Annotated in this window: 40 protein-coding genes and 1 pseudogene (1 of these 41 running past the window's edge); 27 read left to right on the top strand and 14 right to left on the bottom strand. The window is 71.1% G+C overall.

Going from position 1 to position 57,671, the window contains the following annotated elements; all coding sequences use genetic code 11:
- Positions 1-1,745, top strand: the 3' portion of a protein-coding gene (locus tag KZ820_RS20500) for a TonB-dependent siderophore receptor (protein WP_219750668.1). The gene continues 892 nt to the left of window position 1, outside the view; the window shows 1,745 of its 2,637 coding nt (coding positions 893-2,637); the start codon falls outside the window, past its left edge; the stop codon is at positions 1,743-1,745.
- Positions 1,746-1,923: 178 nt separating this feature from the next.
- A complete protein-coding gene (locus KZ820_RS20495) occupies positions 1,924-3,954 on the top strand; it encodes a hypothetical protein (RefSeq protein WP_219750667.1) in 2,031 nt (676 codons plus the stop codon).
- A gap of 61 nt (positions 3,955-4,015) precedes the next feature.
- On the opposite strand, the gene KZ820_RS20490 is transcribed toward KZ820_RS20495, so the two are convergent.
- Entirely contained in the window at positions 4,016-5,497 is a 1,482-nt protein-coding gene (locus KZ820_RS20490; protein WP_308462294.1) for a tryptophan halogenase family protein, read from the bottom strand.
- A gap of 295 nt (positions 5,498-5,792) precedes the next feature.
- Between KZ820_RS20490 and KZ820_RS20485 the strand changes: the two genes are divergently transcribed.
- The 4 genes from KZ820_RS20485 to KZ820_RS20470 all read left to right on the top strand — a co-directional run bounded on the left by KZ820_RS20485 (position 5,793) and on the right by KZ820_RS20470 (position 11,940).
- Entirely contained in the window at positions 5,793-8,222 is a 2,430-nt protein-coding gene (locus KZ820_RS20485) for a DUF3772 domain-containing protein (RefSeq protein ID WP_219750666.1), read from the top strand.
- A 343-nt stretch (positions 8,223-8,565) separates the two neighbouring features.
- Complete coding sequence (locus KZ820_RS20480; protein WP_219750665.1) at positions 8,566-10,521, top strand: putative bifunctional diguanylate cyclase/phosphodiesterase; 1,956 nt, start codon at positions 8,566-8,568, stop codon at positions 10,519-10,521.
- 254 nt (positions 10,522-10,775) lie between these two features.
- Positions 10,776-11,009: a hypothetical protein gene (locus KZ820_RS20475; RefSeq protein WP_219750664.1), complete on the top strand. Its 234-nt coding sequence runs from the start codon at positions 10,776-10,778 to the stop codon at positions 11,007-11,009.
- A 253-nt stretch (positions 11,010-11,262) separates the two neighbouring features.
- Positions 11,263-11,940 carry a hypothetical protein gene (locus KZ820_RS20470; RefSeq protein ID WP_219750663.1) on the top strand — a complete coding sequence of 226 codons (678 nt, stop codon included), beginning with the start codon at positions 11,263-11,265 and terminating at the stop codon, positions 11,938-11,940.
- 23 nt (positions 11,941-11,963) lie between these two features.
- On the opposite strand, the gene KZ820_RS20465 is transcribed toward KZ820_RS20470, so the two are convergent.
- Positions 11,964-13,016, bottom strand: a complete 1,053-nt coding sequence (locus KZ820_RS20465; RefSeq protein WP_219750670.1) for a LacI family DNA-binding transcriptional regulator — start codon at positions 13,014-13,016, stop codon at positions 11,964-11,966.
- A gap of 121 nt (positions 13,017-13,137) precedes the next feature.
- Here KZ820_RS20465 and KZ820_RS20460 point away from each other — a divergent pair, with 121 nt between their 5' ends.
- The 8 genes from KZ820_RS20460 (at position 13,138) to treY (ending at position 25,229) form a co-directional block, all read left to right on the top strand.
- Positions 13,138-14,340, top strand: coding sequence for an MFS transporter (locus KZ820_RS20460; RefSeq protein ID WP_219750662.1), 1,203 nt, complete (start codon positions 13,138-13,140; stop codon positions 14,338-14,340).
- Positions 14,341-14,380: 40 nt separating this feature from the next.
- Complete coding sequence (locus KZ820_RS20455) at positions 14,381-15,286, top strand: LysR family transcriptional regulator (protein ID WP_219750661.1); 906 nt, start codon at positions 14,381-14,383, stop codon at positions 15,284-15,286.
- A gap of 175 nt (positions 15,287-15,461) precedes the next feature.
- Positions 15,462-16,520, top strand: coding sequence for an NAD(P)-dependent alcohol dehydrogenase (locus KZ820_RS20450; protein ID WP_219750660.1), 1,059 nt, complete (start codon positions 15,462-15,464; stop codon positions 16,518-16,520).
- 237 nt (positions 16,521-16,757) lie between these two features.
- Positions 16,758-17,147, top strand: a complete 390-nt coding sequence (locus KZ820_RS20445; protein WP_219750659.1) for a DUF2934 domain-containing protein — start codon at positions 16,758-16,760, stop codon at positions 17,145-17,147.
- A gap of 84 nt (positions 17,148-17,231) precedes the next feature.
- Entirely contained in the window at positions 17,232-19,337 is a 2,106-nt protein-coding gene (gene glgX / locus KZ820_RS20440) for a glycogen debranching protein GlgX (protein ID WP_219750658.1), read from the top strand.
- Entirely contained in the window at positions 19,334-21,022 is a 1,689-nt protein-coding gene (gene treZ / locus KZ820_RS20435; RefSeq protein ID WP_219750657.1) for a malto-oligosyltrehalose trehalohydrolase, read from the top strand. The genes glgX and treZ overlap by 4 nt, the downstream gene beginning before the upstream one ends.
- Entirely contained in the window at positions 21,019-22,905 is a 1,887-nt protein-coding gene (gene malQ, locus KZ820_RS20430; protein WP_219750656.1) for a 4-alpha-glucanotransferase, read from the top strand. Before treZ ends, malQ begins: the two co-directional genes overlap by 4 nt.
- Positions 22,902-25,229: a malto-oligosyltrehalose synthase gene (gene treY, locus KZ820_RS20425; protein WP_219750655.1), complete on the top strand. Its 2,328-nt coding sequence runs from the start codon at positions 22,902-22,904 to the stop codon at positions 25,227-25,229. Before malQ ends, treY begins: the two co-directional genes overlap by 4 nt.
- A gap of 400 nt (positions 25,230-25,629) precedes the next feature.
- Here treY and KZ820_RS20420 read toward each other — a convergent pair whose 3' ends face one another.
- On the bottom strand, positions 25,630-26,151 hold the full coding sequence (locus KZ820_RS20420) for a ferritin-like domain-containing protein (RefSeq protein ID WP_219750654.1): 522 nt from the start codon (positions 26,149-26,151) through the stop codon (positions 25,630-25,632).
- Positions 26,152-26,379: 228 nt separating this feature from the next.
- Here KZ820_RS20420 and KZ820_RS20415 point away from each other — a divergent pair, with 228 nt between their 5' ends.
- Together KZ820_RS20415 and KZ820_RS20410 are read left to right on the top strand one after the other, a co-directional pair.
- Entirely contained in the window at positions 26,380-27,024 is a 645-nt protein-coding gene (locus KZ820_RS20415) for a DUF47 domain-containing protein (RefSeq protein ID WP_132907847.1), read from the top strand.
- Positions 27,025-27,033: 9 nt separating this feature from the next.
- On the top strand, positions 27,034-28,047 hold the full coding sequence (locus tag KZ820_RS20410; protein WP_219750653.1) for an inorganic phosphate transporter: 1,014 nt from the start codon (positions 27,034-27,036) through the stop codon (positions 28,045-28,047).
- A 146-nt stretch (positions 28,048-28,193) separates the two neighbouring features.
- On the opposite strand, the gene glpK is transcribed toward KZ820_RS20410, so the two are convergent.
- Complete coding sequence (gene glpK / locus KZ820_RS20405) at positions 28,194-29,690, bottom strand: glycerol kinase GlpK (RefSeq protein WP_219750652.1); 1,497 nt, start codon at positions 29,688-29,690, stop codon at positions 28,194-28,196.
- Positions 29,691-29,701: 11 nt separating this feature from the next.
- Entirely contained in the window at positions 29,702-30,505 is an 804-nt protein-coding gene (locus tag KZ820_RS20400; RefSeq protein WP_219750651.1) for an MIP/aquaporin family protein, read from the bottom strand.
- Between the two features lie 110 nt (positions 30,506-30,615).
- Between KZ820_RS20400 and glpD the strand changes: the two genes are divergently transcribed.
- A complete protein-coding gene (gene glpD / locus KZ820_RS20395) occupies positions 30,616-32,142 on the top strand; it encodes a glycerol-3-phosphate dehydrogenase (RefSeq protein ID WP_219750650.1) in 1,527 nt (508 codons plus the stop codon).
- Positions 32,139-32,927, top strand: a complete 789-nt coding sequence (locus KZ820_RS20390; RefSeq protein ID WP_219750649.1) for a DeoR/GlpR family DNA-binding transcription regulator — start codon at positions 32,139-32,141, stop codon at positions 32,925-32,927. The genes glpD and KZ820_RS20390 overlap by 4 nt, the downstream gene beginning before the upstream one ends.
- Before the next feature lie 158 nt (positions 32,928-33,085).
- On the opposite strand, the gene KZ820_RS20385 is transcribed toward KZ820_RS20390, so the two are convergent.
- Complete coding sequence (locus KZ820_RS20385) at positions 33,086-33,484, bottom strand: hypothetical protein (RefSeq protein ID WP_219750648.1); 399 nt, start codon at positions 33,482-33,484, stop codon at positions 33,086-33,088.
- A gap of 91 nt (positions 33,485-33,575) precedes the next feature.
- Here KZ820_RS20385 and KZ820_RS20380 point away from each other — a divergent pair, with 91 nt between their 5' ends.
- The gene (locus tag KZ820_RS20380) at positions 33,576-36,788 is read left to right on the top strand and encodes a helicase-related protein (protein ID WP_219750647.1); all 3,213 of its coding nucleotides are present in this window, start codon (positions 33,576-33,578) and stop codon (positions 36,786-36,788) included.
- 313 nt (positions 36,789-37,101) lie between these two features.
- On the opposite strand, the gene KZ820_RS20375 is transcribed toward KZ820_RS20380, so the two are convergent.
- From KZ820_RS20375 to KZ820_RS20365, 3 genes are all read right to left on the bottom strand, one after another.
- Complete coding sequence (locus tag KZ820_RS20375; protein ID WP_219750646.1) at positions 37,102-38,403, bottom strand: OmpP1/FadL family transporter; 1,302 nt, start codon at positions 38,401-38,403, stop codon at positions 37,102-37,104.
- A 230-nt stretch (positions 38,404-38,633) separates the two neighbouring features.
- The gene (locus tag KZ820_RS20370; protein WP_219750645.1) at positions 38,634-40,961 is read right to left on the bottom strand and encodes a 3-hydroxyacyl-CoA dehydrogenase/enoyl-CoA hydratase family protein; all 2,328 of its coding nucleotides are present in this window, start codon (positions 40,959-40,961) and stop codon (positions 38,634-38,636) included.
- A gap of 1 nt (position 40,962) precedes the next feature.
- On the bottom strand, positions 40,963-42,099 hold the full coding sequence (locus tag KZ820_RS20365; RefSeq protein ID WP_219750644.1) for a thiolase family protein: 1,137 nt from the start codon (positions 42,097-42,099) through the stop codon (positions 40,963-40,965).
- 181 nt (positions 42,100-42,280) lie between these two features.
- Between KZ820_RS20365 and KZ820_RS20360 the strand changes: the two genes are divergently transcribed.
- Positions 42,281-42,868: an alpha/beta hydrolase gene (locus tag KZ820_RS20360; protein WP_219750643.1), complete on the top strand. Its 588-nt coding sequence runs from the start codon at positions 42,281-42,283 to the stop codon at positions 42,866-42,868.
- A 66-nt stretch (positions 42,869-42,934) separates the two neighbouring features.
- Here KZ820_RS20360 and KZ820_RS20355 read toward each other — a convergent pair whose 3' ends face one another.
- From KZ820_RS20355 to KZ820_RS20340, 4 genes are all read right to left on the bottom strand, one after another.
- Positions 42,935-43,933, bottom strand: a complete 999-nt coding sequence (locus tag KZ820_RS20355) for a sugar kinase (RefSeq protein WP_219750642.1) — start codon at positions 43,931-43,933, stop codon at positions 42,935-42,937.
- A gap of 53 nt (positions 43,934-43,986) precedes the next feature.
- On the bottom strand, positions 43,987-44,400 hold the full coding sequence (locus tag KZ820_RS20350) for an acyl-CoA thioesterase (protein WP_219750641.1): 414 nt from the start codon (positions 44,398-44,400) through the stop codon (positions 43,987-43,989).
- A 192-nt stretch (positions 44,401-44,592) separates the two neighbouring features.
- Positions 44,593-45,960 carry an FAD/NAD(P)-binding protein gene (locus tag KZ820_RS20345; RefSeq protein WP_219750640.1) on the bottom strand — a complete coding sequence of 456 codons (1,368 nt, stop codon included), beginning with the start codon at positions 45,958-45,960 and terminating at the stop codon, positions 44,593-44,595.
- Positions 45,957-47,045: a Gfo/Idh/MocA family protein gene (locus tag KZ820_RS20340; protein ID WP_219750639.1), complete on the bottom strand. Its 1,089-nt coding sequence runs from the start codon at positions 47,043-47,045 to the stop codon at positions 45,957-45,959. Before KZ820_RS20340 ends, KZ820_RS20345 begins: the two co-directional genes overlap by 4 nt.
- 30 nt (positions 47,046-47,075) lie before the next feature.
- Here KZ820_RS20340 and KZ820_RS20335 point away from each other — a divergent pair, with 30 nt between their 5' ends.
- From KZ820_RS20335 to KZ820_RS20305, 7 genes are all read left to right on the top strand, one after another.
- Positions 47,076-47,972 (top strand): aldo/keto reductase, encoded by an 897-nt coding sequence (locus tag KZ820_RS20335; RefSeq protein ID WP_219750638.1) that lies wholly within the window; start codon positions 47,076-47,078, stop codon positions 47,970-47,972.
- Complete coding sequence (locus KZ820_RS20330) at positions 47,969-49,033, top strand: LLM class flavin-dependent oxidoreductase (RefSeq protein ID WP_219750637.1); 1,065 nt, start codon at positions 47,969-47,971, stop codon at positions 49,031-49,033. Before KZ820_RS20335 ends, KZ820_RS20330 begins: the two co-directional genes overlap by 4 nt.
- 202 nt (positions 49,034-49,235) lie before the next feature.
- Complete coding sequence (locus KZ820_RS20325; RefSeq protein WP_219750636.1) at positions 49,236-50,483, top strand: MFS transporter; 1,248 nt, start codon at positions 49,236-49,238, stop codon at positions 50,481-50,483.
- 112 nt (positions 50,484-50,595) lie between these two features.
- Complete coding sequence (locus KZ820_RS20320) at positions 50,596-51,756, top strand: glycoside hydrolase family 43 protein (RefSeq protein WP_219750635.1); 1,161 nt, start codon at positions 50,596-50,598, stop codon at positions 51,754-51,756.
- Between the two features lie 187 nt (positions 51,757-51,943).
- The gene (xylB, locus tag KZ820_RS20315; protein ID WP_219750634.1) at positions 51,944-53,392 is read left to right on the top strand and encodes a xylulokinase; all 1,449 of its coding nucleotides are present in this window, start codon (positions 51,944-51,946) and stop codon (positions 53,390-53,392) included.
- A gap of 36 nt (positions 53,393-53,428) precedes the next feature.
- Entirely contained in the window at positions 53,429-54,739 is a 1,311-nt protein-coding gene (gene xylA, locus KZ820_RS20310; RefSeq protein WP_219750633.1) for a xylose isomerase, read from the top strand.
- Positions 54,740-54,997: 258 nt separating this feature from the next.
- Entirely contained in the window at positions 54,998-56,578 is a 1,581-nt protein-coding gene (locus tag KZ820_RS20305; RefSeq protein ID WP_219750632.1) for an aldehyde dehydrogenase (NADP(+)), read from the top strand.
- 575 nt (positions 56,579-57,153) lie between these two features.
- Here the strand turns inward: KZ820_RS20305 and KZ820_RS20300 are convergent.
- Positions 57,154-57,671: pseudogene (locus KZ820_RS20300) on the bottom strand (dihydroxy-acid dehydratase); the annotation flags it as partial.

Raw genomic sequence — 57,671 nt, 5'->3', positions numbered from 1 at the left:
TCCCGGGCCTCGACACGCAGCGCGACAACATCGGCGGTGACGCCTTCCGCAACATCGCGGTGCCGGTGTCGACCTTCGTCGAGAGCGACGGCATCCGCAACTTCCGCTACGATCAGGGCATCAAGTCGATCTCGAACCAGTTCCGCGTCGACTTCGAGAAGCCGGTGACCGACTCGTTCGATGTCTTCCTGCGCAGCCGCTATCTCGACTATTCCTACGATTTCAACGGCCTGTTCCCCGGCTCGGGGACCGGCAACGCCGGCCTGGCGAGCGCGGTGAGCTATCTGACGCCGGGCAGCGGCTCGCCGATCAACGACCTGCTCAGCGCCGGCGCGGTCGCCTTCCCCGCGCGGGTGAGCTTCGGCATCCGCAACCTGCGCACCGGCACGGTGATCGGCGCCAACCAGACGAGCGAGCTCAACGCGCTCAACGGCAACGGCTTCCTCCAGCGCACCACGCTCAACCACGATCGGCTCGACGCGCACGACTTCGGGCTCAATCTGGGCGGGCGCTGGGAATATCAGGGCGGCAGCTTCACCAACTCGCTCACCGCGGGCATGATGTATTACGCCGTTCACCGTCGCCAAAATCAGTCGGCGGTCGCCAGCGTCGTCAACGACGTGCGCAACAACAGCGACATCTACGACATCGTCGCGCTCGACGGCGGCAACAACGTGATCGGCACGCTGAGCGACAACGGCCTGGTCTCCTACGGCGACTGGGGCAACGGCATCCGCGTACGCGACGACAATGCCGTGTCGCTCTACGCCAATGACGAGCTCGCGATCGGCAAGCTCCGCATCGACGGCGGCATCCGCTTCGAGAACATCCAGTCGACCGCGCGCGACGGCGTGGACGCCGCCGCTGTCGATGCGGCCAACCGGATCGTCGAGATTCGCCCGGGCGTGTTCCAGCAACAGGTACCGAGCGGCACCGCGGGTGTGATCACCACGGTCGGCCCGACCTTCGCCGGCCAATATACCACGCTCAACCGCGGCCAGGAGAAGATCGCCTGGACCGTCGGCGCCAACTATCTGATCACGCCGAACCTATCGATCTACGCGCGCTACGCGGACGGCTTCCAGACCAACAGCGCCGATCCGATCACCACGATCAAATTGTACGAGGCCGGTATCCGCTACCAGTATGAGCGCTTCTTCAGCGGCTCGGTCACGGTGTTCCGCACCAACTTCGACGACCAGAACTACAATTTCGCCAACCCCGAGAACCCGGCGCAGCAACAGAACATCAACGCCGACCTGCGCACCAAGGGTATCGAGATCGACGCGGTGATCCGGCCGGTGCGCTGGTTCTCGATCGACGGCCAGGCGGTGTTCCAGGATCCGCGGCTCGAGAACCTTCAGCTCGATGGCGCCACCCAGGCGGGCTATGAGGGCAACCGCCCTGAGCGCACGCCCTCCACCTTGTGGACGGTGACGCCGGCGATTCAGCTGCCGAACGGCCTCGGCGACATCTTCGCTCGCTATAAATACGTCGGCAAGATCTTCGCAGACGCGGGCAACGGCGTCGCGCTGCCCGGCTATGGCGTGACCAGCGCAGGCATCAACGTCAACGTCACGCCGCAGCTGCAGGTGAGCTTCAACGCCGAAAACATCTTCAACGTCGTCGGCCTGACGGAGGGCAACCCGCGGCAGGGCCAGACCCAGGCGATCACCCAGGGCTTCTTCTACGCCCGGGGCATCGTCGGGCCCACCTATGGCGGGTCGGTCACGCTGCGGTTCTGAGGACGGGGGCAAGCGGCGAGGATAGGTCGTCCTCAGCCGCTTTCCCACAAAGCGCTTCTGCGCACGCAGGAGTCCAGAGCCGAGAGCGCGACGGCCGCGATCCTGGGCTCCCGCGTGCGCAGGAGCACGGCGACAGCTACAGTGCTGACGAGTCTACCACCCACATCCGGAGCCGAACATGACCCGCGCCGCCCGCCTCCTTGCCGCGCTGCTGCTCGCGGGCAGCGCCGGGGTGGCGCTCGCCCAGCGTCCGCCCGAAGTCGCCTATCAGCTCAGCGAGGGCGACAATCTCAACGCCTTCCTGCGCGACGGCGCCACCGCGGCGCACCTGCTGCTGCGCGAGGGCGCCGAGCCGCGCATCCTCGTCGGCTTTCCCGCCGGCAACAGCGGCGTCGGCCTGTGGTTCGAGCGTACCGCCGCACCGGTCAGATGGCGTCTCGACCGCGCACCCGCCGCGATCACGCTGGCCGACGCGCGCGGTCGCGCGCTCCACGGCATCCGCGCCACCGCCAGCATCGCCGCGCCTCGGCTCGCGCTGCGTCGGGCGGTACTGTCGAACGTCCGCTTCCTGCGCGACTATCAGAGCGTCGGCCGCTTCCCGCCTGAGGTAGCAGTGGCCCCGCGCCTCGGCCGCGACACGATCACCTACGCGCGCGACCGCGCCGACGGCGCGCCGGGCTACCTTCTCGGCCTGCGCGTACTCGCCGGCCTGATCGAGCGCGGCGCGCTGGTAGCGGGGCGGGACGGCCGCATCCAGCTGGAGATCACCGCCGCGACCGGCGACACGCCGCTCACCGGCATCGCGCTGCCCGAGCTGCTCAACGCCACGGCCGCCGACGATCCTACCGCACGGAACGCGCTGCGCTTCCTCAGCTATCGCGAGAAGTTCCTGGCGGGTTCGTGGCGCTTCGACACCTATTTCGGGCGTGACACGCTGATGTCGGTGCGGCTGCTGATGCCCGCGCTCCAGCCCACCGCGATCGAGGCGGGGCTCGGTGCGGTGCTGGCGCGGCTCGCGGCCGACGGCGACGTCGCGCACGAGGAAGGTCTGTCCGAGTTCGCGTTGCTGGAGAATCGCAGGGCCGGGCGCAGCGGTGACGCCGCGACGCTCGACTATGCCATGATCGACGACGACTTCATGCTCGCGCCGGTCGCCGCCGCTTATCTGCTCGAGCGCGCCGACCCGGCCCGCGCGCGCACCTTCCTGGCGCGACCGATCGCGAGCGAGGCGCGCCCCGGCACCAGCGAGCCCGCCGGTGCGGCGCTGCTGCGCAACCTGCGGCTGGTGATCGAGCGCGCGCGCGGCTTCGCCGAGGCACCCGCGGTCGACCGGCTCGTCGCGTTGCGCCCCGGCCGCATGACCGGCCAGTGGCGCGACAGCGAGGAGGGGCTCGGGCGCGGGCGCTTCCCCTATGACGTCAACGCGGTGCTGGTCCCCGCCGCGCTCGACGCGGCCGCCCGGCTGAGCGCGGCGGGGCTGCTCGACCCGTATGTGAGCGCGACCGATCGCGCCGGCCTCGCGCGCGCCGCGGCGATGGCGACCACGTGGCGCGAGCGCGCGCCCGCGCTGTTCCGCGTCGAGCTGCCCGCGCGCGAGGCGGCACCCCGGATCGCGGCCTACGCGCGCGCGCTCGGCGTCCCCGCCGCGCCCGCGCTGGAAAGCCTGGGTCAGACCCCGCTGTTCTATCACGCGCTGTCGCTCGACGAGCGCGGCCGCGCGGTACCGATCCTCAACTCGGACGAGGGGTTCGCGCTGATGTTCGGCGCGCCGCCCGCGGCCGAGCTGGAGCGCGACGTCGCCGCGCTGATGCGGCCCTTCCCCGCCGGGCTGATGACCGACGTCGGCCTCCTCGTCGCCAACCCGGCGCTGGCGGACGCGGCGACCCAGGCGCGCTTCACCCCCGCCGCCTATCACGGTGCGGTGGTGTGGTCCTGGCAGCAGGCGCTGTTCGCCGCCGGGCTGGAGCGGCAGCTCCAGCGCAGCGACCTGCCCGCCTCGACGCGCGCGGTGCTGACCGACGCGCAGGCACGGCTCTGGCGCGCCATCGCCGCGACGCGCGCGACGCAGAGCTCGGAGCTGTGGTCCTGGGCCTATCGCGACGGGCGCTACGCGGTGGTGCCGTTCGGCGCGGGCAAGAAGGATGTCGACGAGTCCAACGCGGCGCAGCTGTGGAGCACGGTCTATCTGGCGGTGCGCCCGCCGCGATGATGTTTCTCCCCCCTCATCCCGGACGTGGTCGGGGATGACGGCAAGGGGGAACAGGACCACCTCACCCCATCGCCGCGACCAGCGCGTCGTCGTGCGTCGGCAGCGTCGGCGCGGCGCGCGCGATCAGCGCGGCGAGCGCGCGCACCTGCTTGATGTTGGCGCCGCCGTCGAGCGCGGCGGCGAGCGGGTGGTAGCCCTCCGCCGCGATCCCCTGCCCCTCCAGCACCGCCAGCCAGCTCGCCTCGCGGAACAGCTCGTCGGCCTCCAGCATCAGCCGCCCGCCGCGGCGGTACAGCGCCTCGCGCCCTTGGAGCGCCTCGGGCAGCGCCATCGCGCGACACGCTTCCCACAGCGGCTCGGCCTTCCCGCGCTGCGCATGATAGTGGAGGATCAGGAAGTCGCGGATCCGCTCCATCTCCGCCGTCATCAGCCGGTTGTAGCGCGCCGCCAGTGCCGCGTCGTCGCCGCGCTCGGGGAAGAGCGTCAGCAGCTTGGCGATGCCGCTCTGGATCAGGTGGATGCTGGTCGACTCGAGCGGCTCGAGGAATCCCGCCGCCAGCCCGATCGCGACCACGTTGCCGCGCCACGGCTCGGGTCGGGCACCCGCGGTGAAGCGCAGGAAGCGCGGCTCGCCCAGCGCGGCGCCGTCGAGATGGGCCAGCAGCGTCGCCGCCGCCTCGTCGTCGGAGAGAAAGGGCGAGGCATAGACATAGCCGTTGCCGGTGCGATGCTGGAGCGGGATGCGCCACTGCCAGCCGCCCGCGCGTGCGGTCGAGCGCGTGTACGGCAGCGTCGGCCGCGTCGCCGCGCTGGGCACCGCCACCGCGCGGTCACACATCAGCCAGCGTGACCAATCGTCGTAGCGCGCGCCCATCTCGCCCGCGATCAGCAGCGCGCGGAAGCCCGAGCAGTCGACGAACAGCTCGCCCGCGAGCCGCTCGCCGCGCTGGGTGGTGAGCGCGGTGACGCGGCCGCTGCCCGCGTCGCGCTCGACTGCGGCGAGCCGCCCCTCGACCCGCACCACCCCGGCCGCCTCGGCGAGTCCGCGCAGATGCGCGGCGTAGCGCCCGGCGTCGAAATGATAGGCATAGCCGAGCGTCGACAGGATCGAACGCTGCTCCGCCGCCGGCTTGGCGAAACGACCGGCGAGCGCCGCCTGCGTGGTCAGCGACAGCGCGGCGAGCGGCAGATCGAGCCCCTCCGCCCGCGCGCGCAGCCAGCGATGGTGGAAGGCGACCCCGGGCAGCGCCGCGCCATAGTGGCCGAACGGGTGGAAGTAGCGGTGCGCGGGCCGCGCCCAGTCGACGAACTCGATGCCGAGCTTGTAGGTCGCCCCCGTGGCCCGCAGGAACGCCGCCTCGTCGAGCCCGATCAGCTGGTTGAACCAGTGGATCGTCGGGATCGTCGCCTCGCCGACGCCGACGGTGCCGATCTCCTCCGACTCGAGCAAGGTGATCGCCACCGAGCGCCCGAGCTGGCGCGCGAGCGCGATCGCGGTCATCCAGCCGGCGGTGCCGCCGCCCAGGATCACGACGCGCCTCACCCGCTCCCTCTCCGCCACACCCGTCTCCCTTCGACGACGGTGTAGGGCGGAACGGCGCCGAGGGGGAGCGGGAACGCAGTGGGTCGGGCGAGAGAGGGCGTGACACCTTCTTCCGCCTTCATCCTGAACCTGTTCCAGTTTCTACTGATCCGCAGGCGTCGCGGCCGTTAGGCAGGCGGCACGGTGGATCCCGAGACGAGCTCAGGATGACGGCTGAAGATGAGGCGGCGACACGATACCGCCTTCCTCCCCGCACACTGGCCGCGCCCCCGCCCGCTCTGCTATCGCCGCGGCGATGACGTGCTCCCCGCTGTCCGCCCGCGCGCGCGCCGCCGCGCTGTCGCTGCTGACGCTGCTCGCGCTCCTGCTGGCGCCGCTCGCCGCCGCGCAGGTCGACCCGGTCACCGCCGCCACGGCGCGGCTGATCAAGGCCGAGCGTGAAGTGCGCTCGGTCGACGGCGCGCTCGATCTGTCGACCGACCGGGAAGCGCGCGACAGCTTGCGCGAGCGGGTCAACGCCGCGCGCGAGGACGCCGCCGCCGCCGCCGACGACCTCACCGACCAGCTCGCGCTCGTCGACGCGCGCGCCGCGCAGCTCGGCCCCGCCGCCGCGGGCGAGGCGCCCGATCTCGCCGCACAGCGCGCGCGGCTGGCGCGGCAGCGCACCGCGATTGATTCGAACAGCAAGCGCGGCAGGCTGATCGCGGTCGAGGCGCAGCAGCTGGTCGAGGAGATCGACCGGACAGAGGCCGAGCAGTTCAGCCAGACGATCGCGGCGCACGTCCCGTCCCCGCTCTCCCCCGGCTTCTGGGGCGCGGTGCTGCAGGCCGCCCCGCGTGACCTGCGTCGGATCGAGGTGGTGGTCACGCTGGCGACGCGCCAGCTCGCCGCGGGATGGCGCGCGGCACCGGTCTGGCCGGCGCTGCTCGGGCTGCTCCTCGCGCTGGCGATCGCGGTGCCCGGCCGCGCCGCGGCGGTGCGGATCGGCCTGCGCTTCCTGATCGACGACGCTCCCGGGCATCGCGTGCGCCGCTCGGGGAACGCGATCTGGCGCGTGCTGGTCGGCACGCTGACGCCGCTGCTCGCGAGCTTCGCGCTGGTGCAGGGGCTGCGCTGGGCCGGGCTGGTGCCCACGGCGGTCAACGGGCTGGCGGACACGTTCGTGCAGGCGAGCTCGTTCGCTGGCTTCACCGTCGCGGTCACGGGCGCGGTGCTGATGCGTCACCAGCCGAGCTGGCGCGTCGCGCCGATCGCCGACGACGTCGCAGCGCGACTTCGTCCCTTCAGCTGGCTGCTCGCCGCGGTGGCCTTCCTGTCCATCACCGTCAACGCGTTCAATCAGATGGTCGGCGCGAGTGCGGCGGCGCTGAGCGCGACGCAGGTGCTCGTCGCGCTGCTCCACCTGCTGATCCTGGCCGCCGCGCTGGTCGCGCTCGGCCGGTTGCGCGCGGCGCGAGCGGAGGACGAGCAGGCGCCGGCACGCGCCGGGCTCGGCGCGGCCTCACTAGTGGCCTGGACGGTGGTCGTGGTGGCGACGTTCGCGCTGCTGCTCGGCTATGTCGGCCTCGCCTCGTTCATCGTCCGGATCGTCGCCTGGGCGACGGTGCTCGGCTGTGCCACGTTCCTGCTCATGGCGGCGATCGACGACGTCGCCACCACCGTCTTCGCGCGCGACGGCGGGCTCGGGCGGACGCTGTCGCGCGCGCTGGGCGTGCGCGGCGCGCTGATCGAGCAGTTCGGCGTGCTCGCCTCGGGCGTGCTGCGGCTGACGCTGGCGCTGTTCGCGCTGGGTCTGCTGTTCTCGCCGTTCAACGGCGGCAACGGCGTCGGCGCGCTCGTCTCTCGGCTGGGCACGCTGGCGCAGGGCGTGCAGGTCGGCGGCATCGCGATCTCGCCCGGGACGATCCTGCGCGGCGTGGTGGTGCTGTTCATCGGGCTGGCGCTGGTGCGCGGCTTCATGCGCTGGCTCGAGCAGCGCTATCTGCCCGCCACCGACCTCGACGGCTCGGGCCGCAACTCGGTCAGCCTGGTGGCGCGCTACGTCGGCGTCGCGCTGGCGGTGATCTGGGCGCTGGCCTCGCTCGGCATCGGCGTCGAGCGGATCGCGCTGCTGCTCTCGGCGCTGTCGGTCGGTATCGGCTTCGGCCTGCAGGCGATCACCTCCAATTTCGTGTCGGGGCTGATCCTGCTGGCCGAGCGCCCGATCAAAATCGGCGACTGGATCCGCGTCGGCACCGACGAGGGTGACGTCAAGCGCATCAGCGTGCGCTCGACCGAGATCGCGCTGGCCGATCATTCCACGCTGATCGTGCCCAACAGTGAGCTGATCACCAAGTCGGTGCTCAACAAGACGCTGGCCAGCCCGCTCGGCCGCATCCAGGTGCAATTCTCGGTGCCGCTGGAGAGTGACGCCGACAAGGTGCGCGCGATCGTCGCGCAGGCGTTCGCCGATGAGAGCGCGATCCTCGACGATCCGGCGCCCGCGATCTTCATCGACTCAATCGCGGACGGGCGGATCTTCTTCAACTGCTTCGCGCACGTCGGCTCACCCCGCGCCGCCTACGGTGCCCGCAGCGCCGTCTTCACGGTGCTGCTGCGCCGGTTCCGCGAGGAAGGGATGGAGCTGGGCACGGTGCCGCAGCGGCTGGAGCTGCTCTCGCGCGATCCGGCGAAGGGATCGGAACGCGTCGAGACGCCGGACGGGGAGCCGCGCTCCTCGGTGTAGAGCCGCCGCGAACGACGCGGTGAGTGGCTTCCTCTCTACCTCCATCATCCCGGACTTGGTCCGGGATCCACCCTTTCGCGAGAGCAACCCTTTCTGAGTGCACGGAGCAGTGGATCCCGGACCAACTCCGGGATGACGGAAGGGTTTGTTGATGCGCCGCATTCCCTCGAAATGACGTTGGAGCTGGCAGCAGGCTCAGCATCGCAAGAAGCGCCTAGCCCGTCATCCCGCAGACCGCCTGAATTGGAAGGAATCGCGGTCGCCACGTTAGTGTATCGTCAGTCCATCCGCTCTATGGCTCGTCGCGGGGGAAAGGGCGCTCGCGCTCGGTTTGGGGATGGCGATGGTGCGGCGGCTGTATCGTTGGTACGCCGGGATCGGTGACGATCCGCGGCTGGCGATCGCCCAGGTCACCAACCTCTATCGCCAGGTGCCGCTGCTCTACGGGCTGCTACTGATCAACTCGCTCGCGGTCGCGGTGACTCACCGCGATAGCGCGCCGGCGCTGCTCACCGTGACCGTGCCCGCGCTGCTCTTCGCCGTCACGCTGATCCGGCTACTGCGCTGGGCGCGTGCCGGCCGCCGCGGCGTCGCGCCGTCCCCCGCCGCCGCTCGTCGCCAGCTGCGCACGATCACCACCGCGGCAGGGCCGATCGCGATCGCCTATATGGTCTGGTCGCTGCTGCTGATGCGCTACGGCGGCGCGGCGCAGCAGACGCACGCCGCGGTGTATCTCTCGACCACGGTGATGGGCTGCGTGTTCTGCCTGATGTCGCTGCCGCAGGCCGCGCTGCTTGTGGCGACGATGGTCGTCCCGCCCTTCATCGCCGCCTGCCTGGCGCATTACCAGATCATGTTCGCGGTAATCGCCACCAACGTGGCGCTGGTCGTCGCGGTGCTGCTGCGCGTGCTGTTCAACAGCTTCGACTATTTCCGCGACCAGGTCGCGGCGCGCGCCGCGCTGGAGCAGCAGCACGCCGAGCTGATGCGGCTCAACGCCGAGAACGGCCGGCTGGCGCTGACCGACAGCCTCACTGCGCTGCCCAATCGCCGCCAGTTCCACCACGATCTCGACCTGCTCGCGGACGCGCACGACGGCACACCCTTCGCGGTCGGTCTGCTCGACCTGGATCGCTTCAAGCCGGTCAACGACACCTATGGCCATCAGGTCGGCGACCTGCTGCTGGTCGAACTGGCCCGGCGGTTGCGCGCGATCGCGGGCGGCGCCACCACTGTCTACCGACTTGGCGGCGACGAGTTCGGCCTGCTCACCGTGGGCGAGCGCGACGAGTCGGTCGCCGCGGCCGAGCGTCTGTGCCAGAGCATCGCCGCTCCGTTCAGCGTCGGCGAGCTGCGCGTCGCGGTCGGCGGCTCGCTCGGGCTCGCGCTCTCGGGCGAGGTAGAGGCGTCGGGCGCCCTGGCGGGTGAGCTGTTCGATCGCGCCGACTATGCGCTCTACCATGCCAAGCGCGTCAACGGCGGCGGCACCTGCGTGTTCACGCCCGACATGGCGCGCGCGATCCGCACCGACCGCGCGATCGAGGCGGCGCTCCAGGCCAGCGCGCTGGACGAGGAGCTGCGCGTCGTCGCGCAACCGATCGTGGCCGCGGCGAGCGGCACGATCGTGGCGGTGGAGTGGCTCGCGCGCTGGCACAGCCCGCTCGTGGGCGAGGTGCCGCCGGCCGAGTTCATCGCCATCGCCGAGCGCTCCTCGCTGATCCACGACATCACGCTGGCGGTGTTCCGCAAGGGCTTCGCGGCGGCGCGCGCGCTGCCGGGCGAGCTGGCGCTGTCGTTCAACCTCTCGGCCTGCGACCTGCACTCGCCCGCGACGATGGCGGCGATCGAGCGCGAGATCACCGCCTCCGGGGTGGCGGCCGAGCGGATCTGGATCGAGGTGACGGAGACCGCGGTGATGCGCGACCCGCCGGCGGCGGCGCGCGCGCTGGCGCAGCTACGTGCGCGCGGCATCAAGGTGGCGCTCGACGATTTCGGCACCGGCCATTCCAGCCTCAGCAACCTGCACCAGCTGCCGCTCGACAAGGTCAAGATCGACCGCAGCTTCCTCGCCGACGACGAGGCCGCGCGCGGCTGGGCGGTGGTGGCGGCGGTGGTGGCGCTTTGCCGCTCGCTCGCGCTGGAGTGCGTGGCGGAGGGCGTGCAGACCGAGGCGCAGCTCGACGCGCTCCTGCGGATCGGCTGCGGCGCGGTGCAGGGTTATCTTTTCTCGCCCCCGGTCGAGGCCGAGGCGGCGGCGGCACTGGTGCGCGAGTGGGAGCGGCGGCGCGAGGCGGCGTGAGGAAGGACGGCGGACGCGCGCCGCCCTCAGCGATGTTCCGGGTATGATCGTACTCTGCCCAATAGGCGCCGTAACGTCAAAGGATTGCTATCGGAAGATCGCGTCGAGAAATCCCTCGCGGCAGAAAAGCTTGACCGCATCGCGAGCTTAGCGCAGCAGCGCGTCCGGATGAGTAATCTGGCCTCATTACTCCGTCCATCCGAGACAGTCTTAGTATATATAGAAGGACTGCTTCTTCAGGATGGAACCGTGTTATGAAGACATTGACCGGTTTTGCCGCCTTCACGCTGATAATCGCTCCCTCTGCCGCCGTTGCGAGACCGGTTTCCCTGACCGTTCAAAACCTTGGAAAGAGCAAGCTTAGCGTTCAAAAAATCAGCTTCTGCGGCACCCTAAAAGCCACATCTGATGAAATCGCGCCACGATCGACTTCGCCGGCTTATACCACCGACTGTGGAAAGGACGGATCAGTCGCGTACATCGACTAGCAGAACAAGGATCTCGACACCTGCCGCTTTCTTATAAGTGTTGTTATTACAAAAAAATATCTTATCTTGACGATTTTCCCGGATATTACGTCTCAAACGTCTCCGCAGAAAGAAAATATGGCAGCCTTGCCAAGTGCAAGGTTGTATCAAAAGATGCAACTAATTTTGCTACGGACGGATCTTTATCCGCGGTATTTTCAATGGAATAATGGTAGCAACTCGCATATAATTTCTTCGATGCTAGGAATCTATCATGTTGATGACGCCACCGGTTGATGATAGAGTAATTGCTTTCGATCGACACCAATCGAGAGAAATCGCCTCTGCCACACTCGCCTCCGTGCGCCATCAACGCCCCATCGACACAGCCGACGCGCCGAGAGAAGGCGACGACTTCACCAGCGTAGGCGTGCGCGCCCGCGAATTGCTCGACGCGAAATATGCGAATTCTCGGAAGGCGGGCACAAGGATCGTCTTCTCGTTGGACGTGTCGGGACAGTTGCTTAAGCTTCCAGATTTAACAGATCAGGAATTAGCAGCGATCGTCCTGAACCGTGATAAGACCTTCACGCCAGACGAGCAATCAACGGCGCGATGTGAATTCACCGAGCGTGAGCGGATCGCACTGGAGCCCTTCAACGATGCGGTGATGCATCATGGTGATCGGCGGGGCGACGCCATCGCCATCAACTACATCTACAGCTGCATGACACCCGAGGTCCGCGAGGCGACGCGGTGGACGCCGGAGATGATCAGCTCGAACAACGAGATGCTCGACGGCGACATCAAGCGCTTGGGACCGATCGAGGAGGACAGCGTCCTTCAGGCGCTGCTCGCCACCGCGCGGTCGGGGCGATCATTCAATCTCTCGCCGCTCCGCCAACGGCTTTTCACCTACGGTCCGAGCGCCGCCACGACGCGCCATCACTGATCCTTAGCCCCCGTGGTCGCCCCTCACACCCGCGGCGCCGCGGTCGAGGCGCGTACCTTGAGCTCGCCCGCGATCACCACCGGCGCGGCGGGGCGCGCGCGGCCGCCGAGCTGCGCGATGATCAGTTCCACCGCGCGCGCCGTCACCGCCGCGATCGGCTGCTCCATCGCGGTGAGCGGCGGGTGCGCGAAGCGCGCGATCGGCGTGTCGTCGAAGCTCACCACCGACAGGTCGTCGGGGACGCTCAGCCCGCGTTCGCGCGCCGCGGCGAGCACGCCCAGCGCCATCTGGTCGCTGCTCGCCAGGATCGCGCTGGGCGGCACCGCGGCACCGAGCAGCGCGTGCGCCGCCGCCTCGCCGCTGGGGAAATCGAAGTTGCCGACCGCGAGCAGCCCGTCGCAGCTCGCGCCGGCCTCGCGCATCGCGCCGCGCCAGCCGTCGGCGCGCTGCGCGCTGGTGGTATAATCCTCCGGCCCGGCGACGAAGCCGATGCGGCGGTGCCCGAGCGCGAGCAGGTGCTCGGTGGCGCGACGCGCCCCCGCCTCGTCCGCCATCGACAGCGCGATGCCGGCGCCGCCGCCCTGCGCGCCGATCCGCGCGAAGGCGATGTCGTGCCGGTCGAGCAGCTCGGCGATCAGCGGGTTGTCCGAGTGCGGCGGAGTCAGGATCACGCCGTCGGGCTGGAGCGCCGCGATTGTCGCGGCGAGCTCGCGCTCGATCCGGTCGCTGTGCGTGTCGACCAGCTCGAGCAGCAGGCGATAGCCGTGGCGCGCGCAGGTGAGCATGCCGCCGAGCAGCATCTGGTCGACCCAGTCGGTGCCCTGGCGCGCGCGCCAGTCGCTGATCGTGCGGTCGCGGTCGTTGAGCGCCAGGATCAGATAGCTGCGCGAGCCGCCCATGCGCTGCGCCGCCAGCGACGGGACATAGCCCAGCCGCGTGATCGCCTCACGCACGCGCTCCGCCATCGCCGGGCGAACGTTGGGCTCGTTGTTGATGACGCGACTGACGGTCTGCAGCGACACGCCGGCATCCGCCGCGACATGCTTGATCGTCACCGTCTGCCGCCGCCGTGCCATCCCCGCTCCCCCGATCGCCGCTGCCCGGCGGCGCCTGCCATAGCCAAGCGCACGGCGCCCCGCCATCGCGTTGAGGTCGAGGGTGGCGCGACGGTCGCGCGGCCCTATCATGCGCGCGTCCATGGCCCGTCCCGCTCTCCCCCGCCCCGCGCGTCCGGCGTGGTTCCTGCTCGCCTTCGCACTGGCCAACATGGGCGGGGTGATCGCCTATCTGCCGCTGCTCACGCTGCTGCTGCCGCTCAAGATCCACGCCATCGCGGGCGACGCGCGAATCCCGCTGCTGAGCCTCACCGCGATCCTCGGCGCGATCGCGGCCAGCGCGGCCAACATACTGTTCGGCTGGCTCAGCGACCGCTCGGTGGCGCGCGGCGGCGGGCGGCGGCGCTGGATCGCGGGCGGGCTGGTCGCCACCGCGGCGAGCTACGCGCTGGTCGCCGCGGCCTCCACCGCGGTGGCGATCGTGACGGCCGTGGTGCTGTTCCAGGTCGCGGTCAACGCGGTGCTCGCGCCGCTGCTGCCGATCATGGCCGACGAGGTGCCCGACGCGCGCAAGGGCCTCGCCGCGGGACTGATCGCGCTCGGTAACCCGGTCGCGGCGCTGCTCTCGGCGCTGCTGGTGGCGGACGAGGGATTGGCCGACACCACCCGCCTGGCGGTGGTGCCGCTGCTCGCCGCGCTGGCGCTGCTGCCGCTGCTGCTGCTGCGCGGCGACGGCGGCGCGGGCGAGACCGCCCCCGCGACCGCGCCGGTTCTGCCGCGCCGCGACCTGCTGATCGCCGCCGCGGCGCGGCTGCTGATGCAGCTCGCCACCGCGGCGCTGTCGCTCTACCTGCTCTACGTGTTCGAGAGCATCGCGCCGGGAGAGCGCCAGCTCGTGCTGGCGCGCCAGGTCGGCACGCTGCTGACGATCTGCTACGTCATCCCGCTGCCGCTCGCGCTGCTGGTCGGCCGCTGGTCCGACCGAGCCGGGCGGCGCCAGCCCTTCCTTGTCGGCGCCGGGCTGGTGGCGGTGGCCGGGCTGGGCGCGATGGCGCTGGCGGGCGGTACCACCGCCGCCGCGATCGGCTTCGCCACCTATTCGGTCGGCTCGGCGGTGTTCCTCGCACTCCACTCGGCGTTCTCCATGCAGCTGCTGCCCGATCCGCGGCGGCGCGGCCGCGATCTCGGCCTGCTCAACCTGACCAACACGCTGCCGGCGCTGCTCGGCCCGCTGCTGACTTGGACGCTGGCGACGCCGCGCGACTTCGCGGTGCTGCTGACGGTGCTGGCGGTGCTCACCGCGCTCGGCACCGGCGCGGTGACGCTGGTGCGCGCGCGGCGCTGAGGCGGTTGCCAGCGCGGCGGCGAGGTCGCACATCGGTGTCATGTCCACCGGCCGCGGCGACCTGCCCGATCTCAGCTACTTCCTCGTCATCGCGCGCCATCTGAGCTTCGCGCGCGCGGCGGTGGAGCTGCGCGTCACCGCCTCGGCGCTGAGCCACTCGATGAAGGCGCTGGAAGCGCGGCTGGGCGTGCGGCTGCTCCACCGCACCAACCGCAGCGTCACGCTCACCGCCGCGGGCGAGCAGCTGCGCGACTCGATCAGCGACCCGTTGCGCGCGATCGACGGCGCGATCGAGGCGCTCAACCGCTTCCGCGACGCGCCGGCGGGGCGGATCCGGCTCAACGTGGTGGTCGACGCGGCGCGGCTGCTGCTCGCGCCGGTGCTGCCCGGCTTCGTCGAGCTATACCCCGACATCGAGGTCGACGTGGTCGCGAGCAACCGGCTGGTCGATGTCGTCGGCGAGGGGTTCGACGCCGGGATCCGCTACGGCGGCACCGTGCCCGAGGACATGATCGCGCTGCGGCTCTCGCGTGACATCCGCTGGGTGGTGGCCGCCGCCCCGGCCTATCTCGAGCGCTTCGGCACGCCGGGGCACCCCCGTGAGCTGGCGCAGCACCGCTGCGTGCGGCTGCGCCAGGGCGCGGGGCGCATTTACCATTGGGAGTTCGAGCGCGGCGACGAGGAGCTGGCGATCGACGTGCCCGGCGCGCTGACGATCGACGACACCGACCTCGGTCTGACGCTGGCGCGCGGCGGCGCGGGCCTGATGTACGGGCCGGAGCCGGTCTTCGCGGGCGCGCTGGCAGAAGGGTCGTTGCGGCTGGTGCTGGAAGACTGGGCCGCGGTGGGCGGCGGGTACCACCTCTATTATTCGAGCCGCCGCCAGGTGCCGACCGCGCTGCGACTGCTCGCCGACCACATCCGGGAGCGGCGGCCGCTGGGGTGAGCGCCGTCTCGGTGCAGCCGATCCGTGCTCCTGCGTGCGCAGGAGCACACGGGAAGACAGCGCTGAGCGATCCTCATCACAGCGTTGAGCCGTCACCCGACTGCACCGACGCCGCCGCGGCCTTATCTGAGGCCCGCGCGTCGCCCGGCGCGCCCACTTCTGAAGGGGAACAATCATGGCCACCAAAGCCTATGGCGCGACCGCCGGCGACAAGCCGCTCGAGCCGATGGACATCACCCGGCGCGAGCCCGGCCCCCACGACGTCCAGATCGACATCGCTTACTGCGGCGTCTGCCACTCCGATCTCCACCAGGTGCGCGGCGAGTGGGGCGGTACGCTCTACCCCTGCGTGCCGGGCCACGAGATCGTCGGCCATGTCACTGCGGTCGGTGGCGAGGTGACGAAGTTCAAGGTCGGCGACACGGTCGGGGTCGGCTGCATGGTCGACAGCTGCCAGCATTGCGCCTCGTGCGACGAGGGGCTGGAGCAATATTGCACCGGCGGCGGCTTCGTCGGCACCTACAACGGCCCGACCGCCGACGCGCCCGGCCACACGCTCGGCGGCTATTCGCAGGCGATCACCGTCTCGGACAAGTTCGTGCTCAAGATCTCGCACCCCGAGGAGCAACTCGCCGCCGTCGCGCCGCTGCTGTGCGCGGGCATCACCACTTACTCGCCGCTGCGACACTGGGGCGTCGGACCGGGCAAGAAGGTGGGCATCGTCGGGATCGGCGGGCTCGGCCACATGGGGGTCAAGATCGCACACGCGATGGGCGCGCACGTGATCGCCTTCACCACCTCGGAGTCGAAGCGCGCGGACGCCACGGTGCTCGGCGCGGACGAGGTGATCAACTCGCGCAACGGCGAGGAGATGGCGGCGCATGCAGGCAGCTTCGACATGATCCTCAACACCGTCGCCGCGAGCCACGACCTCGACGCCTTCACCGGGCTGCTGAAGCGCGACGGCACCTTGGTGTTGGTCGGCGTGCCCGAGCATCCGCATCCGTCGCCCAGCGTCGGCACCTTGATCTTCGGCCGCCGCGCGATCGCGGGCTCGCTGATCGGCGGCATCGCCGAGACGCAGGAGATGCTCGACTTCTGCGCCGAGAAGGGCGTCACCGCCGACATCGAGATGATCCGCATCCAGCAGATCGACGAGGCGTATGACCGCATGCAGCGCAGCGACGTGAAATATCGCTTCGTGATCGACAACGCCACGCTCGTAGAGTCGTGAGCGCGTTACTCCTCCCCGCTCGCGGGGAGGAGGACCGCGACGCGGAGCGTCGTGGTGGAGGGGGCTCTCCTCACAGCGCAGCGCTCGCGGAGCGCCCCCTCCACCATGCTGCACGTGGTCCCTCTCCCGTGCCGGGGAGGATTGCTCATCCTTCGCAACGTTTTTCTCCACCCGCTTGCGACGATCCCGCGCCTCGAGAGTTACAGCCGCGGAAAACCGAGCAAAAAGGGACTGGGCATGTCGGACGATCGCGAGGGACGGATCCGCGAGCGCGCTTATCGCCTCTGGCAGGACGAGGGTGAGCCGCACGGCAAGCACGACGAGCACTGGCATCGCGCGCAGCAGGAGTTCCCCGGCGAGCAGCCCGCCGCCACGTCCGAGCCGCAGGACGGCAGCGACACGCCTGCCGCCACGTCCGGTGACGAGACCACCGGCGCCGAGCTGACCAAGCCGCTCGCCAACGAGCCGGCGGACTCGCCCGCCACCACCATCCCCTCTGGCAACGCCGACGCCGGCAGCACCGCGGCGAAAGCGCCGCGCGCGCGTGGCACCAAGGCCGCCGACTCCAAGGCACCCGGCGCGACCGCCGCACCCAAGCGCCCCGGGCCCCGCACCAAGCGCGCCTGAGGCGCGCCGCGGCGCCCCTCCCCGGCGCGAGACACCCTATTACACCGGCCGCCGCAGCGCGGCCCCTCTCCTGTCGGGAGCACGATGTTGCACGACCTGCCGGACCGGCTGCTGCCGGGATCGCCCTATCCGCTCGGCGCCACGTTCGACGGCGAGGGCGTCAATTTCGCGGTCTTCTCCGCCAACGCCGACGCGATCGAACTCTGCGTCTTCGATCCCGCGGGCAAGCGCGAACTGCGCAAGCTGGTGCTGCCCGAGTGCACCGACGAGGTGTGGCACGGCTACCTCCCCGACGTCGGACCGGGATTGGTCTACGGCTATCGCGCACACGGCCGGTACGCGCCTGAGGAAGGGCATCGCTTCAACCCCAACAAGCTGCTGCTCGATCCCTATGCGCGCCGGATCCAGGGCCAGATCAAATGGACCGACGCGCTCCACGGCTATCGCATCGGCCATCGCCGCGAGGACCTGTCGTTCGACAAGCGCGACAGCGCCCCCGCCATGCCCAAGGCGATGGTGGTCGACGATCACTGGGACTGGTCGCGCGACCGCCGGCCCAACACGCCCTGGTCCGAGACGGTGATCTACGAGGCGCACGTCAAGGGCCTCACCAAGCTGATGGAGCTGGTCCCGGCGCGCGAGCGCGGCACCTATGCCGCGCTGGGCCATCCCGCGGTGATCAAGCATCTCCAGCGCATCGGCGTCACCGCGATCGAGCTGCTGCCGATCCACAGCTTCACGCAAGACCGCTTTCTCCAGGAAAAGGGTCTGCGCAACTATTGGGGCTATAACTCGCTCGGCTTCTTCGCGCCCGAGCAGTCGTACATGGCCTCGGACCACCAGGACGAGCTGCGCCGCGCGGTCCACCGGCTCCACAAGGCCGGCATCGAGGTGATCCTCGACGTCGTCTACAACCACACCTGCGAGGGGTCGGAGCGCGGCCCGACGCTGTCGTGGCGCGGGCTCGACAACGCGAGTTACTATCGCCTGGTTCAGGACAATCCGCGCTACACGATCAACGACACCGGCACCGGCAACACGCTCAACATGAGCAAGGCGCGCGTGATCCAGATGGTCGCCGACTCGCTGCGCTACTGGGCGACGAGCTTCGGGATCGACGGCTTCCGCTTCGACCTCGGCCTCACGCTCGGGCGCGAGGACTATGGCTTCGATCCCGGCGCGGCCTTCTTCGACGTGCTGCGGCAGGACCCGGTGCTCGGCCGGCTCAAGCTGATCGCCGAGCCGTGGGACGTCGGCCCCGGCGGCTACCAGCTCGGCAACTTCCCGCCCGGCTTCGCCGAGTGGAACGACAAGTATCGCGACACCGTGCGCAAATATTGGCGCGGTGACCCGTCGCAGCGCGGCGATCTCGCGGCGCGGCTGTCGGGTTCGGGCGACCTGTTCGACCGGCGCGCGCGGCGCCCCTGGGCCACGGTCAACCTGCTCTCCGCGCACGACGGCTACACGCTCGCGGATACGGTGATGTACGAGGGTCGCCACAACGAGGCCAACGGCGAGGACAATCGCGATGGCCACTCCGAGAATTACTCGCGCAACTGGGGCGCCGAGGGGCCGACCGACGATCCCTCGATCAACGACGCGCGCGGCCGTGTGATGCGCTCGATGCTGACGACGTTGCTGGCCTCGCTCGGCACGCCGATGCTGGTCGCCGGCGACGAGTTCGGGCGCACGCAGGGCGGCAACAACAACGCCTACTGCCAGGACAATGAGATCAGCTGGCTCGACTGGGCCGCGGCGGCGAGCGAGGACGGCCAGCGCCAGATCGACTTCACCGCGCGCCTCGCCGAGCTGCGCCGGCGCTACCCGGTCCTGCGCGCCGCCACCTTCCTCTACGGCCAGGACTCGCCCGGCGAAGGCGTCAACGACGTCGAATGGTGGAACGAGCGCGGCGAGCGCATGACGCCCGAGGACTGGGACAATCCCGAGGGTCGCGCGCTGATGATGCGCCGCGCCACGCGCACCGAGGACGGCGAGGTCGAGGCGATCTCGCTGCTGCTCAACGCCAGCGCCGACCCAATTACCTTCCAGCTGCCCGCGCCGCAGGTGCAGCGCGTGGTACTGCTCGACAGCGCCAAGCCCGATCAGGGCGAGATCGAGGTCGACGACCACTATGAGGTCGCGCCGCAGGGTGCCGTGCTGCTGACGTGGCGGAGCGCGTTCCCGTCATGATGGCCTGGGGACCCGAGCCGCTCGAGGGCGGCGGCACGCGCTTCCGCCTGTGGGCGCCCGACGCCGCCGCGGTGACGCTCGAGCTCGCCGAGGGCGCGCCGATCGCGATGATCGCGGGCGAGGACGGCTGGTACGCCGCCGAGGCGCAGGCCGCACCAGGCGCGCGCTATCGCTTCCGCGTCGGCGACCAGGCGGTGCCCGACCCGGCGTCGCGCCGCCAGGACGGCGGCGTGCACGGCTGGAGCGTCGTCACCGACACCGCGTTCGACTGGCAGCACCCGCAGTGGCGCGGACGGCCGTGGCACGAGATGGTCATCGTCGAGCTCCACGCCGGCGCACTCGGCGGGTTCGCCGGGGTGACCGAGCGGCTCGCCGACATCGCCGCGAGCGGCGCCACCGCGATCGAGCTGATGCCGCTCGGCGCCTATGGCGGTGAGCGCGGCTGGGGCTATGACGGCGTGCTGCCCTATGCGCTGCACGAGGCCTATGGCACGCCCGACGCGCTGCGCACCCTGGTCGACTCCGCGCACGGGCTCGGGCTGAGCGTCTTCGTCGACGTGGTCTACAACCACTTCGGCCCCGACGGAAACTATCTCGGGCTCTACGCCAGGAGCTTCTTCGACGAGGCCGTCCATACGCCCTGGGGCGGCGCGGTGAACGTGTCGGCGCCGCCGGTGGCGCAGTATTTCGTCGACAACGCGCTAATGTGGCTGCGCGATTATCGCGTCGACGGGCTGCGCTTCGACGCCGTCCACGCCATCGCCGACGACGATTTCCTCGATGCCATGGCGGCCGAGCTGCGCGCCACGCTGCCGGGTCGCCACGTCCACCTCGTGCTCGAGAACGAGCGCAACGACGCCGCGCGGCTCCGCGACGGCGGCTATGACGCGCAGTGGAACGACGACTTCCACAACGTCCTCCACGTGCTGCTCACCGGCGAGACGAGCGCCTATTACGGCGACTTCGCCGACCGCCCCGCCGAGCGGCTGGCGCGCTGCCTCGCGGAGGGCTTCATCTACCAGGGCGATCCCTCGCCTAACCACGACGGAAAGCCGCGCGGCACGCCGAGCAAGGACCTGCCGCCGAAGCGCTTCGTCGCTTTCCTCCAGAACCACGATCAGGTCGGCAACCGCGCGATGGGCGAGCGGCTGACACTGCTGACCGCGCCCGAGAAGCTGCGCGCCGCCACCGCGCTGCTGCTGCTCTGCCCGCAGGTGCCGTTGCTGTTCATGGGCGACGCGGAGGGCAGCGAGACGCCGTTCCTGTTCTTCACCGACTTCCACGACGAGCTGGCGGACGCGGTGCGCGAGGGGAGGCGCAAGGAATTCGCCAAGTTCGACGCCTTCGCCGACGAGGCCGCGCGCGAACGCATCCCCGATCCCAACGCGGCGAGCACGTTCGAGCGCTCGCGCCCCCAACCGGGTCCGAACGCCGGGGCATGGCGCGCGCTCTACGCCGACCTGCTCGCGCTGCGTGCCGAGCGGATCACGCCCGGACTCGAGGGCGCGACCTCGCTCGGCGCGCGCGCCACCGGCGCGGCCGCGGTGGAGGCGCGCTGGCGGCTCGGCGACGGCACCACGCTGGCGATCGCGCTCGATCTGGGCGACGCGCCCGCGCCGCTGCCGACACCCGAGCGCGTGCTGTGGCGCGAGGGCGAGCGCTTCGTGGCGTGGGTGGAGGCGTGACCGACCTCGCGGCGCGCGCCACCGCCGCCGGCCTCGTCCGCGACTGGGAGGACGCCGACGGCAACGCCCAGCGCGTGCCCGACGACGTGCTCGCCGCGATCCTCGACCGGCTCGACCCGACGCCGCCCGACACCCCCTTCCTCTCCGCCGACGCGGGCGCCGCGATCGACCTGCCCGCGGGCGCGACCGGCGCGGTCGAGCTCCACTTCGAGGACGGCGGCCGCGCGTCCCCGAAGCGCGACGCCGGTGGCAGACTTCCGCCGATCGATCGGCCCGGCTACCACCGCCTGCTGGTCGGCGAGCGCGCGTACACGCTCGCGCTCGCGCCGCGGCGCTGCCCCGAGCCGCCGCCGCGCAGCTGGGGCGCCGCGGTGCAGATCCCCGCGCTCCAGTCGCGCGCGCCGCGCGCGTTCGGCGACGCCGGCGCCTTGGTCGAGGCGGCCGAGGCGTTCGGCCGCGCCGGCGCGCAGGCGCTCGCGATCAGCCCGACGCACGCGCTCTTCCCCGCCGACCCGACGCGCTTCAGCCCTTATGCGCCATCGACGCGGCTGTTCCACAACGTCCTGCTCGCCGACCCCGGCCTCATCGGGGTGCCGCTTCCCCCAGCCCCTGCCCCGGCGCTGATCGAGTGGGAGAGCGCGGCGCGCGAGCGGTTGCAGCAGCTGCGCGGCGCCTATGACCTCGCCGGCGAGGCGGCGCGCTCGGCCGCGCTCGCCTTCCGCCGCCAGCGCGGCGCCGCGCTCGAGGTGCACGCGCGCTTCGACGCGCTCCACGCGCAGCTCGGCGGGCACGGCTGGCAGGACTGGCCGAGCGCCTATCAGGACCCGAGCGCCGACGCGGTGATCCGCTTCGCCGCCGAGCACGCCGACGACGTCGCCTTCTACGCCTTCCTCCAGTGGCTCGCCGACCTCGGTCTCGCCACCGCGCAGCGCAGCGCGCGCGAGCGGATGCGCGTCGGGCTGATCGCCGACCTCGCGGTCGGGATGGACGGCGGCGGCAGCCACGCCTGGGGCGCGCGCGACGAGCTGCTCACCGGCCTCACCGTCGGCGCCCCGCCCGACCCGCTCGGCCCCGACGGGCAGAATTGGGGGATCACCGCGCTCGACCCGTTCGCGCTCGAGCGCACCGGCTTCCGCCCCTTCATCGAGACGCTGCGCGCGACGCTGGCGCACGCCGGCGGCATCCGCATCGACCACGCGCTCGGGCTCCAGCGGCTCTGGGTCATACCGGCGGGCGAGAGCGCCTGCCGCGGCGCCTATCTGACGATGCCCGGCGAGCACCTCCGCCGCATCGTCGCGATCGAGGCGCACCGTGCCGGCGCGCTGGTGATCGCGGAGGACCTCGGCACCGTGCCGCCCGGCTTCCGCGACGAGCTCGCGCGCCGCTGCATGCTCGGCATGCGCGTGCTGCCGTTCGAGCGCGATGCCGACGGCGGCTTCACCCGCCCCGCCGACTGGGACGAGATGGCGGTGGCGATGACCGGCACGCACGACACCCCCACCGTCGCTGGCTGGTGGAAGGGCCGCGACATCGACTGGGCGTGGAAGCTCGGCCGCCGCTCGCGCCACGTCAGCGCGGTCGAGGATAAGGCGCACCGCGGCGAGGAGCGCGCCGCCTTGTGGCAGGCGATGGGCGAGACCGGTGCGCCACCCGCTCAGCCGCCGCTCGACCGCGTGCTCGCGCACGTCGCCACCGCGCCCGCGCCGCTCGCGATCGTGCCGGTGGAGGACCTGCTCGGCGAGCAGGAGCAGCCCAACCTGCCCGGCACCGTCGACGAGCACCCCAATTGGCGCCGCCGCCTCCCCGCCCCCACCGAGCAGCTGCTCGCGCAGCGCGACGTCGCGCGCCGCACCGACCTGCTCACCGCCGAGAGACACGGATGACCCCGCGCGCCACCTATCGCTTCCAGTTCCACAAGGACTTCACCTTCGCCGACGCCGAGGCGCTGGTGCCGTACCTCGACCGGCTCGGGGTCAGCCACGTCTATGCCTCGCCGATCACGATGGCGACGCCGGGTTCGACCCACGGCTATGACGTCACCGACCCGACGCGGATCAATCCCGAGCTCGGCGGCGAGGAGGCGTTCCGCTCGCTCGTCGCCGCGCTGCGCGCGCGCGACATGGGCGTGATCATCGACATCGTCCCCAACCACATGGGCGTCGCGGGCGGCCACAACGCCTGGTGGACCGACGTCCTCCAGCGCGGCCCCGAGAGCCCGCACGCGCGGGTCTTCGACATCGACTGGCGCGAGCGGATCGTCCTGCCCGTGCTCGGCGCGCCCCTGTCGGAGGCGCTGGATAACGGCGACATCGCGGTGGAGCGCGACGGCGACCGCTGGGAAGTGGTGGCCTATGGCGAGCACCGCTTCCCCATCCGCGACGAGGACCAGGACGGCGCCGGGACCGACCCGCTCGCCCCGCTGCTCGAGCGCCAGCATTACCGGCTCGCTTATTGGCGCACCGCCAACGACCAGCTCAACTGGCGTCGCTTCTTCACCATCAACGAGCTCGCCGGTGTGCGCGCCGAGGACCCCGCGGTGTTCGAGGCGACGCACGCGCTCTACTTCCGCCTTCACGACGAGGGGCTGATCGACGGCGTCCGCGTCGACCATGTCGACGGGCTGACCGACCCGATCGGCTATTGTCACCGCCTGCGCGAGCGGCTCGGCGATGATGCCTGGATCATCGTCGAGAAGATCCTCGGCGCGGGCGAGCCGCAGCCGGAGGGTTGGGCGATCGACGGCACCAGCGGCTACGACTTCATGGAGCAGGTCACCGCGCTGCTCCACGATCCCGCCGGCGCGGAACCGCTCGGGGCGCTGTGGGAGGAGATCAGCGGGCGCAGCGCGACCTTCGAGCCCGAGGAGTTCCAGGCGCGGCAGGACCTGCTGTCGTGGCAGTTCGCGGGACAGCTCGACGGCTGCGTCGCCGCCTTCGCCGCGCTCGCCGCGAGCGCGCCCGGCGGCGACGGCGTCACCCCCGCCGCGCTGCGCCGCGCGATCGTGCGGCTGCTGTGGGCCTTCCCCGTCTATCGCACCTACGGCACCGGCGACGCCGCCCCCGCGAGCGACGAGACCGTGCGCGCGCAGGTCCGCGCCCGCGTCGCCGAGCTGATCCCGCCGGGCGAGGCGCCGATCACCGACCGCGTTCTCGCCTGGCTCGCCGGCGACGGCCCCGGCGACGCGGCGCTCGCCGCCGAGGCGGTGCGACGCTTTCAGCAGCTCTCCGCGCCGATCGCGGCCAAGGCGGTCGAGGACACCGCTTTCTACCGCTACGGTCGGCTGCTGTCGCGCAACGACGTCGGCTTCGACGCCGAGACCTTCGCGCTGCCCCCCGCCGCCTTCCACGCCGCGATGGAGGAGCGCGTCCGCACGGTGCCGCAGGCGATGCTCACCACCGCGACGCACGACCACAAGCGCGGCGAGGACGTGCGTGCGCGGCTCGCGGCGCTGAGCGCGCGGCCGGAGGCGTGGCGCACGTTCGCGCTGCGCTGGGTCGACGAGGACGAGGCGGTCGATCCCGCCGACGCCTACATGCTGCTCCAGACGCTGGTCGGCGCCTGGCCCGACGACGGCCCCGGCGGCGACTTCGCCGAGCGCGTGAAGGGTTGGCAGCAGAAGGCGCTGCGCGAGGCCAAGCTGCGCTCCTCGTGGGAGGCACCCGACGAGGCCTATGAGGCCGCCGCCGACGCGCTGCTCGACCGCTGGCTCGCCGACGCGGCGTTCGTGGCGGCGGTGGAGGCGCTGCTCGCCGAGCTGCGCCCGATCGCGGAGGCGAACACGCTGGCGCTGGTGCTGCTGCGCTACACCCTGCCGGGCGTGCCCGATCTCTACCAGGGGACCGAGCTGGCCGACCTGTCACTGGTCGACCCCGACAACCGCCGGCCGGTCGACTACGACCTGCGCGCGCGCCTGCTAGAGCGCGGGGCATCGCCGAAGCTGCGACTGATCGCCGAGCTGCTGGCACTGCGGCGTGCCCATCCGGCGCTGTTCCGCGACGGCGATTATGCCGCGGCCGAGGTGAGCGGCGCGGGTGCCGCGTACCTGCTCGCGTTCGAGCGACGCGGCGACGGTTGCACCCTGCGCTGCGCGGTGGCGCTGCACGGGACGAGCGACTGGGGCGACACGCGCGTGCGATTCGCCTCGGGCGAGGAGATGGCCGCGAGCATGCTGTTCGCCGCCGGGCCGGTGACGCTCGCGGTGGTGTGATGGGCCTGGCACCCGGCGCGACCTGCGTTGCGAGCGCGCACTATCGATCCTCCGCTGCAAGGGGAGGATTGCCGCAAAGCTAATCAGCGCGGGCAGTTAACTTAACCTACGACTTCACGGCGGAAGACCTTCAGTCTCACCACTGTCCTACGCCGCCTCAGTCTGCCACAAACGCACGGCTCTGTCTCATCGTCGCCGGCCGGGATTGCGTCGGCGATGCCCGTTAACCACGATCGCCGCGTGGCTCAGCCCGACTCAACATTCGCGCGAACCGCGCCAGCGACTCAACATTCGCAACATTCGCTCCCGGCCAGCGCACTGCCCGATACGGCGAAAGCACGAATTCGCCGCCACTTAGCCGAGCGCGCCGTCACCGCGCGAATGTTGAGTCCCGCTTGCCTCAGTGGCTCGCCGTCTCGCCCGCGGCGCGGCGCTCGACATATTTAAGCGTCAGCTCGGCATTGTGCCCGTCGACCCAGGCGGCCATCGCCAGCTCCTCGTTGAGCGACGCCGTCAGCAGCGACACCGGCTGCTGGAAGCCGCCGGCGTCCGCCAGCGTCAGCAGCGATTTGTAGCTCGCCGCCTCGAAATTCTCGAAGGCGAAGTTGGCGAAGCTGTTCTTGAGGATCTCGTCGGGCGCGAACACGTGCGCCAGCGCCGCCATGTTGCCGGTGAACGACAGCGCCGCGTCCTTGAGCACCGAGTGAGTCTCGCCGAAGCCGGCGAGGATCTCCTCCAGCCGCTGGATCTGCTCCTCGGTCTCGGCACGGTGCATGCGCAGCTGCGCGGCAACCTCCGGATAGTTGGCGAGATGGTCGAGCTGGCGGTCGATCAGCGCGAGCGCCTGATGCTCGACTCCGTGCGCGTTCTTCAACCCGGTCACGAACACCGACTGGACCACGTCGTTGGAATAGCTTGGCATGCGTCTCTCCTTGCTCCCCCGATCAAGCTGGTGCGCCGACGGTTGTTCCTTTAAAAACAATGGCTTTGATGCAGGTTATCGGTTTTCGGGACGAAACCGCCGATGGCGCTGCAACCCAAGTGTCACATGTCTCGGCCATGGCGCCGCTCGGTTTTGCTTGGCGCCGCGCGCAACTCGTGCTTCGGGCTATCGGGACGGGAAACACCTTCGGGTGGGGATGGGAGTTCGATGTTCGCTTGGTTCCAGCGTCTTCTGCCGAGGACGGGCAATTTCTTCGAGATGTTCGAGGCGCACGCCGTGACCGACCTGGCGGGCGCGCGCGCGCTCGCCAAGCTGGTCGGCGGCGAGTGCGATGCGGCGGCGATGATCGCCGAGATCATCGCCCACGAGCACCGCGCCGACGAGATCACCCGCGACGTGCTCAAGACGGTGCGTTCGACCTTCCTGACGCCGTTCGACCGCGGCGCGATCGCCACGCTGATCGGCGCGCTCGACGACACGGTCGACGAGATGCAGGCCGCCGCCGCCGCGATCGACCTCTACCAGGTGCGCGAGTTCGCCCCCGAGATGCGAGAGATGGCCGCCGCCGCGGTGGAGGCGGCCGAGCTCGCGGTCGCGGCGATGCCGCTGCTGCGCGACGTCAGCCGCAACGGGCAGAAGCTGCACGACTTCACCGAGCAGTTGATCCGCATCGAGGGTCGTGCCGACGAGATGCACGCCGCCGGGCTGAAGCGCTCGCTCGGTGAGTTCGGCCGCACCGACACGCTCCGCTTCGTGGTGGAGCGCGAGCTGTACAAGCATCTCGAGCGCGTGCTCGACGCCTTCGAGGACGTCGCCGACGAGATCGATGGCATCGTCATCGACCACGCCTGAGCCGCGGCCATGCACGAGCTCGCCTTTCCGCTGCTGGTCGGCCTCATCCTGGTCGCGCTGGCGTTCGATTATCTGAACGGGCTGCACGACGCCGCCAACTCGATCGCCACGGTGGTGGCGACCCGGCTGCTGTCGCCGGTGCAGGCGGTGGTGTTCGCCGCCTTCTTCAACTTCGCCGCCTATTTCCTGACGCTGGCGGTGCCGAGCCTCCACGCCGTCGCCGAGACGATCGGCAAGGGGCTGATCGCGCAGGAGGTGGTCACCCCGGCGGTGATCTTCGGCGCGCTCGGCGGGGCGATGACGTGGAACGTCATCACCTGGCTGAAGGGCATCCCCTCGTCGAGCAGCCACGCGCTGGTCGGCGGCCTGATCGGTGCGGGCGTGGCGCATGCCGGGCTCTCGGGCGTGAAATGGGCCGGACTCAACAAGACGCTGATCGCGATCGTGCTCTCGCCGACGATCGGGATGTTCCTGGCGATGCTGGTGATGCTGCTGTCGAGCTGGGCACTGCGGCGCCGCACCGCCAACCAGGCGGAGCGTTCGTTCCGCGTGCTGCACCTGATGTCGTCCGCCGCCTACTCGCTCAGCCACGGTCTCAACGACGCGCAGAAGACGATGGGGATCATCACCGTCCTGCTCTACTCGACCGGCTATCTGACGGGACCGTTCGAGGTGCCGCACTGGGTCGCGATCAGCTGCTACGTGGCGATCGGGCTCGGCACGATGACCGGCGGCTGGCGGATCATCGAGACGATGGGCTCGCGCATCACGCGGCTGTCGCAGCACCAGGGGTTCAGCGCCTCGCTGGCGGGCTCGATCGTACTGTTCGGCGCGTCGACCTTGGGGATCCCGGTCTCGACCACGCATACGATCACGGGCTCGATCATCGGCGCCGGCGTCGCGCGGCGCGCCTCGGCGGTGCGTTGGGGCGTGGCGAAGAACGTGGTGGTGGCATGGGTGATCACCATCCCCGCCTCGGCCGCGGTGGGCGCGCTGGTCTACTCGCTGACGCTGCTGTTCTGAACCGTTCGACAGGTCGCCACGCCATGTGCTTCGAGACGGCGCTTCGACGTGCTCAGCGCCTCCTCAGCACGAACGGTGTCTCCGTCCTCACCCGTTCGCGCTGAGGAGAGGCTGAGCCTGTCGACCCCTCGTCTCGAAGTGCCCCGTCACCCCGTCGTCAGCGTCTTCGCGACCGCCACCTGCCAGCCCGCCACGAGCCGCTCGCGGTCCGCCGCGGCCATGCGCGGCTCGAAACAGTCGCGCCGCGCCCAGGTGGCGCGCACCGCGTCGAGGTCGGCCCACACCCCCGTCGCCAGCCCGGCGAGGAAGGCGGCGCCGAGCGCGGTGGTCTCAAGATGCACCGGCCGCTCCACCGCCACTTCGAGCAGATCGGCGAGGAACTGGCACAGCCAGTCGTTCGCCGCCATGCCGCCGTCGACGCGGATCGTCGCGGGCGCGGCGCCCCCGTCCGCGATCATCGCCGCGGTGAGGTCCATCGTCTGATAGCCCACCGCCTCCAGCGCGGCGCGTGCGAGGTGCGCCTGCGTCGCGCCGAGTGTCAGCCCGAAGATCGCGCCGCGCGCGTCGGGGTCCCAGTGCGGCGCGCCGAGCCCGACGAAAGCGGGCACCATGTAGACGCCGTGGCTGTCGGGCACCTGCGTCGCCATGTCGTTGGTCTCGCGCGCGTGCGTGATCACGCCGATGCCGTCGCGCAGCCATTTCACCGCCGCGCCCGCGACGAAGATCGATCCCTCCAGCGCGTAGGTCATCGTCCCGTCGAGCCGATAGGCCGGCGTGGTGAGCAGCCGGTGCTCCGACTCGATCGCCTCGGTGCCGGTGTTGAGCAGCAGGAAGCAGCCGGTGCCATAGGTCGACTTGGCCATGCCGACATCGAAACACGCCTGGCCGATCAGCGCGGCCTGCTGGTCGCCGGCGATGCCCGCGATGGGGATCGCCTCGTCGAACAGCCCCGCGGCGGTGTGGCCGAAGATCCGGCTGTTGTCGTGCACCTCGGGCAGCAGCGCCATCGGCACGTCGAACAGGCGGCACAATTCCTCGTCCCAGCGCTGCGCACGGATGTCGTAGAGCAAGGTGCGGCCCGCGTTGGTGACGTCGGTGGCATGGACCTGCCCGCCGGTCAGCCGCCACAGCAGGAAGCTGTCGATCGTGCCGAACGCCAGCTCGCCGCGCTCCGCCCGCTCGCGCGCGCCCTCGACGTGATCGAGGATCCAGGCGAGCTTGGTGGCGGAGAAATAGGGGTCGATCAGCAGCCCCGTCTTGGCGCGCACCGCCGGCTCGTGCCCGGCCGCCTTGAGCTCGGCGCAGAGCTTGGCGGTGCGGCGGTCCTGCCAGACGATCGCGCGGTGGATCGGCTCGCCGCTGGCGCGGTCCCACACCACCACCGTCTCGCGCTGGTTGGTGATGCCGATCGCGGCGACGCCCGCCGCGCCGACGCCGCTTCGCGCGATCGCCTCGCGCGCGACCTGGAGCGTGTCGCGCCAGATGTCCTCGGGATCGTGCTCGACCCAGCCGCCCTCGGGATAATGCTGCGCGAACTCGGTCTGCGCGGTGGCGACCGGGCGCGCGTCGCGGTCGAAGACGATCGCGCGGGTGGAGGTGGTGCCCTGGTCGATCGCCAGCACGTGGTTCTTGGTATCGGCCATGATCCCTCTCCTCAGCGCCGCCGCGGCAGATACGGCTTGACCAGGAACTGATAGAGCCCCGCGCCGACGACGCCACCCACCAGCGGCCCCGCGATCGGCACCCACCAATAATGGTCCGGCCCGGGGAAGGCCGACTCGCCCCAGCCGAGCAGCCAGCAGAACAGTCGCGGCCCGAAGTCACGCGCTGGGTTGATCGGCCAGCCCTCAAGGAACCCCGCCGAGGCGCCGATGCACGCCACCAGCAGGCCGATGATCAGCGCGCTGGCATTGGCCATCGGTGCGGAGGTGTTGAACTCGTCGGTGATGGCGAAGATGCCGAGCAGCAGGATCGCGGTGAGCACCACCTCGTCCCAGAAGGCGTGGAGCGCGGTGATGTGCAGCCCCGGCGCGGTGAAGAACACGCCCGCCGCGCCGCCCTGCGCGCGGGTGAGCGCGTGGCTGGCGTTATAGGCGTCGATCACCGGGCCGAAGAGCTGATAGACCAGCGCCGCCCCGATCATCGCGCCCGCCACCTGCGCCACCACATAGGGCAGCACCTTGCGGCGCGGAAAGTCGCGGAACAATGTCAGCGCCAGCGTCACCGCCGGGTTGGCGTGCGTGCCCGAGACCGCGCCGGTGACGTAGATCGCGATCGTCACCGCGAGGCCCCAGGCGATGCAGACGCCCCAATAAGCGGTCGCGTAGGGGCTAGGGTCGTACAGCGTGATCATCGCCGCGGCCGAGTCGCCCAGCGTGATGATGATCGCCACCGCGAGCATCTCCGAGATCAGCTCGCCGCGCAGCGTGCTGACCGCCGGCGCCGCTTCCTCCGCCATGTCCCTCTCCCCGCGGCCGTCGTGACCGTCGCCGACTTTTGTCCGCCGGGTTCGAACGAACGTCAACATCTTCGTTTGAAGTCTCGGCGGGCGCGGCTCATATTCGCGCGATGGCGAGCGGGAACGAGACACGCGACGGGTTCGACACGGATCTGCTGGTGGTCGGGGGCGGGATCAACGGCGCCGGCATCGCGCGCGACGCCGCCGGGCGTGGCCTGCGCGTGACGCTGGTGGAGCAGGATGATCTCGCCGCGCACACCTCCTCGGCCTCGACCAAGCTGATCCACGGCGGGCTGCGCTACCTCGAATATGGCGAGGTGCGGCTGGTGCGCGAGGCGCTGATCGAACGCGAGCGGCTGTGGGCGATGGCGCCACATATCATCTGGCCGCTGCGCTTCGTGCTGCCGCAGACGAACTCGCCGCGTCCGGCCTGGATGGTGCGCGCCGGGCTGTTCCTCTACGACCATCTCGGCGGGCGCGAGCGCCTGCCCGCCACCGAGACGATCCGACTGGCGAACGATCCGCGCGGCGACGGGCTGCGCCAGCGCGGCCGCGCCTTTGTCTATTCCGACTGCTGGGTCCAGGACAGCCGATTGGTCGTGCTCAACGCGCGCGACGCCGCCGACCGCGGCGCCACCGTGCTCACGCGCACCCGCCTCGTCGACGCCGCGCGCGCGGGCGGCGGCTGGCGCGCGACGCTCGCCGACGACGGCGGCGAGCGCACCCTCACCGCGCGCGCGCTGGTCAACGCCGCCGGGCCGTGGGTCGCCGACATCCTGTCGCGCGTGCCGCACGCGCGCGACGACCGCGGGGTGCGGCTGGTCAAGGGCAGCCATATCGTCGTGCCGCGGCTCTACGCGGGCGACCACGCCTTCATGCTGCAGAACCCCGACCGACGCATCGTCTTCGCCATCCCCTACGAGGGCGCCTTCACCCTGGTCGGCACCACCGACGAGGCGTGGGAAGGCGCGCCCGGCCGCGCCGCGATCGCGCCGCACGAGACCGACTATCTGCTCGAGACGATCGCGCGCTACTTCGAGGCCCCGGTCACGCGCGAGCAGATCGTGTGGAGCTACGCCGGCATCCGCCCGCTGTACGACGACAAGGCCGCCAGCGCCTCGGCGGTGACGCGCGACTATGTGCTCGACCTCGACCGCGGCCCCGCCGGCGCCAACGAGAACGCGCCGATGCTGAGCATCTTCGGCGGCAAGATCACCACCTATCGCAAGCTCGCAGAGCACGCGATGGCGGAGCTGGCGGACACCTTCCCCGACGCCGGGGGCGCCTGGACCGCGGGTGCGACGCTGCCGGGGGGCGACTTCCCGGCGGAAGGGTTCGAGCCGCTCGTCGACTCACTGGCGCGCGACTATCCCGCGATCGACCGCGCGCTGCTGCGCCGGCTGGCGCGCGCCTATGGCACGAAGGCGCGCGTGCTGCTCGGGGAGGCGCACACCGCCGCCGACCTCGGCGAGGAGTTCGGCGCCGGGCTCACCGCGCGCGAGCTCGACTATCTCGCCGCGACCGAGTGGGCGCGCACCGCGGAGGACGTGCTCTATCGTCGCAGCAAGCTCGGGCTCCACGTCCCCCCGGGCACCGCCGAGCGGGTCGACGCCTATCTCGCGCGCGCGCCGGCGTGAGCGCGGCCGCGCCCGACGGCGGCGACCCCGCCGCCGAGCGCCATCGCCGCATCCTCGCGCTGGCGCGGGGCGCCGGGCGCGTCACGGTCGACGACCTCGCCGCGCGCTTCGAGGTCACCCCGCAGACGATCCGGCGCGACCTCAACGTGCTGGCACGGCGCGCGCTGCTGTCGCGGGTGCATGGCGGGGCGATCGTGACCTCCGGCGTCGACAATCTCGCTTATGCCAAGCGCCGCGGCGTCGCGACCGGTGCCAAGGCGGCGATCGGCGCCGCCGCGGCCGCGCTGATCCCGAACGGCGCCTCGCTGTTCATCAACATCGGCACCACCACCGAGGCGGTCGCCGGGCAGCTGGTGGCGCACCGCGACCTGCTGGTGATCTCGAACAACCTCAACGTCATCGATCTGCTGGACGGGCATGACGGGATCGAGCTGGTGGTGGTCGGCGGTCAGGTGCGGCGCGGCGACCGCGCGGTGGTGGGGGCGCTGGCGATGCGCTTCATCGAGAGCTTCAAGGTCGACGTCGCGCTGATCGGCGCCTCCGCGATCGACCCCGATGGCAGCCTGCTCGACTTCGCCGCCGACGAAGTGCAGGTCACCCAGACGATCGCGCGCAACGCGCGCCAGGTGATCCTGGTGGTCGATGCCTCCAAGGTGGGGCGCGCGGCGCCGGTGCGGGTCGGGCGGCTCGACATGGTGGACTATCTGGTCACCGACCAGCCGCTCCCGGAAGAGCTGCTGCGCGCCTGCCACGAGCATCGCGTGCAGGTGATCGAGGCGGGGTGAGCGGTTGGCACGTTGCGCCGTCGAGACGTTTGAACTCGTTGGCGTCATCCTGAGCTCGTCTCAGGATCCACGGCGCCGCGAACATCTCGGCCGCTGGACACGCGGCACGGTAGATCCTGAGACGAGTTCAGGATGACGCTGATCGGCAGATTAGCCCCTCACCGCCGCGCCGATCCCTTCACATAGGGCACGAACTCGCCCAGCCGCAGGATCGGCCGCGGCACGCGCGAGAAGCGGTCGACCACGCGGATCTGGTCGTTGCGGCACAACTGCCCGCCGAAGCGCTCGGTCACCAGCACGTCGTCCCAGCGCATGGTGTCGAGCCGACCGATCGGCACGTTGACCCAGATCCGGCGGCCATTGCCGTACACGATCCCCTTGCCCGAGATGATCCGCTGCGAGTCGTTGGTGGTCGGGGTGATGCAGCGTACCGCCGGCTCGGCGGTGCGGCCCTTGAGCAGCTCGGCCAGTTCCGCATCGGGCGACTTGCGCTTCGCCGCCGCGGGTGCGGCCGCGAGCAGCGCCACCATCGCCATCGCCACGCTCGCCCTCAGCATCGTACCACCTCGCGCCGCCTATCGCTGCTAGAGCAAGGGAACGCCGCCCCCTCCGGCTCGTTCCGCCCCCTAACTTCAGGGGTTTAGCCGAATGACCGAGACAGAGGCGGCAGCGCTCCCCGCGCTGACCGACCCGTTGCCGACGCCGCAGCTAGGCGTCGCCGAGAGCGCCGCCGCGCTGGCCGAGCTGCTCGGCGAACGCGATTTGTTCGTCGCCACCATAGACGAGGCGCGCGGTCTCTCCCTGGCGCACGCGCTCGCCGCGGCGATGCCAGCGGCCTGTGTGATCTTCTGTCCCGGCAGCGACGCGCTGCCCGGTGAGAAGGCCGCCGCCTCCCCCGCCAACGTCGGCCAGCGGGTCTCGGCGTTGCGCCGGCTGCGGCTGCTGACCAAGAAGAAGGGCAAGCGACCGCGCCTCGCCTGCGTCACCACCGGTGAGGCGCTGGCGCGCGCTTATCCGCCACCCGCCGCGTTCGAGGCCGAGCCACCGACGATCCGTCTCGGCGAGGCGCTCGATCTCGCCCAGCTCTACGACGAACTGATCGCGATCGGCTATATCGCCGACGAGCGCGTCGACGAGCCCGGCGAGGTGGCGCTGCGCGGCCAGGTGCTCGACGTCTTCCCCGCCGACGCACCGCAGCCGCTACGGATCGAGGTGGCCGAGGGCAGGGTCGTCGGCCTGCGCAGCTACGACCCGGCGGACCAGCGCACGACCGAGGAGCTGGACGAGCGCGAGCTGGGGCGCGTGTCGGAGCCGGAGGTGACCGCGTCTTCCGCACAGAAGTCCGGTACAACCACCACGCTGCTCGATCATCTACCCGGCGCGCTGGTCGTCATCGGCCCTGCGGCCGAGGAGCGGCGGCGCCGGTTCCTCGCGCTCGCCGCCGACACCGCCAAGAGATCGCCGCATCGTACGCTCGCCGACGTGGTCGACGAGGCGGGCTGGGCGAAGGCGCTCGCCGGGCGCGACCAAGCCAGCGTCGATCGCGCCGGTGACCCGCCGCCGCGCTTCGTCGAGCACAAGGCGCCGCTGCGCGCCTTCGCCAAGCTCGCCCGCGCCGCGCGTGACGGGGGCGACCGCGTGGCGCTGCTCGGCAGCGAGCGCGATCTACGCTTCCTACGCCGCCGCGTCGCCAAGGCGCTCAAGGACGAGATCGCAGCGGTTGGCTCCTGGACCGACGTCACGAAAGCGAAGAAGGGCGCGCTCGTCGCGCTCGCGCTGCCCGCCGACCGAGGTTTCCGACGCGACGGCGTGGTCGCGGTCGCCGCCGCTGACCTGCTCGGCAGCCGCGCCGAGCGCGAGAGCCTCGCCACCGCCCCCGCCGACCTCGCGTTGTTCGAGACCGGTGAGATCCGCGTCGGCGACGTCGTCGTCCACGAGGAACATGGCATCGGCGTGGTTTTCGGGCTCGAGCGCCTACCCGGTGAGGACGACGGCGACGCGATCAAGCTGGGCTATGCCGACGACGGCGTGCGGCTGGTGCCCGTAGCCGAGGCCGATCGCATCTGGCGCTACGGTGCCGACGCCGACGCGGTGACACTCGACCGGCTCGACGGGTCGAGCTGGCAGAAGCGCCGCGGAGAGATCGACGCGACCATCGCCGAGAGCGCGCGCCAGCTCACCGAGGTCGCGCGCGAGCGCGAGGCGCGCGAGGCACCGGTGCTCGAGCCAGACGCCGCCGCCTATGAGCGGTTCGCCGCCGGCTTCGCCTTCACCGAGACCGCCGACCAGGCGCGCGCGATCGAGGCGGTGCGTCACGATCTCGCCTCGGGCCGGCCGATGGACCGGCTGATCGTCGGGGACGTCGGCTATGGCAAGACCGAGGTCGCGCTGCGCGCCGCCGCGATCGTCGCGCTGGCGGGCCGGCAGGTCGCGGTCGCCGCGCCCACCACGGTGCTCGCGCGCCAGCACCTGGAGAGCTTCGCGCGCCGCTTCGAGCCGCTCGGGATCGAGGTGGCGGGCCTGTCGCGGCTGAGCAGCGCGGCGGAGAAGAAGCGCGTCAAGGCCGGGCTCGCCGACGGCTCGATCCGCGTCGTGATCGGCACCGGCGCGGTCGCTGGCAAGGGCGTCGACTATCACGACCTCGCCCTCGTGGTGATCGACGAGGAGCAGCGCTTCGGCGCTGCGGACAAGGAGAAGCTGCGCGCGCTCTCCGCGGGCCACGTGCTGACGCTGAGCGCCACGCCGATCCCGCGCACGCTGCAGAGCGCGCTGGTCGGGCTGCAGCAGCTCTCGATCATCGCCACCCCGCCCGCACGGCGCCAGCCGATCCGGACCGCCGTGGGCGTGTTCGATCCCGAGACGCTCCGCGCGGCGCTGCTGCGCGAGCGCACGCGCGGCGGACAGAGTTTCGTGGTGGTGCCCCGGATCGAGGACATGGCGGGGATCGCCGACAAGCTCGCGCGGCTCGTCCCCGAGCTGTCGCTGGTGCAGGCGCACGGCAAGATGCCCGCGGCCGAGATCGACGAGGCGATGGTGCGCTTCGCCGGCGGCGACGGCGAGGTGCTGCTCGCCACCAACATCATCGAGGCGGGATTGGATGTGCCGCGCGCCAACACGATGGTGATCTGGCGCGCCGACCGCTTCGGCCTGTCGCAGCTCCACCAGCTGCGCGGGCGCGTCGGGCGGGGGACGCGGCGCGGACACGTGCTGCTCGTCACCGATCCCGAGCACGAGATCGCGCCGCGCACCCTGAAGCGGCTGCGCACGCTGGAGGCGTTCGACCGGCTCGGCGCCGGCTTCGCGATCAGCGCGCGCGACCTCGACATGCGCGGCGCGGGCGACCTGCTCGGCGACACCCAGGCGGGGCATATGAAGCTGATCGGGATCGATCTCTACCAGCAGCTGCTCGAGGGCGCGCTGCGCCGCGCGCGCGGCGAGGAGGTGGAGCGCTGGACACCGGAGCTGCAGCTGGAGGTGGGTGGCCGGTTGCCCGAGAGCTGGATCCGCGACGAGGAGATCCGCGTCACGATCTACGCGCGGCTGGCTCGGATCGACGAGGGCGAGGCGCTCGACGCGCTGGAGGAGGAGTTGGAGGATCGCTTCGGCGCGCTGCCCGAGGAAGCGCGGACCTTGCTGGCGGTGGCACGGTTGCGGGTCGACGCGCGCGCGGCGGGGATCGCGGCGGTAGCGGCGGGTCCGGCGGCGATCGCGCTGACGCCGCGACCGGGCGTGGAGATCGACGCCGCCGCGCACGGGCTAGAGGGGAAGGAGCGCCGGCTGCTGCTGCGCGAACGGATCGACTCGCCGCACGACCAGTTGGATCGTGCGGGCGCGCTGCTGCGCGAGCTGGCGGGGGAGTGAGGGGGCGCTTTACGCCCGACCCCGCTTCGCGCGTGAGATCCACCGCGACCGGATCGTACTCCGGCGAACGCCGGACCCGAGGATCGCAGCGGGGAACACTCGCGGCTCTGGGCTCCTGCGTCCGCAGGAGCACCACACTCGTTCACACGAGATGAATCAGGCTACAGGGAGCCCCCGTTCGCGCTGAGGAGAGGCTGAGCCTGTCGAAGCCTCGTCTCGAAGCGCCGTCACCCAGAGCAGAACGGTGCTTCGAGACGGCACTTCGGCGAGCTCAGTGCCTCCTCAGCAGGAACGGTGAGGCAGCTCACCTATCTCAGAACCGCACACGCCCGCCCGCCGAGAACACCAAAGCGCGCGCGTCGGTTAGTGTGCCGTTGACCAGCACCGGAGTCTGCGCCGCGGTCCCGGCGTAGGCCGCGGTGGTGCGGTCGATCGTGGTGTCGGCGAAGTCGACGTAATTGCCCGCGAGGTCGAGCGAGAAGCTCGGCGTCACGTCGAAGGAGGCACCCAGCGCGTAGTTCCAGCGGTTGGCGTCGGGTACGCGCGCGTCGCGCTCGCCGTCGCGCGTCGGCGTCAGCGCGCGCTGCACGCCACCGCGCAGCGTCAGCCGCGGCGACACGGCATAGTCGAGGCCGCCGGCGTAGCTCCACGTGCTGCGATAATTCTCGGGCAGCGCGGCGTTGACCGGCGCGCCGAGCCGGATCGCGTCGAACTTCTCCCAGGTGTAGCGGATCGTCTGCGCGTTGAGCGTCAGCGCTGGCGTCACGCGGAAGCGGCCCCCGACGATCACCTGCGCGGGCGTGTAGAAGCTCGCGTCGACGCCGTTGATCTCGCGGTTATTCGCCGCGAGTGGGCCGAGCAGGCCGCTGACGGTCAGGTCACCCTTCAGGTTGTGCTTGATCGCCGACTTGTAGCTGACGCCGACCGTCGCCCAGTCGTTGTGCATCTGGAAACCGGCGCTCCAGCCCACGTCCCAGCCGCCGCCGGCGAGCTTCTGGCTGCCGTCGGGCAGCGCCGCGGACAGGTTGGGCAACGCGTTGGTGAGGCTCGCCTCGGCATGCTCGATGTTGGCGGCACCGCCGACGCGCAGCCAGTCGGTCACCGCGACGCCGACCGAGGGCTGGATGTCGAAGGTGCGCAGATAGGTGCGGTCGGCGCTGTAGCGCGCCCAGCTGTCGCCGTTATAGTCGGTGGTGAAGCTGTACGGCGAGGTCACCGCGAGGCCGACCGCGATCCGGTCGGTCAGCGGCACCGCGACGGCGCCCGAGGGCAGCACGCCGTTGTTGATCGGGTCCTCGGAGGTGGCGTCCCCACCGACGGGGGCGAAGGTGCCGCCGGGGCGGCGGATCAGCGAGTTGCGATCGTTCACCTTCCCCTTGGGCAGGATCACCGAGGCGCTAACGGTGGCCTCGGCGCGCTCCTGCCCGCCGATCGCCGCCGGGTTCCACCACAGCGAGGCCGCGCCGGTATCCGCCGCCTCCCCCGAGAAAGCGCGACCCGCGGCGCGCGCGGCCTGCTCCTGCAGGTAGAAGGCCTGGGCGTGCGCGGCCCCGGCGCTCGCCAGCGCGCCGGCGGCGGCGGTGAGCGACAGCGCGAGCTTCTTCGACGGGGACATGTGCGAACCTCTCTTTTGAACGTTTCTGTGATCTGCCTGCGGCCAGCGTGGCTGAACGCGCGGTGAAGGAAAGTGCGAGATGGCGGCGACCAACAATTGTTTTCAGTAACTTACATCGACTTTCCCCGTCATCCCGGGCGTGACCCGGGATCCATGGTGCCGCGCACACCACGCTTGTTGCATGCGCGGCACCATGGCCGGCCCGAGGCCGGGATGGCGAACGGAGCGTCCTAGTTCCGCAGCGGCTTGCCGGTCATCAGCATCGACTCCACCCGCGCGTGGGTGCGCTCGTCGCGCGCGCTCTCCAGAAAGGCCGCGCGTTCCAGCGCCAGAAGCTGCTCCTCGCTCACCACGTCGACGAGGTCGGCCTCGCCCCCGGTCAGCACCTCTGCGAGCCGGCCCGCGACCACCACGTCATAGTCCGTGGCGACGCGCTTGCGGTGGAAGTCGGCGACCGCGCCGGCGATGCCGACTCGCCCGCTCTCCCCGGGAAGTCGGTAGACCGGCGGCTCGGGCGGCTGGTAGCCGTCGACCAGCGCCAGCGCGCGCGCCTTGGCGTCGGCGAGCAGCCGGTCGCGGTTCATCGTCACGCCGTCGCTCGCGCGCAGGAAGCCCATCTCCTTGGCCTGTGCCGCGGACTTGGAGACCTGCGCGGTCGAGATCAGCTCGAACGCCTTCATCACCGCGGGCATCGGCCCCTTGGGCATCGTCGGCAGCTTGGCGAGCCGGTCGAGCAGCTCGCCGTGCCCGCCCCAGCCCGGCACCAGCCCGACGCCGCACTCGACCAGCCCGACATAGCTCTCGGCATGCGCCTGCACTGCGTCCGAGTGGAGCAGCACCTCGCAGCCGCCGCCCAGCGCCAGGCCGGAGGGCGCGCTCACCACCGGGAAGGGGGCGTATTTCAGCGCCTTGAACGCGCGTTGCCCGGCCGCGACCAGCTTCTCCACCTCGCCCCAGGCGCCCGCCTTCACCGCGAACAGCGCCAGCCCGAGATTGGCCCCGGCGGAGAAGTTGCTGCCCTCGTTGTAGATCACCAGCGCCTTGAAGCGGCCCGGCACCAGCGCCACCGCCTGCTCGATCAGCGCGGCGACCTCGCCGTCGAGCGCGTTCATCTTGGCGGTGAACTCGAGGCAGAGCACGCCGTCGCCGACGTCCCACAGCGCCGCCGAGGCGCTGGTCGCGACCGGCGCCGAGCGACGCTTGACGTCTTCGAGCAGCAGCACGCCCTCGGCGCGCGGCACGTTGTGGTACGCGCCGTCACGCCCGAGAAATTGCCGCACCCCGCCCTCGACGCGGTAGAACGACCGCTCGCCCGCGGTCTCGAGGATCGCGGGAACGGCGCGGCCCTCGGCGCGCAGCCGCTCGGCCAGCTTGCCCGGGCCGAGCCGGTCGATCAGCTCGAACGGGCCGAACTTCCAATTGTAGCCGAGCTTCATCGCGTCATCGATCGCGACCACGTCGTCGGCCGCCTCCCCGACCAGCATCGCGGCGTAGCTCAGCACCTGGCCGAGGATCGTCCAGGCATAGTCGCCGACCTTGCCCGGCACCGTCACCAGCGCGGCGAGGTCCTTCTCCGCCGCGGGCGGCAGCGCGGCGGGCTTCTGCTCGGGGCGATAGTCGCCGCTGGCGAGATCGATCGCCAGCTTGGCGCGGCTGCCGTCGGGGCGCTTGTCGAGCCGGTAGAAGCCGCCCTTGCCCTTGCGGCCGGTATAGCCTTCCGCGATCATGCGATCGACCAGCGGGAGGTCGCGCACCGTCGCGAAATAGGGATCGCCGGCGGGGAGCGTCGCGGAGAGGCTCTTGGACAGCAGCGGCATCAGGTCGATCCCGACGAGATCGATCAGCCCGAAGATGCCGGTCTTGGGCACGCCCATCGGCCGCCCGCCGATCTGATCCGCTTCCTCGACCGTCAGTCCCTGGTCGAGCGCGGCGTTGACCGCGACCGCGAGCCAATAGGTGCCGATGCGGTTGGCGATGAAGCCCGGCGTGTCCTTGGCGCGGACGATGCGCTTGCCCGTGAAGCGGTCGACGAAGGCCTCGACCTTCTCCGCCACGGCGACGTCGGTGTGCTCGCCGCGGACGATCTCGACCAGCCGCATGTAGCGCGGCGGGTTGAAGAAGTGCGTGATCAGGAAGTCGCGCCGGAACTGTTCCGAGCGACCCTCCACCAGATGGCCGAGCGGGATCGTCGAGGTGTTCGACGACACCGCGGTGCCGGGGCGCTTGAGCTGCTCAAGCCGTGCGTAGAGCGCCTGCTTGATGTCGAGCCGCTCGACGATCGCCTCGACGATCCAGTCGCACTCCGCGACGCGGTCGAGATGGTCGTCGATGTTGCCGGTCTCGACCAGCCGCGCCGCGGCGGCCGACATGAACGGTGCGGGCTCGGTCTTGAGCATCTTCGCCACAGCGCCCTTGGCGACCGCGTCGCGGTCGGTCGCGTCCTTGGGGACGATGTCGAGCAGCAGTACCGGCACGCCCGCGTTGGCGACCTGCGCGGCGATCCCAGCGCCCATCACGCCCGCGCCGATGACGCAGACCTTCTTCACAGCCTCGCTCATGTCACGCGCGCTCCAGCACCGTGGCGATGCCCTGCCCGCCGCCGATACATTGCGTCGCCAGTGCGTAGCGGCCGCCCTCGCGCTCCAGCAGCGCCGCCGCCTTGCCGACGATGCGTGCGCCGGTGGCGCCGAGCGGGTGGCCGATCGCGATCGCGCCGCCGTCCAGATTGATCGTCTCCTCCTTGAGCCCGAGATCGCGGATGCAGGCGATCGCCTGGCTGGCGAAGGCCTCGTTGATCTCGACCACGTCGAGGTCTCCCGCCGCGATACCGGCGCGCTCCAGCGCCTTCTTCGAGGCGCCGATCGGCCCCAGCCCCATCGTCTCGGGCGCGCAGCCGGCGACGCCGACCGACACGATCCTCGCCAGCACCTTGAGCCCGTGCTTGGCCGCGAATTCCTCCGAGGTGACCAGCACCGCGCTGGCGCCGTCGGTGAGCGGCGAGGAGGTGCCCGCGGTCACCGAGCCGTCCGCGCTGAACGCGGGCTTGAGCCCGGCGAGCACCTCGGCGGTGGTCTCGGGGCGGATGATGCCGTCCTGCGTCACCTCGCCCTTCTTGGTGCGGATCGGCACGATCTCCTCGGCGAGGCGGCCCTCGCCGCGCGCCGCGGCGGCCTTCTGCTGGCTCCTGATCGCGAACGCCTCCTGCTCGGCACGCGTGATCTGATATTGCTGCGCGACATTCTCGGCGGTCTGGCCCATCCCCATGTACGCGCCCGGGCTCTTGGCGGCGAGCTCGGGGCTGGGCAGCGGGTTGTAGCCGCCCATCGGGATGCGGCTCATCGACTCGAGCCCGGCGCAGATGAACGCCTCGCCCGCGCCGATCTGGATCTGCCCCACGGCGATATGGATCGCGCTCATCGACGAGCCGCAGAAGCGGTTCACCGTCATGCCGCCGACCGACAGCGGCAAATCGGCGAGCAGCCCGACGAGCCGCGCGACGTTGAGCCCCTGCTCGCCCTCGGGGAAGGCGCAGCCCAGGATGATGTCCTCGACCGCGGCAGGGTCGACCTTCGTCTTCTCCAGCAGCCCGCGGATCACCTGCGCGGCGAGGTCGTCGGGGCGCACGCGCGCCAGCTCGCCCTTGCCCGCGAGCTGGAAGGGCGACCGGGCATAGCCGGCGATCACGACGTTGCTCATCTCATTCCTCTCGAGTCCGAGTTCATTGGATGCCGCTTACGTCAACGTCAATGCGCGCTCAAGCTGCGATCGGCTCGCTTCACCGCGATGATAGAAGAACTGCTGCGATGCCAAGCGCATCTGGACTCGTCTCCGCGATCGGATAGCCTAGCCTGCCGACGCCGATCCTTGGGAGACGATCATGTTCGCCATCGCCGACTCGGGGCCGTTCGCCGTGCTCGCGATCAACGACTCGGCGCGACCGGTGCCGACCTGGAAGACGATGTTCGGCTGGCCCGCCGACGACCCGCGCGCGCTGCCGCTGTCGGTGCGATCGCGCGCCGACCGCAAGATCTGGGCGGCGAAGGTCGACCAGGCGGTATGCGCGACGCAGCGGCCGGTGCTGCTGATCGCCGACGGGCTGGGCTGCGCCGCGAGCGCCTGGTGGGGGCGGCTCTCGCCGGCCGATTATGTGTCGCGGATCGCGGGCGCGCTGCTCTTCGCCCCGCGCGGCGAGGAAACTGGCGTCGACGGCGACCCCGGCCTGTTCGCCTCGCCGGGCACGCCGCTGCCTTTCCCCTCCGTGGTGATCCAGCCGCAGCACGACGCGGCAGCGATCCGCTCGACGCTCGACGCCTGGGGCAGCCAGCTCATCGCCGGGCGGCGGGTGCGCAGCGTCGCGGACGAGCGCGGCGCGTGGCACCAGGCGCAGCGCTTATTCCTGCGCGTGACGAGCCAGGTCGCGGCGCATGAGGTCGCACGCGCCGAGGCGCTGATCGGGCGACGGTGACTCGCGTTCACGCTAGCCGCTCTGGCCTCCTGCAGGCGCAGGATCACGGTTAAGCCCTCAGGCTGCCTACCGCCGCACGTCCAACTCACCGCTGAGGAACGCGTCGAGGTCGCTCTCGCGGAACAGCCCCGCGTCGCCCGGGAGCGAGTGCTTGAGCGCCGCGAGCGCCAGCCCGCTTCGCGCCGCCGCCTCGGCGCCCTGGCCCCGCCGCAGCGCGTGGAGTACGCCGGCGGCGAAGGCGTCGCCGCCACCGATCCGGTCGACGATGCCGGCGAGCACCACTTCCTCGCTCTCGACCGCTCGCTCGCGTGTGTCGATGCGCGCCGAGAGACGGTTGAGATCGACATGCTCGACGTGCCGCGCGGTCGAGGCGATCGTCCGCAGCGTCGGGAAGGCGTCGAAGGCCGCCTCGGCCGCGCGGCGGGGGTCGCCGGCGAGATCGTCGCGGCCCAGCAGCAGCGCGACGTCGCGATGGTTGCCGAATATCAGGTCGGCGTGGCGGACGATCTCGCCGAGGATCGCGCGCGGGTCACCGTCCCAGCGCGCCCACAGCTTGCCGCGCCAATTGCCATCGAAGGAGACCGCCACGCCACGAGACGCCGCCGCTTGCGCCGCCGCGACCGCGCTGCGGGCCGGCACCGGACCGAGCGCGGGGGTGATGCCCGAGAGGTGGAGCCGGTCGACGCCGTCGAGCAACCGGTCCCAGTCCCACGACTCGGCCGGCGCCTCGGCGAAGGCGGAGTGAGCGCGGTCGTACACCACCTCGGTCGCGCGCAATCCCGCGCCGGTGGTGGCGAAATAGAGCCCGATCCGCTCGCCGCCGAGCGCGACATGGGAAACGTCGACACCGTGCGCGCGCAAGGTGCGCAGCGCGGCGCGGCCGAGATCATTGTCCGGCACGCGGCTGGCGAAAGCGACGTCATGGCCGAGGCAGGCGAGCTGGGTAACGACATTTGCCTCGGCGCCCGCGACCCACACATCGAGCCGCGGCGACTGGAGCAGCAGCTCGCGCCCCGGCGGCGACAATCGCAGCATCACCTCGCCGAACGCCAGCAGCCTGCCCATCGCTCTCCCCTACCCCGTTGCGCCGCCGTGTGTCGGGGCTGGGGACGGCGGCGTCAACCGCGCGCGGTACTGGGCTCGGCGACGAAGCGCGCGATCACGTCCTTGGCGAGCCGCGCCGGGCGCTGGGTCGCGGCGTCGAGACAGCACCACACGCTGCTCACCTCGGCGACGATCTCCTCGCCACGCTTGAACAAGGTGCTGAAGAAGGTACGCGCGCCCTGCGCCTTCTCCGCGATGACCTCGGCGACGATGCCGTCCTCCAGGAAGGTCGGTCGGCGATAGGTGATCTCGTGCTTGAGCGCGACCCAGAGATGCTGCGCCACCGCCTCGGGCGGCGCGACGCGCTCCCAATAGTCCATCACCGCGGCCTGGACCCACTTGAGATAGACCGCGTTGTTGACGTGGCCCATGAAGTCGATGTCCTCGTCCGCGACATGGACGGAATATTCGTGCGCGTGCGCGGTCATGAGTCGGTCTTCCGGTGGCGAGCGCCGAGCGTACGGGATCGCGCCGCGCCGCACAATGCGCGCACCGACCCGCGCTGCGCTGTTATGATGCGTCGGCCCGGGCGCTTCCGTGCTCCCGCGAGCGCGGGGGTCGGCGGCCTCTGATGCCGCGCTCGTAGCGATAGGCTCCTGCGTCCGCAGGAGCACGGCTCCTCACAGCCCCTCGCCGCCGACCCATTGCGCGTTGGCGAGACGGCGTGCGAGCGTCCAGTTCTGCTGCCGGATATCGGGTACCGCCACCACTTCCCACAGCTCGCCGCGCGTCATCGGCCCGATACAGTAGAGCCGGTCGCTGATCCCGCCGTCGGCGGCGACCACGCGCGACTGGCGGTCGACGTCGAGGCCGATCCGCAGCGCGTCGGGACGGATCATGCCCGCGGCGAGCAGCTGGCGGATCAGCGGCTCGCGCGAGCGCAGCAGGTCACCCTGCGGCCCGGTGCAGTTGACGATGCGGGCCGCGCGCGTCGTCGTCACCGCCTCGCCGCCGCGCCCGCGCCAGCGCAGCAGCGCGTGGGTGCCGTCCGCCTCCGCCCCGACCAGCTTGCCCGCGGCGAAGCGCAGCCGCCCCGCCTCCTCCAGCGCGTCGATCCGTCCCGCCACGGCGGGCGCGAGCCGGTGGCGGTGCACGTCCCAATAGGGCCGCAGGTGGCGGAGGAAGCGCGCGCGCGTCGCCGCGTCGGCGCTGCCCCACATCATCTGGGTCACCGGGCGCAGCTCGTCGACAGCGGCGCGCCAGCCGATCGCCTCGGCGCGATCGCGCACCGCGCGCACCAGCGCCGAGAGCGTTGCCGCGGGACGCTCGCTCAGCCCGGGCCGCGCCGCGCCGTCGGCGTGGCGGCGCGGCACCAACCCGCGTCGCGACAGCGCGAGGATGCGCCCGCGGAATCCCGAGGAGTCGAGCAGCAGCGCGGCGTCGATCGCGGTCAGCCCGGTGCCGACCAGCACCACCTCGTCCGCGTCGGTCAGCCCCTCGGCGATGTCGCCGGCCCAGGGATCGGCGCGGTAGCAGCCGTCGGGCAGCGTCGCCGGGTCGAGCCCGGGCGGGCTGTGCGGCGGCAGGTTGCCGAGCGCGAGCACCGCCACATCGGCCGCGACGCGCCCGCCCTCGGCCAGCGTCAGCGCGAAACCCCGGGAGTCGCAGTCGAGCGCGCAGACCTCGCCCGTCACCAGCGTCAGCCGCTCCGGGTTGGCCGCGGCGGCCTCCTCGAGCATCGCGCGGAGATAGCGGCCGTAGATTTTGCGCGGCACGAAGGTGGTGCGCTCGCCCAGCCCCTCGCGCTCGAGCCAGCGGACGAAATGGTCGGGGTCGTCGGGCAGCGCGCTCATGTTGCCGGCGCGGACATTGAGCAGATGCTCGTCGTGCGCCGCGCTATAGGCGACGCCGCGCGCGACCTGCGCGGGGCGCCGCTCGATCAGCGTCGCGCGCGGGCCGTCGTGGCGGACGAGGTTGATCGCGAGCAGCGTCCCTGAGAAGCCGCCGCCGACGATCGCGACATGGTCGCCGGGCTGGACGAGGCTCACAGCCCCAGCTCCTTCATCTCGACGACGCGGTGCTCGCGCGCGCTGATCTCGGCCGCGACCCCGATCGCGACCGCGCGCAGCCCGTCCTCCGCGCTCACCTGCACCGGCGCCTCGCCGCGCACTGCGGCGGCGAAGGCGAGATGCTGGTAGTAGGTCGCGCCCTCGTGGCTGCCGGCGGCATGCGCGACCGGGTCGATCGCGACGGTGGAGCGCTCCACCCGTTTCGGATTGCCGAAGCCAGTGCGTGGCGAGAACACCAGCTCGCCCGGTGGGATCAGTACGTCGAGCCGCGCGGCGTCGCCGGTGGCGCTCATCTCCTCCTGATGCTCGGCGCCGTCGGCGAACATGCAGAGGTCGAGCAGGGCGCGGACGCCGTTGCTGAAATCGACGGTGGTGAAGCTGTTGTCGATGATGTCGGGGCGCTCGCCGCCGTAGCGCTCGTCGAGATGGTTGACGTCCATCGCGCCCGAGCAGTGGACGCGCACCGGCTCGGCGCCGGTGATCACGCGCATCAGGTCGAAGAAGTGGCAGCATTTCTCCACCATCGTGCCGCCGGTGTTGCGCGCGAAGCGGTTCCAGTCGCCGACCTTCTCGAGGAAGGGGAAGCGGTGCTCGCGGATCGACAGCATGCGCAGCGCGCCGACGCGCCCGGCATGGACCTGTTCGATGAAGGCGGCGGCGGGCGGCATGAAGCGATATTCCATGCCGGTCCAGAACGGCGCCGCGCGCCTGGCTGCCCGATCGACGATCCAGCGCGCGTCGTCGAGCGTGGTGGCGAGCGGCTTCTCGCACAAAATCGCCGCGTCGGTGGCGAACAGCGGCTCCAGTACGGCGCGGTGGGTGTGATTGGGCGAGGCGATCACGATCGCGTCGACCTGCGCGTCGCGCGCCAGTCCCTCGGCCGAGTCATAGGCGGTCGCGCCGGCGGCGGCGTCGCCGAGCGCATCGCGCGCCCAGCCGAGCGAGGTCAGCACCGGGTCTGCGAGCGCGACGACGCGCGCGCCGGGCACCAACGCGATGTTGCGGAGGTGCTCGACCCCCATCATGCCCGTGCCGACCAATCCGTACCTGATCTCGGCTACCATCACGTCCAACCCTGTGCCATGCCGCCGCGGATGACGACGCTGCGCCTATCGAACCAACCGCGCCCGCTCGGCAAGAGCGGGCTGACCGTCTCACCGCTCGCCTGGGGCATGTGGCGCCTCGCCGGCGACGACATCGCGCCGGTGTGCGCGCTGATCGACGCCGCACTCGAGGCCGGGATCACGCTGTTCGACACCGCCGACATCTACGGTGCGGACGTGCCGGCGGGCTTCGGCTCGGCCGAGGAATTGTTCGGCCGCGCGCTCGCCGAGCAGCGGGCGCTGCGTGACCGTATGGTGATCGCGACCAAGGGCGGCATCCGGCCCGGCATTCCCTACAATTCGAGCGCCGACTATCTCGCCGGGGCGCTCGACGACTCGCTGCGCCGCCTCGGCGTCGACGTGATCGACCTCTACCAGGTCCATCGTCGCGACTTCCTCACGCACCCGCAGGAGGTCGCCGCAGCGCTGACCCGGATGGTGGAGACGGGCAAGGTACGCGCTCTCGGCGTCTCCAACCATTCGGTGCGCGAGCTGGAGGCGCTCCAGTCCTTCCTCGCGCAGCCGCTGGCGAGCACCCAGCCCGAATTCTCGCCGCTGCGCGCCGCGCCGCTGTTCGACGGCGTGCTCGACCAGGCGATGCGGCTCGACCTCGCGGTGCTCGCCTGGTCGCCGCTCGGCGGCGGTCGGCTGGCGGACCCGTCGCACCCGGCGGCGCGACTGCTCGCCGAGCAGGGCGCCGAGGTCGGCGTCGACGCGGCCACCGCGGCGCTGTCCTGGGTGATGGCGCATCCCGCGCGGGTTATCCCGATCATCGGCTCGCAGAACCCGGCACGCGTGCGCGCCGCGGCGGACGCTCACAAGGTCGAGTGGACCCGCGCGCGCTGGTACGCGGTGCTCGAGGCCGGCACCGGGGAGAAACTGCCATGACTCGCGCTCCCTGCGAGGTGAGCTGGTTCTCTGCGCTGTGCGACGACGACTATGAGTTCCTGGGCGTTCCGGACGAGCGGCTGCGCTCGTCGTGGGAGCATTGCCGCGACATCGCGCTCCAGGCGGAGAGCGGCGGGTTCGACAATATCCTGCTGCCCTCCGGCTACACGCTCGGGATCGACACCACCGCCTTCGCGGCCGGCATCGCGCCGCTGCTGCGCCGCTTGTGGCTGCTGATGGCAGTGCGCATCGGCGAGAGCTGGCCGCCGCAGCTCGCGCGCCAGATCGCGACGATCGACCGGATGCTCGGGGGCCGGCTCACCGTCAACATCATCTCGAGCGACCTGCCTGGCGAGACGCTGGAGAGCGCGCCGCGCTACCGCCGCACCGTCGAGGCGATGCAGATCCTGCGCACGCTGCTCGACGGCAAGTCGCTCGATCACCAGGGCGAGTTCTGGCAGCTGAAGCTCGCCCCCCCCGGCATCACCACCACGCTGGGGCGCTGCCCCCTGCTTTATTTCGGCGGGCTGTCGGAGGCGGCGCGCGATGCCGCCGCGGCGCAGGCGGACGTCTATCTGATGTGGCCCGACACGATCGAGGGCGTGCGCGCTATCGTCGCCGACCTGCGCGCGCGCGCGGCGGCGAAGGGGCGGACGCTGCGCTTCGGCTATCGCGTCCATGTCGTGGTGCGCGAGAGCGAGGCCGAGGCGCGCGACGCCGCGGACCGGCTGCTGTCGCGGCTCGACGATGCCACCGGCGCCGCGATCCGCGCGCGCTCGCTCGACTCGCAGTCGGCCGGCGTGCGCCGCCAGGCCGAGCTGCGCGAGGGCAGCGACGACGGTTACGCCGAGGCCAACCTGTGGACCGGGATCGGGCGCGCACGCTCGGGCTGCGGCGCCGCGATCGTCGGCGACCCCGACCAGGTGCTCGCCAAGCTCGAGGCGTATCGCGCCGAGGGGATCGACGCCTTCATCCTCTCGGGCTACCCGCACGCCGCCCAGGCCGATTTGTTCGCGCGGCACGTGCTGCCGCGGCTCGACCACGCGCCGCTGGCGCGGTGAAGGTGTTATGGCGAGGCGGCCGCGAGATGACCTTGGCGGAGCGTTCCCGATCGTCTGACTCGCACCCTTTTCCCCATCATGCCGGGCGTGACCTGGCATCCATCGCACCCCGCGCACATCTCTCGTGGCGTGCGCGGCACCATGGACTTTGGCTCGAGGCCGAGATGACGAAGAAGGTGCGGCTCACGCACATCTCTGCCGCATGAGCCGCAGCCTCGCCGACCTCGGCTCCGCCCGCCGCTCCCTCCTCTTCGCGCTCGTGATCACCGCGGGCGTGCTCAACCTCGTCGATCGCCAGATCATCGCGGTGCTCAAGCCGCAGATCGCCGCGGACCTCAGCTGGAGCGACGACGACTACGGCACGCTCGCCGCCTGGTTCCAGGCCGGCGCGGCGGGCGGCTTCCTCGTCACCGGCTGGATCGCGGACAAGCTCGGGGTGAAATGGGCCAACCCGGTCGGCGTCGCGGCGTGGAGCGTCGCCGCGCTGCTGCACGGCTGGGCGCGCACCACGATCGAGTTCGTGCTGGTCCGCGTCACGCTCGGCGCGACGGAGGCGATGGGCACGCCCACCGCGACCAAGACCGTCGCGGCGGTGCTGCCGCCGACGTGGCGCTCGGCCGGCTTCGGCGTCAGCAACGCGGCGAGCAGCCTGGGCGCGATCCTGGCGCCGCTCGCCATCCCGGCCGCGGCGCTGCTGCTCGGTTGGCGCGGCACCTTCGCCGCGGCCGGGGTGATCGGGCTCGGCTGGGCGCTGGCTTGGCTCGTCGCCACGCGTGGGCTGCGGCTCGACTCGCCCGCCATGGCGCTGGAACCGACAGCGCCGGCCGATTATGGCCCTATCCTGCGCGAGCGACGCACCTGGGCGGTCGCGGGCGCCAAGCTGCTGTCCGATGCGACCTGGTGGCTGCTGCTGTTCTGGTTGCCCGACTTCTTCCACCGCCGCTTCGGCCTCAGCGGAGTCGAGCTCGGCGTGCCGCTGGCGCTGGCCTATGGCGGCGCCGCGCTCGGCTCGCTGCTCGGCGGAGGCCTCGCGACTCGGCTGCTCGCCCTCGGGTATCGCGCCTGGACGGTGCGACGCGGCGCGATGCTGGCGGCGGCACTCTGCGTGCTCCCCGTCCCGCTCGCGCTAGCGACGGCGAGCTACCCCGCCGCGGTGGCGCTGATGGCCCTCGCGCTGGCGGGGCACCAGGCCTTCTCCACCAACCTCTTCGCGCTGATCGCCGACATCGTGCCGCAGCAGAAAGTCGGGCGAGTCACTGCCTTCGGCTCGTTCAGCGGCAACGTCGGGGGCGTGGTGATCTCCAAGGTGGCGGGCGTGGTGCTGGCGGCAGGGCTCGGCTATCTCCCGCTGCTGCTGTTCGCCGGCATGTCGTACCTGCTCGCGCTGGGCTGGATCGTCCTGCTTCTCGGCACGGTGCTGCCAACCGCACGCTTGCCATCCGGCGCTTGACCTAAGCTCGCCCGATCGCACGATCAAAGCTGTTGCGTATGTCGCATGGTAGCGCTAACTCTATCCTGGACGCGGGCGAAGATCCGCTGCGAACCGAGAGGAGTACGCCCGAATGCGCCGATCCCGATCCACTGCCCGCCGGCTGCTGCTCGCCGCGCTTGCGCCGCTGCCGCTGATCGCCTGCTCCTCGCAGGAGAGCACGTCGGCCGCCGCGGGCAACAACGCGACCGCTGACGCCTCCGGCTGGAACCAGGAGCGTGCGCCGGACGGCCGATCGTACATCTCGCAGCCACTGGTGCGCGACATCTACACCGCCGACCCCTCGGCGCACGTTTGGGGTGACGGCAAGCTCTACGTCTATCCCAGCCACGACATTCCGACCGAGACCAAGGACGACGATCTCGGCAACCAGTACGCGATGCGCGACTATCGCGTGCTGCGGCTCGACGAGCCCGGCGGCAAGGTCACGGTCGGCCCGGTCGCGCTCGACGTGAAGGACGTGCCCTGGGCGTCGCAGCAGATGTGGGCGCCCGACGCGGCCTACAAGAACGGTACGTATTACCTCTACTTCCCCGCCCGCGATCGCACCAAGGACCGCAACGGGCTGGGGGCGTTCCGCATCGGCGTCGCCACCTCGAACAACCCGATGGGGCCGTTCAAGGCCGAGCCCGAGGCGATCAAGGGCAGCTACTCGATGGACCCGGCGGTGTTCACCGACGCCGACGGCACCTCGTACATGTACTTCGGCGGCATCTGGGGCGGCCAGCTCCAGCGCTGGAAGGACGGCAAGTACGATCCCAACGGCAGCGACACCGACCTCAAGCAGGACGACCAGCCCGCGCTCTCGGGCAAGGTCGCCAAGCTCAACGCTGACATGAAGAGCTTCGCCGAGACCCCGCGCGACGCCGTGATCCTCGACGAGAAGGGCAAGCCCGTGCTCGGCGGCGACCATGAGAAGCGCTTCTTCGAGGCGTCCTGGGTCTTCAAGCGCGGCGGGCAATATTATTACACCTACTCGACCGGCGACACGCACTTCCTCAACTACGCGATCGGCAAGACGCCCTACGGCCCGTTCACCTACAAGGGCCATATCCTCAAGCCGGTGCAGGGCTGGACCACGCACCACTCGATCGTCGAGTGGAAGGGCAAGTGGTGGCTGTTCTACGCGGACACGCAGCTGTCGGGAAAGAACCACCTCCGCAACGTCAAGATGACCGAGCTCAAGTTCAACCCGGACGGCACGATCCCGACGATCGACCCGTTCGTGAAGTGAGGCGCGGGGCGGCGGACGGCTCGGTGCTCCCCGCGGAGCACCACCCCGGCGAACGTCGGGGTGCAGTTGGGAGACGACTCCGCATCTCGCGCCGGGTCCGTACCCGGCCCCCGGCGTTCGCCGGGGCGGTGGGTAGAACGGCTTAAGCCTTCCCTCTTCAGCGCTCCGACCTGGTAGAAAGCAAAACATGTTCCTCGGCATCGACATCGGCACCTCGGGGGTGAAGGCGGTGGTCATCGACCCCGCGGGCGCGATCGTCGCGCAGGGCACCGCCGCGCTCACCGTGCAGCGCCCGCACCCGCTCTGGTCCGAGCAGGATCCCGAGGCGTGGTGGCAGGCGACCGAGGCGGCGGTGCGCGCGCTGCCCGCCGAGGTGCGCCGCTCGGTGCGCGGCATCGGACTCGCCGGCCAGATGCACGGCGCGACCCTGCTCGGTGCCGACGACCGCCCCTTGCGCCCCGCGATCCTGTGGAACGACGGGCGCTCCTTCGCCGAATGTGCCGAGCTGGAGGCCAAGGCGCCCGAGCTGCACCAGGTCGCCGCCAACCTCGCCATGCCCGGCTTCACCGCGCCCAAGCTCCTCTGGGTCGCGCACCACGAGCCCGAGGTGTTCGCCGCGGTCCGCACCGTGCTGCTGCCCAAGGATCATGTCCGGCTGCGCATGACCGGCGAGAAGGCGAGCGACGTGTCCGACGCCGCCGGCACGCTGTGGCTCGACGTGGCGAAGCGCGACTGGAGCGACGACCTGCTCGCCGCGACCGGTCTCAGCCGCGAGCAGATGCCGCGTGCGGTCGAGGGCAGCGACATCGCGGGCACGCTGCGCGCCGACATCGCCGAGTGCTGGGGCATGGAGAAGGTGCCGGTCGCGGGCGGCGGCGGCGACAATGCCGCCGGCGCGGCGGGCGTCGGCGTGGTCAAGGACGGTGACGCCCTGCTGTCGCTCGGCACCTCGGGCGTGATCTTCGTCGCCACCGCCGAGCTGCGCGCCAACCCGGCGGCCGCGGTTCACGCCTTCTGCCACTGTCTGCCGAACCTGTGGCACCAGATGGCGGTGCATCTCTCCGCCGCGGTCTGCGTCGACTGGGCGGCGCGGCTGATCGGCGCCGCGGGCGCGGCCGAGCTGTTTGCGCGCGCCGAGTCGGCGGGCGTCGGCAACGGCCCCGAGCTGTTCCTCCCCTATCTCTCGGGCGAGCGCACGCCGCACAATGACGCGCAGGTCCGCGGCGGCTTCCTGCGGCTCGACCATGACACCACGCCCGAGCGGCTCGCCCAGGCGGTCCTCGAGGGCGTCGCCTTCGCGCTGGCCGACGGCGTGCGCGTGCTGCGCGAGTCGGGCACCGCGGTCGAGCGGCTGTCGGTGATCGGCGGCGGTGCGCGCTCGCGCTACTGGGGCGAGACGCTCGCCGCCGCGCTCGAGGTCGAGCTCGCCTATCTCAAGGGCGGTGAGGTCGGCCCGGCGATGGGCGCGGCGCGGCTGGCGCAGCTCGCGGTCGACGGCGGCACGCCCGCCGAGGTCTGCGTCGCCCCGCCGGTCAGCCACGTCGTCGCGCCCGACCGCGCGCTGGTCGAGCGGCTCGCTCCCAAGCGCGCCGCCTTCCGCGACGCCTATCCCCGCATCGCGCCGCACGCGGCCTGATCTTACCCACGAACCACCACGCCAAGGAGCGCCTGCATGGCCACCGACTTCTTCGCCGACATCCCCCAGATCAAGTATGAGGGGCCCGACAGCGACAACGAGCTCGCTTACCGCTTCTACGACAAGGACCGGGTCGTGCTCGGCAAGCGCATGGAGGACCACCTCCGCTTCGCCGCCTGCTTCTGGCACACCTTCTGCTGGCCGGGCTCGGACGTGTTCGGCGGCGGCACGTTCAACCGCCCGTGGCACGCCGGCGCCAACGACAGCGCCGCCGCGGCGCAGAAGCGTCAGGTGGCGTTCGACTTCTTCAGCAAGCTCGACGTGCCCTATTACTGCTTCCACGACGTCGACGTGATGGCGGACGCGCACGGCGTCGCCGAGCACCGCCGCTTCTTCGCCGAGGCGGTCGACCATCTCGAGAAGCTGCAGGCCGCGTCGGGCCGCAAGCTGCTGTGGGGCACCGCCAACCTGTTCAGCCACCCGCGCTTCGCCGCCGGTGGCGCGAGCAACCCCGATCCCGAGGTGTTCGCGTTCGGCGCGGTGCAGGTGCGCGACGCGCTCGAGGCGACGCATCGGCTCGGCGGCCAGAACTACGTGCTGTGGGGCGGTCGCGAGGGCTATGAGTCGCTCCACAACACCGATCTCAAGCGCGAGCTCGACAATCTCGGCCGCTTCCTGAGCCTGGTGGTCGAGCACAAGCACAAGATCGGCTTCCAGGGCACGATCCTGATCGAGCCGAAGCCGCACGAGCCGACCAAGCACCAGTACGACTTCGACACCGCCACGGTGTATGGCTTCCTCAAGCGCTACGGGCTCGAGAACGAGGTCAAGGTCAACATCGAGGCGAACCACGCCACGCTCGCCGGCCACACCTTCGAGCATGAGATCGCCACGGCCGCGGCGCTCGGCATCTTCGGCTCGATCGACGCGAATCGCGGCGACCCGCAGAATGGCTGGGACACCGACCAATTCCCCAACTCGGTCGAGGAACTGACGCTGGCGATGCTCGAGATCCTGCGCGCCGGCGGCTTCACCACGGGCGGGTTCAACTTCGACGCCAAGGTGCGCCGCCAGTCGGTCGACGCGGCCGACCTGTTCTACGGTCACGTCGGTGGCATCGACACGGTGGCGCGCGGGCTGCTCAACGCGGCGAAGCTGATCGAGGACGGCCGGCTCGACTCGATCAAGCGCGACCGCTACGCCGGCTGGGACGGCGCGTTCGGCCAGCAGGTGTCGAGCCTCGACCTCGCCGGGATCGCCGACCTCGCCGAGCGCGAGAACGTCGACCCCCGGCCGCGCTCGGGCCAGCAGGAGCGGATCGAGTATCTGCTCAACCGCTTCATCTGAGAGAACGGCGGGGTGGCGTGGGTCACGCCGCCTCACCGTGGTGGCGGGACGTTCGCCACAACCTACCTGTTCCCCGGCGAACGCCGGGGTCCAATTGGGAAGGCCGCGGTGGGACCCACAAGCGTCCCCCACCTGGGCCCCGGCGTTCGCCGGGGAACAGCGGAGGTGAAGCGCGTGCCGGCGACCCACCCCAGGGTTGCGCCCCCTCCCCCCGGCGCCTAAATATGTCCGACTAATTCCCCATATCCGAGGATACCCATGATCGACGGAGCGATGCTGATCGGTGCCGAGCTGCGCCAGGCCGAGGCGCGGTTCACCGCGGTCGACCCGGCCAAGGGCGCGCCTCTCACCCCGACCTTCTCCTCGGCCGGCCCCGATGCGGTCGCCGACGCGTGTGAGCTCGCCGCCGCCGCCTTCCCGGCCTATGCCGCGACCACGCCAGAGGATCGCGCCGCCTTCCTCGAGGCGATCGCCGACGAGATCGTCGCGCTCGGCGACCAGCTGATCGAGCGCGCGCAGCAGGAGAGCGGGCTGCCGCGCGCGCGGCTCGAGGGCGAGCGCGGCCGCACCGTCGGCCAGCTCAAGCTGTTCGCGCAGGTGGTGCGCCAAGGCGACTGGCTCGACGCCACGATCGATCCCGCGCTGCCCGATCGCCAGCCGCTGCCGCGCCCCGACCTGCGCCGCATGAACGTCGCGCTCGGCCCGGTGGCGGTGTTCGGCGCCTCCAACTTCCCGCTCGCTTTCTCGGTGGCAGGTGGCGACACCGCCTCGGCGCTCGCCGCGGGCTGCCCGGTCGTGGTCAAGGGCCACCCGGCGCACCCGGGCACGGGGGAGCTGGTCGCGCGCGCGATCCGCGCAGCGGTCGACAAGGCCGGGCTGCCCGCGGGCGTCTTCTCCTATTTGCCGGGCGAGACCAACCGCCTCGGCGAGGCGCTGGTCGCCGATCGCCGCATCAAGGCGGTGGGCTTCACCGGCTCCCGCGGCGGCGGGCTCGCGCTGGTGAAGATCGCGGCCAACCGCGCCGAGCCAATTCCGGTCTATGCCGAGATGTCGAGCATCAACCCGGTCGTCCTCATGCCGCACGCGCTCGAGACGCGGGGTGAAGCGCTGGCGCCGGCCTATGTCCAGTCGCTGACGATGGGCGCGGGGCAGTTCTGCACCAACCCCGGCCTGGTGCTCGCGATCGCCGGCGAGGCGCTCGACGCCTTCGTCGCCGCGGCGGGCCGTGCGCTGACCGAGAGCGCGCCCGCGACGATGCTGTCGCCGGGTATCCATGCCAGCTTCGAGCAGGGCGTCGAGGCGCTGGCGCGGCACAGCGCGGTGACGACGGTGGCGCGCGGCAAGGTCGGCGAGGGCGTCAACCAGGCGGTCGGCGCGCTGTTCCGCGCCGACGCGGCGAGCTTCCTCGCCGACCGCGCGCTGGGGCACGAGGTGTTCGGCTCGTCCTCGATCGTGGTGGCGTGCCGCGACATGGACGAGGTGCGCCAGGTGATCGCCAGCCTCGAGGGCCAGCTCACCGCGACGCTTCACCTTGACGCCGAGGACGAGGCCGAGGCCAAGACGCTGATCCCGGTGCTCGCCGACCGCGTCGGTCGCATCCTGGTCAACGGCTGGCCGACCGGGGTCGAGGTGAGCCACGCGATGGTGCACGGCGGCCCCTTCCCGGCGACGAGCGACGGGCGCACCACCTCGGTGGGGACAGCGGCGATCTACCGCTTCCTGCGCCCGGTGAGCTTGCAGAACCTGCCCGCGTCGCTGCTGCCCGAGGCGCTGGCGGACGCCAATCCCTGGGGCGTGGCACGGCGGCTCGACGGCAAGCGCGAGGCCTCGCCGCGGTAGGCCGCGCGTCGGGGTGGAAAGACGGGAGGGCGGCCTTGCGAGGCCGCCCTTTTCGTTGGTGGTGTATCGGCGCGGAGAAGGCCCGCGCCGCAGGCGCTCTCACCTCGTCACTGGCGACCACGCCGATCGCCCCACGCGCGCCCTCTCCGCGCCTCCGCGCGAGATCATCTCACGCGAAGACGCGAGGACGCGAAGGCGTTGCTCAGGCGGTGATCGTGCCGCGTCTCACTGCTTCGCGTCCTCGCGGCTTCGCGTGAGAAATTTGTTCGCGCAGAGGCGCGGAGGCGCAGAGAGGTCGCGCGGTGAGTGCACCTGCCCCGCGCGCTCGCCCCCGAGCGCCATCCCGTCACGTCAGTGCGCCATCCCGTCAGTGTGCCATCCCGTAAGTCGGCACGGCGCCCTCACCTTCTGGCGTCATCCTGAGCTCGTCTCAGGATCCACCGTGCCGCCTACCCAACCGCCGCGGCGCCTGCGGGACAGTGGATCCTGAGACAAGCTCAGGATGACGGCAGGGGTGGCGGTGCCGCCCGGCAATGCACGGCGCTGGCGGCCGAGCGCCGCCACGCGCTCCCCCGTCAGTGATTATCCCGCGGCAGGCCCATGGTCTGGGCGATGCGCTGGTATTTCTCCGCGCCCTCGAGGATCGCGCCGGTGTTCATCTGGCCCACCACCGCGCGCTGGATCTCCTGCCACGGCGTCTGCGAGGCGGGATAGGCATAGCCCCCCGCCGCCTCCAAAGCGCGGCGGCGCTCGGCCAGCTCGGCCTCCTCCACCAGCACGTCGACGCGCGCCCGGTTGAGGTCGACGCGCACGCGGTCGCCGGTGCGCAGCAAGGCCAGCGCCCCCATCGCCGCCGCCTCGGGCGAGGCGTTGAGGATCGACGGCGATCCGCTCGTCCCCGACTGGCGCCCGTCGCCGATGCACGGCAAGGCATGCACGCCCTCGGTGATCAGATACGCCGGCGGCCGCATGTTCACCACCTCGGCCGCGCCGGGATAGCCGACCGGCCCGGCGCCGCGCATGAACAGCAAGGTCTCGGGCGTGATCCCGGTCGCGGGATCGTCGATCCGCGCGTGATAGTCCTCGGGCCCGT

Origin of the sequence: Sphingomonas citri (assembly GCF_019429485.1) — a bacterium.
GTDB classification, from domain to species: Bacteria; Pseudomonadota; Alphaproteobacteria; order Sphingomonadales; family Sphingomonadaceae; genus Sphingomonas; species Sphingomonas citri.
Note: the sequence above shows the minus strand (reverse complement) of the source record. Positions and strands in the feature narration are given on the sequence as shown.

Bases quoted from the DNA above. Each gene is read 5' to 3' on its own strand.
- KZ820_RS20450 (WP_219750660.1), top strand. From the start codon at position 15,462: ATGGCCACCAAAGCCTATGGCGCGACCGCCGGCGACAAGCCGCTCGAG.
- KZ820_RS20475 (WP_219750664.1), top strand. From the start codon at position 10,776: ATGAAGACATTGACCGGTTTTGCCGCCTTCACGCTGATAATCGCTCCC.
- KZ820_RS20385 (WP_219750648.1), bottom strand. From the start codon at position 33,484: ATGCTGAGGGCGAGCGTGGCGATGGCGATGGTGGCGCTGCTCGCGGCC.
- KZ820_RS20410 (WP_219750653.1), top strand. From the start codon at position 27,034: ATGCACGAGCTCGCCTTTCCGCTGCTGGTCGGCCTCATCCTGGTCGCG.
- KZ820_RS20375 (WP_219750646.1), bottom strand. From the start codon at position 38,403: ATGTCCCCGTCGAAGAAGCTCGCGCTGTCGCTCACCGCCGCCGCCGGC.
- KZ820_RS20485 (WP_219750666.1), top strand. From the start codon at position 5,793: ATGACGTGCTCCCCGCTGTCCGCCCGCGCGCGCGCCGCCGCGCTGTCG.
- KZ820_RS20370 (WP_219750645.1), bottom strand. From the start codon at position 40,961: ATGAGCGAGGCTGTGAAGAAGGTCTGCGTCATCGGCGCGGGCGTGATG.
- KZ820_RS20325 (WP_219750636.1), top strand. From the start codon at position 49,236: ATGAGCCGCAGCCTCGCCGACCTCGGCTCCGCCCGCCGCTCCCTCCTC.
- glpK (WP_219750652.1), bottom strand. From the start codon at position 29,690: ATGGCCGATACCAAGAACCACGTGCTGGCGATCGACCAGGGCACCACC.
- KZ820_RS20455 (WP_219750661.1), top strand. From the start codon at position 14,381: ATGTCCACCGGCCGCGGCGACCTGCCCGATCTCAGCTACTTCCTCGTC.
- KZ820_RS20330 (WP_219750637.1), top strand. From the start codon at position 47,969: ATGACTCGCGCTCCCTGCGAGGTGAGCTGGTTCTCTGCGCTGTGCGAC.
- treZ (WP_219750657.1), top strand. From the start codon at position 19,334: ATGATGGCCTGGGGACCCGAGCCGCTCGAGGGCGGCGGCACGCGCTTC.
- KZ820_RS20355 (WP_219750642.1), bottom strand. From the start codon at position 43,933: ATGGGCAGGCTGCTGGCGTTCGGCGAGGTGATGCTGCGATTGTCGCCG.
- KZ820_RS20465 (WP_219750670.1), bottom strand. From the start codon at position 13,016: ATGGCACGGCGGCGGCAGACGGTGACGATCAAGCATGTCGCGGCGGAT.
- xylA (WP_219750633.1), top strand. From the start codon at position 53,429: ATGGCCACCGACTTCTTCGCCGACATCCCCCAGATCAAGTATGAGGGG.
- KZ820_RS20340 (WP_219750639.1), bottom strand. From the start codon at position 47,045: ATGGTAGCCGAGATCAGGTACGGATTGGTCGGCACGGGCATGATGGGG.
- glpD (WP_219750650.1), top strand. From the start codon at position 30,616: ATGGCGAGCGGGAACGAGACACGCGACGGGTTCGACACGGATCTGCTG.
- KZ820_RS20305 (WP_219750632.1), top strand. From the start codon at position 54,998: ATGATCGACGGAGCGATGCTGATCGGTGCCGAGCTGCGCCAGGCCGAG.
- KZ820_RS20400 (WP_219750651.1), bottom strand. From the start codon at position 30,505: ATGGCGGAGGAAGCGGCGCCGGCGGTCAGCACGCTGCGCGGCGAGCTG.
- KZ820_RS20460 (WP_219750662.1), top strand. From the start codon at position 13,138: ATGGCCCGTCCCGCTCTCCCCCGCCCCGCGCGTCCGGCGTGGTTCCTG.
- KZ820_RS20420 (WP_219750654.1), bottom strand. From the start codon at position 26,151: ATGCCAAGCTATTCCAACGACGTGGTCCAGTCGGTGTTCGTGACCGGG.
- KZ820_RS20380 (WP_219750647.1), top strand. From the start codon at position 33,576: ATGACCGAGACAGAGGCGGCAGCGCTCCCCGCGCTGACCGACCCGTTG.
- KZ820_RS20320 (WP_219750635.1), top strand. From the start codon at position 50,596: ATGCGCCGATCCCGATCCACTGCCCGCCGGCTGCTGCTCGCCGCGCTT.
- KZ820_RS20495 (WP_219750667.1), top strand. From the start codon at position 1,924: ATGACCCGCGCCGCCCGCCTCCTTGCCGCGCTGCTGCTCGCGGGCAGC.
- KZ820_RS20335 (WP_219750638.1), top strand. From the start codon at position 47,076: ATGACGACGCTGCGCCTATCGAACCAACCGCGCCCGCTCGGCAAGAGC.
- treY (WP_219750655.1), top strand. From the start codon at position 22,902: ATGACCCCGCGCGCCACCTATCGCTTCCAGTTCCACAAGGACTTCACC.
- KZ820_RS20480 (WP_219750665.1), top strand. From the start codon at position 8,566: ATGGTGCGGCGGCTGTATCGTTGGTACGCCGGGATCGGTGACGATCCG.
- KZ820_RS20365 (WP_219750644.1), bottom strand. From the start codon at position 42,099: ATGAGCAACGTCGTGATCGCCGGCTATGCCCGGTCGCCCTTCCAGCTC.
- KZ820_RS20470 (WP_219750663.1), top strand. From the start codon at position 11,263: ATGTTGATGACGCCACCGGTTGATGATAGAGTAATTGCTTTCGATCGA.
- KZ820_RS20350 (WP_219750641.1), bottom strand. From the start codon at position 44,400: ATGACCGCGCACGCGCACGAATATTCCGTCCATGTCGCGGACGAGGAC.
- KZ820_RS20415 (WP_132907847.1), top strand. From the start codon at position 26,380: ATGTTCGCTTGGTTCCAGCGTCTTCTGCCGAGGACGGGCAATTTCTTC.
- xylB (WP_219750634.1), top strand. From the start codon at position 51,944: ATGTTCCTCGGCATCGACATCGGCACCTCGGGGGTGAAGGCGGTGGTC.
- KZ820_RS20445 (WP_219750659.1), top strand. From the start codon at position 16,758: ATGTCGGACGATCGCGAGGGACGGATCCGCGAGCGCGCTTATCGCCTC.
- KZ820_RS20360 (WP_219750643.1), top strand. From the start codon at position 42,281: ATGTTCGCCATCGCCGACTCGGGGCCGTTCGCCGTGCTCGCGATCAAC.
- glgX (WP_219750658.1), top strand. From the start codon at position 17,232: ATGTTGCACGACCTGCCGGACCGGCTGCTGCCGGGATCGCCCTATCCG.